Below are 54,254 nucleotides of genomic sequence, written 5' to 3'. Positions count from 1 at the left end.
CGGCGGGTGGTGCAGGCCGGGCTGGTGCCGATGACGGTGGGGCTGGTGGCGGCCAGCGCCGTGCTGATCACCGAGGCCACGGCGACGCGCCCGGCCTTGGCCGGGATCGCCGCCGCCGCGGCCCTGCTGATGCTGCTGCTGAAGCCGCATCCGCTGTGGCTGCTGGGCGGCGGCGCCCTGGCCGGGCTGCTGCTGGCCTAAGCCGCGCGCGGCGCGCCCTGCGGCGCTGTCCGATCAGCCGGCCTGGCGCGGGCGGAACAGCTGGCCGCGCTCGGCGAACAGCACCATGCCCAGCGCCAGCAGGCCGCAGGCGGCGAAGCCCAGCATCAGCGGCGCGGTGGTGCCGTCGAATTGCTGGCCGATGAAGAAGCCGATCAGCGCGCCGCCGAAGGTGGTGACGAAGCCCTGCACGGCGGAGGCGGTGCCGGCGATGTGGCCCAGCGGCTCCATCGCCATGGCGCCGAAATTGGGGCCGGTCAGGCCGAAGCAGAACATCATCGCTGCCTGCAGCAGGGCGAAGCTCCAGAGCTCCTCATGGCCGGACAGGGCCAGGGCGGCATGCAGCACGGCGAAGCCGATATAGCCGAGCAGCGCGCCATGCGAGATGCGGCGGCTGCCGAAGCGGCCGACCAGACGGGCATTCAGCATGGAGGCCGCCGCCATGGCGACGGCGATGCCGGCGAACACCGTGGTGAACAGGTGCGGCGCCCGGAAGGTGTCGGCGAAGACCTGCTGCGCCGAGTTGATGAAGCCGAACAGGCTGCCCATCATCAGCGCCATGGCCAGCATGTAGCCCACCGCCAAGCGGTTGCTCAGCGCGAAGCGGAAGGCGGCGGCGACCCGGCCGGGCGCGATCGGCATGCGGTCGGCGGGGTGCAGGGTTTCCGGCAGGCGCAGCAGCACCCACAGGGCGGCGGCGGCGCCGAACAGCGCCAGAAACAGGAAGATGAAGCGCCACGGCGCCACCAGCATGATCAGTTGCCCCAGCGTCGGCGCCACCACCGGAACCGCCAGGAACACGATAAAGGCCAGCGACATCACCTGCGCCATCTTCCGCCCCGAATAACAATCCCGGACGATCGACACCGCCAGCACGCGGGTGGCGGCGGCGCCGACGCCCTGCACCGCGCGGGCCGCCAGCATGATGCCGAAGGCGCCGCTCGCCATCGCCACCAGGCTGGCCAGGGCATAGATGCCGAGGCCGGCCAGCAGCACCGGCTTGCGGCCGAACCGGTCCGCCAGGGGGCCGTAGAGGATCTGCGCCCCGCCGAAGCCCAGCAGGTAGGCGGTGATGATCCATTGCCGCTGGTTGTCGGTGGTGGTGCCGAGGGCGTGGCCGATCTCCGGCAGCGCCGGCAGCATGGAATCGATCGCCAGCGCGTTGGCCATCATCATGGCGGCGATGATCGCCACGAATTCGCGGAACCCCATGCCGGGATGCGGCGCCCCCGTGCGGAGCCCGGGCGCCGTTGTGACCCCATCCATCGCTGCCATGATGCTGATCCCATCCTGTTCCGGCCGTTCCTAGCCTGAGCGGCACGGTCCGGTAAGCGACCGGAATTCGGGTCTGCCCTGCGGCCGGGGCGGCAGCGGCGGCCGGATGCCGCGGTGGCGCTGGAACCCTGCCGCGGCGCAGGACGTTGCGGCGGGACGACGCAGGGTCGCGGATGTCGGGAACAGGAACGGTTGCATGCTGCAAAGCCTGCCGGTGGCGCTTCAGGCGGGGATCTGGGGGCTGCTCGGCGCGTCCTCGCTGGTGCTGGGCGCGGCGCTGGCCTTTCTGGTGCGGCTGCCGCGGCGTGTCACCGCCGGCATCATGGCCTTCGGCTGCGGCGTGCTGATCTCGGCCGTGGCGTATAACCTGATCGAGGACGGGTTCGAGCAGGGCGGGCTGTGGCCGGTGGCCGGCGGCGCCCTGGCGGGCTCCGTGGCCTACACGGTGGCGAACATCCTGGTGGCGCGGAGCGGCGGGCGCCACCGCAAGCGCTCGGACCGGCAGCCGGCGGGTGGAGCGAAGGAGGGGCAGGAGGGCAGCGGCGGCATGGCCATTGTGGTCGGCTCGCTGCTGGACGGGATTCCAGAATCGGTGGTGCTGGGGGTCGGGCTGCTGAGCGGCGGCCAAGTCAGCCTGCCGATGCTGGCCGCGATCTTCCTGTCGAACTTTCCGGAAGGGCTGTCCAGCGCGGTGGGAATGCGCCGGGCCGGGCGCGGCCGGGGCTATGTGCTGGGGTTGTGGGCCGGGATCGCCGCGCTGTCCGCGCTGGCGGCGCTGGCGGGCGCGGCGCTGCTGGGCGACGCGCCGCCGGCCCTGCTGGCCTCCGTCAACGCAGTGGCGGCGGGCGCCCTGCTGACCATGATCGCCGACACCATGATCCCCGAGGCGGTGGCGGACGAGCACAATGGCACCGGCCTGCTGGTGGTGCTGGGGCTGCTCGTCGCCTTCGCCCTGTCGCAGCTGGGCGGCTGAGCCGCCTCCGCCCGCGCCCCGCCGGCCTCAGCCTTCCATGGTGACGCCGGTGAGGCGGATCATCTCGGCCCAGCGCGCCACCTCCTCGCGCTGGAAGGCGGCGAAGGGGGCGGGCGGCAAGGGAGCGGCGGTGAAGCCGGCGGCCAGCAGCCGCTCCTCCGAGGCCGGCTCGCTCATCGCGTCCAGCATGGCCCGGGCGATCGCCTCCACCGTGGCGGGCGGCGTTCCGGCCGGGGCGAACAGGCCGAACCAGGCATCCACGGCGAGGTAGGGCACCCCCGCCTCGGCCGCCGTCGGCACATCGGGGAAGTCGTTCAGGCGGTTCGGCGCGCCGATCTCCAGGGCGCGCAGCTTGCCGTCCCGCACCAGCGGGGCGACGGACGGAAAGGTCGCGATGTAGAAATCGACGATGCCGGCCATGGTGTCGGTCGCCGCCGGCGCGGCGCCGCGATAGGGGATGTGCGTCGCGTCCAGCTTTTCCCGCCGCACCAGCGTTTCGGCGATCACGTGCGAGGCCGAGCCAGCCTGGGAGGAGGCGTAGCTCAGCTTGCCCTGCCGCCCGCGCGCGATCAGCCCGGCCATGTCCTGCGCGGGGGAATTCGCCGGCACCACCAGCGCATGGTGCACGGTGGCCAGCTTGGCCACGGGGGTGAAGCTGTCCACCACGTGGTAGGGCAGGCGCGCCAGCATCGCCTGGTTGCCGGCATGGGTCTGGTTGTGGCCGAGCACCACCGTGTCGCCATCCGGCGCGGCGCGCGCCGCCGCCTCGGTGCCGATGATGCCGCCGGCCCCGGCGCGGTTCTCCACCACCACCGCGCGGCCGAGCGCCGGCGCGGCCTTTTCCGCCAGCAGCCGGGCCAGGATGTCGGTGGGGCCGCCCGGAGGGGCCGGCACGATCAGCCGCAGCGGGTTGCCGGGGGCAGGCTTCTGCGCCAGGCCTTGCGCAGCCCCCTGGGCGCGGGCGGGGCCGATGAGGGCGGGCAGCGCCAGCAGCGGCGCGGCGGCGATCAGGTGGCGGCGAAGCATGGCGGGCGCGTTCCTCACAGGTTGTTGCTGCCGAGGTCGCGCCCCGGCCGCGGCCCGTCAAGAGGATGGCCGGCTGTTCCGCGCCGTGCGTCACCGCCTCGATGCTGTTGCCGTCCGGCTCGCGCGGCAGGCGCCGGGGGCGTGGGTGTCATGATCCGGTCGCGGCCGGGTGCGACGCGGCGAAGGCGGCGGGCACACCGTTGTCGGACGCGGCAGGGCGGCTATCCGCCGGCGACGCCCGGTGGAACCAGGTGTCGCCGACGCCGTCATGAGCCCCGGGCCGCTTCAGCCGCCGCGGGCCGATCACCGCCCGCATCGCATCGGAGGAGGCGCAGGCGCGATCGGTGTTCGCGGTGCCGAAGCAGCCGCGGCGGATCATCAGAAGCCGATGATGCCGGTGATCCAGAGCAGGATCACGATCAGGCCCGGCACACCCAGAAACCACAGGATCAGCGGCATGGTACAACTCCCTCGTCACGGGCCGCCAAAAGGGCGGCTTCCCGAAGGGCAACACCCAAGCTGGGCAATTGTTGCCGGGAGACGCCGGCCGAGGCCGGGATTTGAAGGCCGCGCACGCAAGGCTCAGCGCCGCAGCACCTGCTCCGAGCCGGGACGGCGATGTTCCCAGCCCGCCCGCTCCAGCTCCGGCAGGCTGTGCTCCCCCGCCGGATAGCCGAGGCAGAAGTAGCCCACCAGCTGCCAGTCCGTCGGTACCTCCAGCGCGGCCCGCACCGCTGCTGGCTCCAGGATCGACACCCAGCCCAGCCCGATGCCCTCGGCCCGCGCCGCCAGCCACAGCGTGTGCAGCGCCATCACCGCCGAATAGCTGGTGGTTTCCGGCATGGAGGCGCGGCCGAGGCCGTGGCCCTGGCCGGGCTCGGGCAGGGCGAACAGGGCGAGCTGGCAGGGCGCCTGGTCCAGCCCTTCCAGCTTCAGCCGGGCATACAGCGCGGCGCGGTCGGGTTGCTGCGCCGCCAGCGCGGCCTGATTGCTGCGGCGGAAGCTGGCGCGGATCGCGGCGCGGCGGGCCGGGTCCTCCACCAGCACGAAGCGCCAGGGCTGGCTGAGCCCGACCGAGGGGGCCAGATTGGCCAGCTCCAGCAGCGCCAGCAGCCGCGCTTCCGGCACTGGGCGGGGCGTGAAATGGCGCACGTCGCGCCGCCAGCGGAACAGGGCCGCCAGCTGGTCGCGGAAGCTGCCATCCCATTCGGGCGGAACCGCGCTCATCCGCCGCAGCCGGGATTTCCGCCGTTCAGCGCCGGCACGGCCTGCAGGATACCGAGCAGCCGGAAGCCCTCCCGCCCGTTCTCCCCGGCGGCCCCGGCGCGGCGCGGCTCCAGCACCAGCACCCCGGCTTCCGGCAGGCGGGTGCCGCGCACCGCATCGCCCAGGATCATCTGCGCCGGGCCGCGATGCCCAACCAGCACCCGGTTCAGCCCGGGTGCCGGCGGCGTGCCGAACAGGCGGCGGTGCTGTTCCAGCGACCAGCCGAGCCGCGCCCCGGCATAGTCATCGGCGACCAGCCCGTCCTCGATCCGCACCCGTTCCGCCCCTAAGGCCAGTTCCGCCGTGTCGCGGGCACGGAACACCGGGCCGGCCAGCACCGGCCATTGCAGCGGGATGCCCAGCGCGGCGAGGCGGGCGCCCAGCGCGCGCGCCTGCCCTTGCCCGGCCGGGGACAGGTTGCGCTGCCCCTCCCGCTCGCCGAGGCGGAAGCTGCGGTCGCAGGGCTGGCCGCCGGTGTCGGCATGGCGGATGAACAGCACCAGCCCGCCGCGCCGCAGCCGTTCGAGCAGCGCCTCGGCCGCCGGTTCGCCCGGCTGCGGCGGCAATCGCGCCCCGGCGCGGCTGGCGGGCGCGAGGGTGGCCAGGAGGACGGCCGGGGCCGCGAGGGGCGGCAGGGCGATCAGGAAGCGGCGGCGCATCGCGGCAGGCTGCCGCCAAGATGCCGCCGGATCAAGCGGCCGCGCCCCGGCGTCCCCCCGCCGGATCCGGCCTGCCGGCGCCGGTTCCCTGACGGAACCGTGAGGCGACCGCGGGCTGCCGGCGACGTTGCAGCTGCATCAACTGCTTGCCGGAGTGCCGCCGCATGGAACCGATGAAGCCCATGGAACCGCTGACATCGATGCAGGGCGAGGCCTTGTGGCCGCGGGAGCTGGGCCAGGCTTCCGCCAGCGGCGGACAGAACGGGCTGCGCTACGCCGTGTTCGCCGGGCAGCGGCGGCTGGTGGTGGAGCGCGACGGCCGGCGCGCCACCTATGACACCGGGGACCGGCGCATCGACGGGGTGCAGCAGGGAAGCGACGGCCCGGTGTTCACCGGCCCGGATGGCGAGGTGCAGCTGGACACGCTGCGGGTGATCGACTGAGGCGCGATGGGCCAGCCCCGATGCTCGCGCGCACGTGATGCCGCGCTGCCGTCGGCGGGCAACACTGGGCAGCGAACTGCGCTCTACCGGGCCAGCGTAAAGGATAGGGTTGCCGCATGCGAAGCCGGTACGGTTCCAACCCAGCAGCGTCACGGGTATCGGCCGGCAACGCCGGTGCCGATGCCCGGCCTGCTGCCGCGGCAGCCTGGCGCCTGGGCGCGGCCGGCGCCGGGCGCCGGCGATGGATCTGATCCCGGGCAACAGCTTTCCCATCGTCGGGATCGGCGCCTCGGCCGGCGGGGTGTAGGCGCTGGAAGGCTTCTTCCAGGGCGTGCCGGAGCAGCCGGGCGTGGCCTTCGTGGTGGTCACGCATCTCAGCCCCGGCCGGAAGAGCCTGCTGCACGAGATCGTCGGCCGGTACACGCGGATGCCGGTGCAGGTGGCCGCCGATGGCGCGCAGGTGGAGCCCGATCACGTCTACGTACTGCCGGCCGACGCCATCCTGTCCATCGAGGGGCAGCGCCTGGTGATCCGTCAGCCGGAACCCGGCCGGCGCCACCGCAAGCCGATCGACATCTTCTTCAGCGCCCTGGCGGTGGACCAGGGCGAGAGCACGGTGGGCGTGGTGCTGTCGGGCGGCGATGGCGACGGCACGCTGGGCATCAAGGCGATCAAGGAGCGCGGCGGGCTGACCCTGGCGCAGGTGCCTGATGGACACGGGCCGGAGCATCCGGCCATGCCCCAAACCGCGATCTCCACCGGGCTGGTCGATTTTGCGCTGCCGGCCGACCAGATGGGCGGGCGGATCGTGGAGTTCGCCCGGTCGCAGCGGCTGCTGGACCACATGGCGACGGATTCGCGCCGCTCGCGCGACGGCGAGGCGGCGAAGGAAGCGCGGCGTGAGATCTATGCCATCCTGCGCAACCAGATCGGCCATGATTTCGCCGGCTACAAGACCAACACCTTCCTGCGGCGGGTGCAGCGCCGCAGGAAGGTCAGCCAGCTCAACAGCCTGAACGGCTATCTGGAGAAGCTGCGGCAGGATCCGCAGGAGGTCGGCGCGCTGTTCCGCGACCTGCTGATCAACGTCACCAGTTTCTTTCGCGACGAGGACGCGTTCGGCCGGCTGGCCGACACGGTGGTCCCGAAGCTGTTCGAGGGGCGCGGCACCGAGGACACGGTGCGCGTCTGGGTGCCGGGCTGCGCGACGGGGGAGGAGGTGTTCTCGCTCGGCATCCTGCTGCGCGAGGAGATGGACCGGCTGAACGCGGTGCCGCGGGTACAGATCTTCGCCACCGACATCGACGACCGGGCGCTCGGCGTGGCGCGTGCCGCGCGCTATCCAGGGGCCATGCTGGAAGGCGTGTCGGACGAGCGGCGGCGACGCTTCTTCATTCCCGACAATGGCAGCTTCCTGCTGAGCAAGGAGGTGCGCGACCTGTGCATCTTTTCGCCGCACAGCGTGATCCGCGATCCGCCGTTCTCGCGCATGGACCTGATCTCCTGCCGCAACCTGCTGATCTATTTCGGCGCCGAGGTGCAGAGCCAGGTCATCCCGACCTTCCACTACGCGCTGCGGCCGGACGGGTTCCTGTTTCTCGGCACCTCCGAGAACATCAGCCAGTTCGACGAGCTGTTCAGCCCGCTCGACAAGAAGCAGCGCATCTTCCGCCGCCGGGCCGGCAGCGGCAGCGGCATCCGCCTGCCGCTCTCGGTGCACGCGCTGCGGCCGGGGCAGGTGGCCGGGAAGCCGCGGCGGCCGGGGCTGAGCGGCCTGGCGCTGCGGCAAAGCGTGGAAGCGCAGGTGCTGGACCGCTTCGCGCCGGCCTATGTGGTGGTGAACCACGAAGGCGACGTGGTGTATTATTCCGGCCGCACCGGCAAGTACCTGGAGCCGGCGCCGGGCCTGCCCAACCGTCAGCTGCTGGCGATGGCGCGCAAGGGGCTGCGGCTTGAGCTGCGCACGGTGTTCCGCGAGGCGCTGGAAAGCGGCCGCACCGTGACCCGGGAAGGCGTGGCGGTGGATGGGGACGATGGCCGCGTGCAGATGGTCACGCTGTTCGCCGAGCCGCTGCGCGAGCGCGACGAGGGCGAGCCGCTGTTCCTGGTGTTGTTCGCTGATGAGGGGCCGACGCTGAGCCGCGCGGAAGTCGCCGGCCGCAGCCACGCCCTGCAGGATGGCGCCACGCTGCACCTGGAGCATGAGCTGCGCGAAACCCGCGAGCGGCTGCAATCGCTGATCGAGGAATACGAGACGGCGCTGGAGGAGCTGAAATCCTCCAACGAGGAGCTGATCTCGGTGAATGAGGAACTGCAATCCACCAATGAGGAGCTGGAAGCCTCAAAGGAGGAGCTGCAATCGGTGAACGAGGAGCTGCATACCGTCAACGCCGACCTGAACAACAAGGTCGACGCGCTGGACCGGGCCAACACCGACCTGCAGAACCTGTTCAACAGCACCGACGTGGCCACCCTCTTCCTGGACCGCGACCTGCGCATCCGCAGCTTCACGCCGGCCGCGTCGCGCGTGTTCAACATGCTGCCGGGCGATCGCGGCCGGCCGATCACCGATTTGTCGCAGCGCTTCAGCCTGGCGAGTTTCGGCCAGGAACTGGGCGCGGTGATGGCGTCCGGCCAGCCGGTGGAGCGGCGGGTCGACGACGGCAGCGGGCAGGTCCACTACCTGCTGCGCATGACGCCCTATCTCAACAGCGAGCGGCGCCCCGAGGGCGTCATCGTCACGGTGATGGATGTGACCAGCCTGACCCGCGCGGAAGCGCGGCAGCGCCTGCTGGTGGCCGAGTTGCAGCACCGCACGCGCAACCTGCTGGGCGTGGTGCAGTCGGTCGCGCAGCGGACCCTGAACGATGACGAGCGCATGGATACCTTTCAGCAGCGCCTCGCCACGCTGGGACGCGTGCAGAGCCTGATCGCCCATGCCGCGCAGCGCAGCATCGACCTCGGCGAGATCGTGCGGGCGGAGCTGCATGCCTTCGCCGTGCCGGCGGATGAGCGGATCCGCGTGGCAGGGCCGCCGGTGCCGCTCAACATGGAGCATGTGCAGATCGTGGCGCTGGTGCTGCACGAACTGACCACCAACGCGGTGAAGCACGGCGCGCTGGTGCATCCCGGCGGCCGGCTGCGGGTGGAATGGTTCATCCGCGCGGTGCCGGAGGGCGGCCGCTGCCTGGTGCTGCTGTGGCAGGAAAACGGCGTGCCGATCACCGCGCCGCCCAACCGCAGCGGCTACGCGCGGGAACTGATCGAGCGGGCGCTGTCCTACAGCCTGGACGCCCGGACCGAGCTGAGCTTCGGCCCGGATGGCGTGCGCTGCGTCATCGAGATGCCGCTGGCGGAGGCGGCATGACGCCGGCGGCGGCGGTGCTGCGCGACCGCCGCATCCTGGTGTGGAGGATGACTACCTGATCGCGCGGAACATCCTCGGGCTGCTGCAGGCGGCCGGCGCCACGGTGATGGGCCCGGTGGGACATGTGGCGCAGGCGGTGCGCTTTGTTCGTGACCGTTCCGCGGAGTTCGGGAGCGCGGTGCTGGACCTCGACCTGCACGGCCAGCCCTCCTAGCCCGTGGCGGAGGCGCTGATCGGCGCCGGCTGCCGATTCGTGTTCACCCCCGGCTTCGGCGCCGGGAACATTGCGCCGGCCTTCGCCGTGCAGCCCTGCTGCCGCAAGTCGGGCAGCGGCGCCGCGCTGCTCGGATTGCTGGCGCGGCTGCCGGATGGGGAGTCGGACGGGGCAGCGGGGGAATAATCCGGCGGGAGGCCCGGCGGGCTTGCGGCGCGGCCGGCTCAGGCGGTCTCGAGCTTTTCCTGCAGTTCCAGCCATTCCTCCTCCAGCGCCGCCACCTGCTTGGCGATCAGCCCCTGGCGCTGGGTGGCCCAGGCGATGTCCTCCGCCTTGAAGCGGGCATAGGTGTCCGGGTCGCCGAGCTTGCGCTCCAGCAGCGCGGCTTCCTTTTGCAGCTTCGCCATCTCCGCCTCCACCTTGGCGACGCGCTGGCGCAGCGGGGCGAGGGCTTGGCGGTTCTCGGCCCGCCCGCGCCGCTCATCGCGTCGGGTGGCGCCCGCCTCGGCGGTCCCGGCGCCGGCGCGGGCGGCGCGGGCGCGCTCGGCCAGGTGCGCGCGGTAATCGTCGAGGTCGCCGTCGAAGGGCGCCACGCCGCCATCGGCCACCAGCAGCAGCCGGTCGGCCACCAGCGTCACCATGTCGGGATCGTGGGTGATCAGCACCACGGCGCCGCCGAAGCCGGCCAGGGCCTTCACCAGCGCGTCGCGCGCGTCGATGTCGAGGTGGTTGGTCGGCTCGTCGAGGATCAGCAGGTGCGGCGCGTCGCGCGTGCAAAGCGCCAGCAGCAGCCGTGCCTTCTCGCCGCCCGAGAGCGCGCCGATCTTCGTGGTGGCGCGTTCCTCATCGAGGCCGAAGCGGGCGAGCTGGGCGCGGCACTGGGTTTCCGTCGCCTTGATGCCGAGGGCGTGCTGCATGTGCGACAGCGGCGTTCCGGAGAGATCCAGCTCCTCAGCCTGGTGCTGCGCGAAATAGCCGACCTTGAGGCGGCGGTCGCGATGCATCTCGCCACCCATGGGCGCCATCCGCCCGGCCAGCAGCTTGGCCAGCGTCGACTTGCCGTTGCCATTGGCGCCGAGCAGCGCGATGCGGTCCTCCTGGTCCAGCCGCAGGTCGAGGTTGCGCAGGATCGGCCGGCCGTCATAGCCGATGCTGACGCGCGACAGGCCGACGATAGGCGGCGCCAGCTCGGACGGCTCGGGGAAGTTGAAGCGGGTCGGTGCGTCCTCCACCACCGTCTCGATGGTGGGCAGCTTTTCCAGGGCCTTCAGCCGGGATTGCGCCTGCCGCGCCTTGGTGGCCTTGGCGCGGAAGCGGTCCACGAAGGACTGCATATGGGCGCGCTGCGCCGCCACCTTCTCGGCCTGGGCGGCGAGCTGGGCGGCGCGTTCCGTGCGGATGCGCACGAAATTGTCGTAGCCGCCGGGATAGAAGGCGATCTTCTGCCGGTCGAGATGGGCGATGGCGTCGACGCAGCGCTGTAACAGCCCGCGATCATGGCTGACCACGATGGCGGCGCCGGAAAACCGCGCCAGCCAGCCTTCCAGCCAGAGGGTGGCCTCGAGGTCGAGGTGGTTGGTGGGCTCGTCCAGCAGCAGGATGTCGGGTTCCAGGAACAGCGCCTGGGCCAGCGCCACGCGCATCCGCCAGCCGCCGGAGAACTCCCCCACTGGCCGCGCCTGCGCCTCGGCGTCGAAGCCGAGGCCGGCCAGCACCACGGCGGCGCGGGAGGGCGCGCTGTCGGCGCGGATCGCGATCAGCCGCTCGTGGATCTCGGCCAGCCTGGCGCCGTCCGCCTCCGTCTCCAGGGCGGCGAGCAGGGCGGCGCGCTCGGTGTCGGCGGCCAGCACGGTGTCCAGCAGGTTGGCGCTCCCGCCCGGCGCTTCCTGCGCCACATGGGTCATGCGGGCGCGGGCGGCGAGGCGGATCTCCCCGCCATCCGGCTGCAATTGCCCGGTGATGGCGCGCAGCAGGGTGGATTTGCCGGCGCCGTTGCGGCCGACCAGGCCGACCTTGCGGCCAGGGTCGATCATCAGCTCGGCCCCTTCCAGCAGGGGGCGGCCGGCGATGCGGATGGTCAGGTCGCGGATGGCGAGCACGGTCATGATCCCCCGCATGTACAGCGGATCGGCCCGTGACGAAAAGCATCCGGCCTGTTCCCCCGCGCATGAAAGGCCTATGCAGGGGCCAGCGTGACCATCGGCGGGCCATGTCCGCCGGCCCCGGGGGCGCGGCGTTTCTGTTCCGGGATCTTGCAGCCAGTTGCCACCGCGTCCCCGCCTGCTTCCTGAACTCGGCCGCCGCCTGCGCGCGATGGGCCGGCCGGAGCGGCCGATCTGGCGCCGGCCCGGCGCCTGGGTGTCGCTGGCGCTGCACGCCGCGCTGCTGTTGGCGCTGCTGCGCTGGACCGAGCCGCGCGAGATGCAGCCCCCCGGCGGCCCGGTGGAGGTGCCGGTGGTGTTCGAAACGATGCAGGACACGCCGCCGGCCGGGACGCCGGACGCACCCGAGCAGCCGCCTGCCGCCCCCGCGCCGCCCGGCGAAACCCCCACCGAACTGCCCGACCCGGAGAACACGGAGCCGCTGCCGCCGCTGCCTGCCACCCCGCCGGTGCCGCCGCCGCCGGCCGTGGTGGCCGAGGCGCCGCCGGAGCCGGAGCCGGAGCCACTGCCGCCGGCCGAGCCGCCGCCCGAGGCCGCCGCACCGCCTGCCGCGCCGCCGCCGGCGGAAGCCGCACCGGAAGCCGCGTTGCCGCCACCGCCCGAACCTGCCCCGGAGGCATCCCCTGAGGCGACCCCGGCCGAGCTGCCGCCGGTCGAGCTGGCGGCGCCGACGCCGTTGCAATTGAACCCGCAGCCGCCGCGACCGCAACGGCCAGAGGCGCCGCCGCGCCGCGCTGCGCCTTTTCCGGGCACCACCGATCTCAGCCAGGCACCGCCCATCGCGCTGGCGCCGCCATCGCGCCGGCCGCCGCCGGGGGGTGGGGGAGGAGGCGTGGATCTGGCGATCGGGCCGGTGCCGCAGCGCTCGCAGGGGCCGCGTCCGCCGGCCCAGCCGGCCAGTCCGCTGGAATACGTGTCCGGCGTTCGTCCCGACACCGACTGGTACCGGACCTTGGCGGCCTGGGCGCAGCGGCGCGGCCATTATCCCGCGCAGGCCGCCCAGGCCGGCGAGGAAGGCGTCACGGTGATGCGGGTGACCGTTGAGCGGAGCGGCCGGGTTGCCTCGGTGCGGGTGATCAGTTCCTCCGGCTCGCGCTGGCTCGATTCGGCCTCCCTGGCGGTGTTCCGCGATGCGGTGGCGCCCGCCTTCACGCCGGACATGGCGGCGGAGGGCGACAGCACCACTCTGAACTTCCGCGCTTATTACCACGTGATCTATCGCTGAGGCCCGGCCTGCGGGCGCGGCGCGATGACGTGGTGGCGGATCCCCATCGGGGTGAGGGCAGCGGTCTTCAGAAGCTCAAAGAAGTTTATATTTGTTCTATATAAATAGCGTATTTGGTTCGCGCTCTGGATGTGCGAAGAAAGTCGGGACAACCAGAGCGGAAAAGCCGCAATTTGCTTGCAACCGCGCGATTGGTCGACTTATGGTGTTTTCGCCCTCACGGAAACGTGAGGGATGCGGAATTTGCCGTATCTCTGTTTCCTCCCTGAATGAAAACTGCGCCGCCTCTTCGTGAGGCGGCTTTTTTCATGCGCCTCAGGCCTGCGGCGCCGGCCGCTCCGCCGCCGACTCCCGGTCCAGGTAATCCTCGACATAGAGGCGGCGCACCAGCATCAGCACCAGGGCGGCAAGGGGCGTGGCCAGCAGCATGCCGAGAAAGCCGTAGAGCAGCCCGAAGGCCACCAGGGAGATGATGGTGGCGGCTTCCGGCAGGTCCACCGAGCGCTTCTGGACATAGGGCGTGATCAGGTAGCTCTCCACCGATTGCACGGCCAGGTAGACGCCGATCACGCTGACGGCGCCGGAGAACCCGCCCGACAGGCCGAGCAGCACCCCCGGCACCGCCGCCATCACCGGGCCGATGGTGGGGATGAAGGCCAGCAACGCCGACAACACCCCCAGCACCGGTGCCAGCGGCACGCCGACCAGCCACAGCCCGAGCCCGGTCAGCAGGCCCACCACGGCCATGGAGATCATCTGCGCCCCGAGCCATCCGCGCAGCGTGTGCGCCGCTTCCTCGGCAACCCGGCTGGCCTTGGGGCGGAGGGACGGCGCCAGCATCGCCTCGATGCCGCGCCGGTAGAGCTGCGGATCAATGGCGAAGTACAGCCCGAGAAACAGCACCAGCACGGCGTTGCCCAGCGCGCCGAAGGTGACGTTCAGCGCCGACACCGCGCCGGCGCCGCCGCCCTGCGGCAGGCTCAGATTGCTGGGGCGGAAGTTATCCAGGATCTGCTGGCCCCAGGAATAGCGCTCCAGCCGCCGGGTCAGGCTCTGCGCCGCCTGCGGCACCTGTTGCCACAGCTCGTTGAACTGGTCGGCCATGGGACGTGCCGCCAGGAAGCCGAACGCCGCGGTCAGCAGCAGCAGCAGCAGCACGAAGATCAGCACCCCGATGCCGTTCGACACCGGCAGCACCCGCCGCAGCAGGTCGCTGCCGCCATGCAGGAACACGCCGACCAGGGCCGCGGCGAACACCAGCAGCGGCACCTCCGGTACTAGCCACAGCAGCAGCAGCAGCAGCAGCCCGAAGACCAGGAGGGAAACGGTACGGCGCGACATCGGGCAGGTTCCGCGAGCAGATGGTGCCGCAAAAAAGCCCGGCTCGCGCCAGGGTTGCCCAGGCCTCTGCCGGTGGAACGGCGCTGCGAGCCGGCCGGGCGGTGCCCGGGCCCGCCGGGCTTGCCCCTTGCGCCGGTTCATTTTGCCGCTTATCCGGGCGCGCAGACGCCCCGCCGCCGCGCGGGCGCGCCATCACGCCTGCCCCACGCGAAGGAAGCCCCCATGGCCGTCGAGCGCACCCTGTCCATCATCAAGCCGGACGCCACCCGCCGCAACCTGACCGGCAAGATCAACGCCAAGTTCGAGGAAAAGGGCCTGCGCATCGTTGCCCAGAAGCGCATCCAGCTGTCCGAGGCGCAGGCCGGCGCCTTCTACGCCGAGCACAAGGCCCGTCCCTTCTACAAGGACCTGGTGTCCTTCATGACCTCCGGCCCGGTGGTGGTGCAGGTGCTGGAAGGCGAGAACGCGATCGCCGCCAACCGCGAGATCATGGGCGCCACCAACCCGGCCAACGCCGCCGAGGGCACCATCCGCAAGGAATTCGCCGAAAGCATCGAGGCGAATTCGGTGCATGGGTCCGACGGCACCGAGGCGGCGGCGCGCGAGGTGTCCTTCTTCTTCGCCGGCACCGAGATCGTCGGCTGAGCCTCCCCGGGGCCGGCACGCCGGTCCCGGGGAGCTGGGCGGCCTCCCGCAGGGGAGCGCCGCCTTTTTCATGCCCGCGGCGCCGGGTGGCGGGGGGCAGGGGAAGCAGCCCCGGGGGAAGCAGTCTCGGGGGAAGCAGCCGCTGGGAATGGCCCCCAGGGGGATCAGTTCCCGGAGAGATCAGCCCCGGTCGTCAGCCGGCGAAGAGATAGATCATCACCAGCAGCAGAATGACGGCGCCAATCGCCCATTTGGTGGCCTTGATGAAGGCGTCCCAGCCCTGCACGCGGTCGGCCAGGATGTCCTGGGACTTCACTTCCACGAAGTCGATCTCGTGATTCGCTTCGGCCATCGGTTTCCTCTGTTCTCAGGCGGCGCTCGGCCGCGGGTCACGCGGAGTTTGGCGGCGCGGCGCGGCAGCGGCAAGGGGCGAGACGGGCCGCGCCCTGCGGCCCGTTCCGTCGGCCTGCCGGCCTGAATACCGGTCCGGGCCGGGGAAGGGCAGCGAAAAAGAAACCCTTTGCCGCCGCAACGGTTGCTGCGGCGAGCGGGCCCCGCGTGCCGCGCCCCCGACGCCCGGCCAGGGCACCCCCCGCACCAAGGACCCCAGGCGAATGCGTTTCGAAGTGGCCTGCACGCTGACCTACGAGGTGGCGGCGGCGAACACCCCCTTCCTGTTCAACGTGGAGGCGCAGCGCACCTCGCACCAGCGCGTGCTGGACGAAGCGCTGGTGCTTTCGCCGCGGACCCGGCCCGAAACCTTTCTGATGCCGGAAAGCGGCAACCGGTATTTCCGCATCACCGCCGGGCCCGGACCGCTGGAGCTGCGCTACCGCGCCGTGGTGGAGCTGGCGCCGGCGATCCATGATCCGGCGGCCGTGCGGGAGGTCGATGGCGGCCGGCTGCCGCTGCCGGTGCTGTTCCACCTGTATCCCAGCCGCTACATCGAATCCGACCTGCTGGAACAATTCGCCCGCAAGGAGTTCGGGCGGCTGCCGCGCGGCTACAACCGGGTGGTGGCGGTGTGCAACTGGGTGCACGACCATCTCGACTACATCGCCGGCAGCAGCAACGAGCAGACCTCGGCGCGCGACACGCTGCTGCAGCGCCAGGGCGTGTGCCGCGACTTCGCGCATCTGGCCATCGCCTTCTGCCGGGCGCTCGGCATCCCGGCGCGTTTCGTCAGCGCCTATGCGTGGCGCCTGTCGCCGCCCGATTTCCACGCGGTGATGGAAGCCTGGCTGGAAGGGCCGGAGGGCGGCGCCTGGTTCGTGTTCGACCCGACGCGCAAGGCGGCGGCGGACGGCATGGTGCGAATCGGCATCGGCCGCGACGCCGCCGAGGTGGCCTTCTGCACGCCCTTCGGCGCGGTGGAATACGGCGTGCCGGAAGTGAGCATCGTGGCGCCCGGCCAGGCCGGGGACGAGCCGCTCACCACCGGGGCGGTGACGCTCGCCGACGTCTGAGCCGCCGCCGCGCCCGGCGGCGCCGGTTTCGCCTGCCGGATCAGGGCAAGCGTGAGGCAGGGCATTGTGTTGCGCCGAGGTCATGACCTAGCTTCCCGGCGGAGGGCGCCGCAAGCGCCACACTGGAGGAATGCCATGAAACCCGATTCTGCCCGGCGCACGGCCCTGGCCGCGGCCCTGTGCTTCTCGGTGACACTGCCGGCGCTCGCGCAGCAGCCCGCCGCGCCGCCGGCCTGGGCGCAGGGCCGCGCGGCGGACCAGGCGAGCAGCCCGCTCGCGCCGCATGCGCCGCGGCTGACGGCGGTGCCGGTCGACCGCATCCCGGCGGAGGCCATCCGCCTGCCGGAAGGCTTCCGCGCCGAGCTGTGGGCGTCCGGCATGCCGGGCGCGCGCATGATGGCGCGCGGCGAGGACGGCACCGTTTATGTCGGCACCCGCACCATCGGGCGCGTCTATGCGGTGAAGGAGAATGGCGGCAGCCGCTCCACCCGCATCCTGGCGCAGCGGCTGGACCAGCCCAATGGCGTGGCGGTGAAGGATGGCGCGCTCTACGTGATCGCGATCAACCGCGTGCTGCGCTACGACAACATCGCGCAGAACCCGGATGCGCAGCCGGTGGAGCTGACGGAAGCCTTCGGCCTGCCGACCGAGGCGCATCACGGCTGGAAGTTCGCCGCCTTCGGGCCGGACAACAAGCTGTACATGAACATCGGCGTGCCCTGTAACGTCTGCACCTTTGACGAGAACCGGCACGCGCTGATCGTCCGCTTCAACCCCGACGGCTCGGGGCGCGAGGTGATGGCGCATGGCATCCGCAACTCGGTGGGCTTCGACTGGCGGCCGGGCACCAACGTGCTCTACGCCAGCAACAATGGCCGCGACTGGGCGGGCAACGACACGCCGGAAGACACGCTGCACCGGCTGGCCCGCCCGGGCGAGCACCATGGCTTCCCCTATTGCTCGGGCAATGCCTGGCAGGACCCCGGGCATACCGGGCGGAAATGTTCCGAGTTCCCGGCGCCGGTGGCGCTGCTCGGGCCGCATACGGCGCCGCTGGGGATGCGCTTCTACACCGGCACCATGTTTCCCGAAGCCTATCGCGGCCGCGCCTTCGTGGCGCGCCACGGTTCCTGGAACCGCGACAGCAAGAGCGGCTTCGACGTGGTGACGGTGGCGCTGAATGAGGATGGATCGGAGGGACGGGTGGAGCCCTTCCTGACCGGGCTGCTCGACGCCGGCGACAACAGCTTCAAGGGACGGCCCACCGATGTGCTGGTGATGCCGGACGGATCGCTGCTGGTGTCCGACGAGCAGAACGGCGCGATCTACCGCATCACCTATCAGCGGTGAGCGGCTTGCGTCTGGCGATCCTGGGCCTGGCGCTGCTGGCGCCGGCCGTCTCGGCGGTGGCCCAGCCGGCAACCCAGGCGGCGGCACCGGATGCCGCCGCCAAGCGCGGGGCGGAGGTGGTGGCGGAGCGCAGCTGCGGCGCCTGCCATGGCGAGCAGGGGGTGTCCGCCATGCCCGGCATCCCGTCCCTGGCCGGACAGCAGCGCGAGTTCATCGCGCTGCAGCTGGTGCTGTTCCGCGAGGGGCTGCGCGACATCCCGGCGATGCAGGGGCCGGTCGAAGGCCTGACGGATGAGCAGCTGGAGGAGCTGGGCGCGTATTTCGCCTCGCTGCCGCATGCGCCGCCGCCGGACCGCGCGGCGCGCGACCAGGCTGCCTTCGAAGCCGGGGCGGCGTTGTCGGAGCAGCTGCGCTGTGGCGTCTGCCACTTGCCAGCCCTGGTGGGGCAGAACCAGGTGCCGCACATCGCCGGGCAGCGGGAAGACTATCTGGCCGGCACGTTGAAGGCGTACCGGGACGGCACCCGGCACGGCACCGACACGCAGATGAACGGCGTGGTGCAGGGATTGAGCGACGCGCAGATCGACCAGATCGCGCATTACGTGTCGCAGCGCTGAGGCGGCGCTGCTCCGGCCGCATGGCGGCCGGGGCGCGTCGGCTGAACTCCATCGGCCGGAGCGCGCTGGTGGGAGCATGAGGGGACGGGCAGCGCCCTCGCCAAGCGCCGATTCGCGGCGCATGCTTGAGCCTCGCCACAGCGGAGGTCTGCCCGTGTCCCCACCCGTCGACCGCATTCCCAGCGATGAGCGCCTGCCGGAGGCCGCGGATGTCGTGGTGATCGGCGGCGGGGTCGCCGGCATCACCGCCGCCTATTACCTGGCGCGCAAGGGACATTCTGTGGCGGTGGTGGAGAAGGGACATGTTGCCGGGGAACAATCCAGCCGCAACTGGGGCTGGGTGCGGCAGCAGAACCGCGACGAGCGCGAGCTGCCGCTGATCCGCCACAGCCTGCAGCTCTGGGGCGGGTTGGCGGAGGAAACCGGCCGCGACCTCGGCTTCCGCCGCACCGGCCTGCTCTACGTCACCACCGAGCGGCGCGACCTGGAGGAATGGGAGCGGTGGTCGGAGCTGGCGCGCGGCTATCAGGTGCACAGCCGCATGCTCTCGGCCGAGGAAGCGCAGGGCATGACGCCGAACTGCACCCGGCGCTGGATCGGCGGGGTGCATTCGCCCACCGATGGCCGCGCCGAGCCGTCCAAGGCGGTGCCGGCCCTGGCCGAGGCAGCGCGGGCGCTGGGCGTCACCATCCACCAGGGCTGCGCGGTGCGCTCGCTCGACATCACCGGCGGCCGGGTGTCGGGCGTGATTACCGAGCGGGGACGGATCCGTGCCGGGGCGGTGCTGTGCGCCGGCGGCGCCTGGTCCTCCCTGTTGTGCCGGCGGCACGGCATCGACCTGCCGCAGGCCGGCGTGCGCTCCACCGTGTTCGCCACCGAGGCGGCGCCGGCCATCATCGAGGGCGGCCTGTCCACGCCCAGCTACGTGATGCGGCGCCGGCTGGATGGCGGCTACACCGTGGCGATCCGCGGCCGTGGACGGCTGGAGATCACGCCGCAGGGCCTGCGCTACGCCCGCAGGTTCTGGCCGATCTACCGCAAGCGGGCGGCGGGCGGCGTCAGCATCCGGCTCGGGCGGTCCTTTCTGCAGGGTCCGGAAGCACTGGGCGGCTGGGGCGACGGCGCCTCGCCCTTCGAGAAGACCCGGGTGCTGGACCCGGCGCCCGACCTGGCCACGGTGGCCGAGGCGATGGAGCAGATGCGGGCGGCGCATCCCGAATTCGCCGGGCTGAAGGTTTCGCATGCCTGGGGCGGCTGGATCGACAACACGCCCGACGCCATTCCGGTGATCTCACCGGTGGCGAAGCTGCCGGGCTTCTTTCTGTCCACGGGCTTCAGCGGCCACGGCTTCGGCATCGGGCCGGGGGCGGGCCGGCTGGCGGCCGACCTGATCGCCGGGGAAACCCCCGCGGTGGATCCCGCGCCCTTCCGCTATGACCGGCTGATCGACGGCTCACCCCTGCCGCCCGGGCCGATGTAGCCGGGCGCCACGAGGGAGAGGGGGGGGGGGAGCTCCAGCGGCCCGGCCGGTCAGGCCCTGGGCGGGCGCGGGATCTCGTGGGCGTTCCAGCCCGGGTCCAGCCACAGCCCGCCCCAGCGCAGCCCGGCGACGGGCGATTCCACCCGGGGTGCGCGCAGCCGAAGCCGGTGCGGTTCGTCCGGTGCCTCCACCAGGGCCAGCGCGAGGTCGTGCCCGGCGCCATCCAGCAGCGCCACCAATTGCCGCGGCGCCGGCCAGGGGGTGACGCCGGCTTGCTCCATGCGCAGCCCGGCCAGGTCGATCGGCCAGGCTGGCGCCGGCGCGAAATAGGCGGCAAAGGCCTCGGCGCGCAGCCGGCGCCGCCGGTTGCCACCCTTGCGCACCGCCTGCGCCGGCCGGGCCAGGCGGCGGACGGGGATGTGCGGGTGATCGGCCAGCACGGCCTCCAGCGCCGCGTCCGCCCCGATCGCAACCAGCAGGTCGGGCCGCAACGCCGCGATCTTGGCCGCCTTGAGGCGTCGTCCGGCCCCCTTCAGCAGCCCGCTGGTGTTGACCAGCAGCAGCCCGGGCGGTGCCGCGGCGGCGAGGCGGGCGGTGCCGGGGATCAGGCGCGGCCAGGCGGCGAGCGGCTCCAGCGAGCCCTGGAAGGACAGGGCGCACAGGCCGGGCACACCACCCGCCGCGTCGGCGAGGCCCAGGGTGACGCAGGCCGGAGGGCCGAGCTGTTTCTGGCCCAGATCGACGTCCAGCAGGCTGGCCGGACGGCCGCGGCGCGATGCCTGTTGCAGCACCAGCCGGCAGAAGCTGCTTTTGCCGGCATCCGGGGCACCCAGCACCAGCACGCGGCGGACGCCATCGCCGCCGAGAATGGCCGAGCCGGCGTCCTGCCAGTCCGGTGGCACGGCCAGGGGGATCAACGGCTCCGGCTGCTGCATCGCGCATGGCTCCCGGCATCGCGGCGGCGGCCGTTCCGCCGCCTCGTCGGAAATGAATTTTGGCCGAAGCCAGTTCCGCCCTGCCGCGTTGTTCCGGAAGACGAGGGAGGAGTGCGATGTCCCAGCGGCCTCATTCCCCGGACCCGCCCGCGCCGGCCAAGCCGGCGGGCGGTTCCGGAACCCAGAGTGGCCAGGGCGTGGTCGACCGGATTCATGCCCTGGCCGAGAGCATCCGCCGGCAGATGGGCATGCGGCGGCAGAACCGGGCCCGCGCCGAGCAGGGGCGGCCATCTGCCAAGTCCTGATCGCCCGGCACGACCCATCGGCAGGAGGAACCATGTCCAGCAACAGCAAGAGCGAAGCGCCCGACACGGCGCAACCCCCACCCGGCCCGGCGCAGGGCGCCCCGGCCGACCCGGCGCGGAGCCGGAGCAAGGCGGAGATCGCCGCGGACCACACCGCGGAGGAAGCGGCCCGCAACGCCGGCGGAGGCAGCCCGCCGGCGGACAAGGCGCCGGGCTGAGCCGGCCCCCCGTCAAGAACCACGAGGAGAGACAGAATGTCCAAAGCCCATCTTCCGCCGGTGCCGCCGGCCAACCAGAGCCCGATGGGCGGCAACACGCCGCAGACCGGCAATGACATGTCGGCCGAGGTGGCCGAGCAGAACAAGGCCTCGGTGAACCGCAACCTCGCCATCCAGGGGCGGCAGGGCAACATCAAGACCAACACGACGCATCAGGGGTACCAGCAGGACCGCTAGCGTCGGGGCGATCCGGGACGGCCGCCGGCGCAGGCTGCGGCGTCCCGGCCTGGAAAACGCGGAGCGGAAGGACAGATCGAATGCGGCAAACCTCGCTGAGCGCGGGCGAACAGCGGATCACCATCCAGACCAATGAGCAGGGCACGCAGGTGCTGGGCTCGGCCGACGAGGTGCTCGGCAATTACGGCACCGACCGGCATGAGGAGATGGTGGACAAGTACGAATCCGATGGCTGGAGCGTCACCGCCAGCGGCGACGTGCGCCCCGCCGAGGCCGGCCCGCCCACCACGCAGCCCAACAAGGATGATGGCGGGGATGGGTTCCAGGAACTGGACCTGGGCATCTCCAGCTGAACGGCGCCCAGTTGGACCGTCTTGGGAGGGCGAACCGTGCCGGGCCGCGCTGTTCCGCCGGCCCGGCGCGGATTCAGTAGGATCCCTTGTTTCCGGTGTGGCCCTCGGCCTTGTTGGATTCTTCCACCAGCTGCCCCGGTTCGTAATCGGCCTGGTTGCCCGGCCGCGAGGTCTGGTTGCTCAGGGGATTTCCGGTCTGGGCGGTCTGGTTGAGCATGGGGCTCCTCGCCTTCCGCGCTTCGTTCTCCGCCTTGGCCTGCTCCTGGGGATCGTTGGTCATGTTGTTCTCCTCCATGCGGCGCCACGTCGCCCGAAACAACCGGAGGGTGGTGGGCGCCGTGCCGGCCTCCTCTCCAGAACGGCCGCGCGGCGGGTCCGGTTGCCGCGCGGCGCGGCCGGCGGCGCAGAACGGCCCGGCCCAGGAGGCGGCCTGATGGCCTTGCCCGATCATGAGGATGCACCGCTGCCCGGCATCGGCTCCGGTGCCACGCAAGGGCGCCTGGCGGCACGCCCGGCGGCGGTGGCGACCGCCGCCGCCACACCCGGCCTGCACGCCCTGAAGCTGGGCCGCACGCGGGACGGGCTGCTGCTGGTGCCGCCCGGCGGGCCAGCGCCCAGGCCGCTGCTGGTGTTTCTGCACGGCGCAGGTGGCCGGGCAGACAGCACCCTGTCCCTGGTGCGGGAGGAGGCGGAGGCGCGCGGCGTGGCGCTGCTGCTGCCGGAATCGCGGGGGCCGACCTGGGACGTGATCCGCGGCGGCTATGGACCGGACGTGGCCTTCCTGGACGCGGCGCTGGAACTGGCCTTCCGGAGGGTGCCGGTGGACCCGGCCCGGCTGGCCATCGGCGGCTTCTCCGATGGCGCGTCCTACGCGCTGTCGCTGGGTGTGGCGAATGGCGACCTGTTCCGGCAGGTGCTGGCCTTCTCGCCAGGCTTCGCCGCACCGCCCGTGGCGGTCGGGACGCCCGCGCTGTTCATCGCCCATGGGCGCGGCGACGAGGTGCTGCCGATCGACCGTTGCAGCCGCCGCCTGGCACCGCGCTTCCAACGGGCCGGATACGCGGTGCGGTACGAGGAGTTCGAGGGCGGCCACGTGGTTCCCGCCGCCGTCGTTTCCACCGCGCTGGGGCTGTTATGCGCGGGCGCCGGCCTCGGGACTGGCATCGGGGCCGGAAACGATCCGCCGGCCGGCTGAGACGGCATGCGGCGCCCCGGCTGCAACAGCAGCGCGGCCCCGGCGTTGGCTGGGGCGGAGGTTCCGCCATGCCGATGACGCTCAAGGGCTCCTGCCGCTGCGGCCGGATCCGCTTCACCCTGGACAGCCACACCCCGCATCCCTACCAGCGCTGTTACTGCTCGATCTGCCGCAAGACGGCGGGCGGCGGCGGCTACGCCATCAACATCATGGGCGTGGCCGACACGCTGCGAGTGCAGGGCAAGCCCGCCATCTTCCATGCGGAGATCTGCGACGAGGGCGGCGAGCGTTGCGAGGTGAGCAGCGGCGCCCGGCATTTCTGCCCGGGATGCGGCTCGGCCCTGTGGATGTCCGATCCGTCCTGGCCGGACCTGGTGCATCCCTTCGCCTCGGCCATCGACACCGAACTGCCGGTGCCGCCATCGCGCGTCCACCTGCTGCTGCGCGACAAGGCGCCCTGGGTGGAGCCGCAATTCGGCCCCGGCGACGCGCGCTTCGACGGCTTTCCCGAGGAGAGCATCGAGGCGTGGCACCGCGGGCGCGGGCTGTGGGTCGCCTGAGCGCCTCGCCTCCGGCGAGCCGGTGACGGAGCCTCGCCCCGGGGAGCGGTGAGGCGCTTCGCGCGGGGGGGGCGGCGAGGCGCCTCGCGCCGCGGGCCGCGCGCGGCTAGGATGCCGCTCTGCCCGGATCGTCCGGGCCGGGGCGCCCCCGCCAGGGAATCCGGGGGCTGGAACGCGGATGCCTGTTTTCTCGGTTCGGCACCTGACCGAATACCGCTATGCCCGCCCGGTGGAGTTCGGCGAGCACCGGCTGATGTTCCGCCCGCGCGACAGCCATGACCAGCGCCTGCTGCACGCCTCGCTGGAGGTCGATCCCGAGCCGGCGGCGATCCGCTGGCTGCATGACGTGTTCGGCAATTCGGTGGCCCTGGTGCGCTTCGGCGGGCCGGCGACGCGGCTGCGCTTCGAGACGCGAATCCGTCTCGACCACACGCCGTTCTCGGGCCCGGATTTCCAGATCGACGAGGCGGCGCGGCATCACCCGGTGCTGTATGCGCCCGAGGACGTGCCGGATCTCGCGCGCTGCATTGAGCGCCACCATGCCGATCCGGGCGAGGAGGTGGCGCGCTGGGCCCGGCAGTTCATCCGCCCCGGCAGGCCGACCGAGACCGGCCACCTGCTGATGACGCTGTGTTACGCCATCCGCGAGAGCTTCTCCTATGCCCGCCGCACCGAGCCGGGCACGCAACCGCCGCTGATGACGCTGCATCTGCGGCGCGGCACCTGCCGTGACTTCGCGCTGTTCATGATGGAGGCGGTGCGCTCCCTCGGCTTCGCCGCGCGCTTCGTGTCCGGCTACATCTACGTGCCGGATCGCGACGGGTCGGAGGTGCTGGGCGGCGGCTCGACCCATGCCTGGTGCCAGGTCTATCTGCCCGGTGCCGGCTGGGTGGAATTCGACCCCACCAACGGCATCGTCGGCAATCGCGACCTGATCCGCGTCGCCGTGGCGCGTACCCCGGACCAGGCGGTGCCGCTGGCCGGCAGCTACCATGGGCTGGCCGCCGACAGCATCGGCATGGATGTTCAGGTGAACGTGACCACCGCCGGGCAGCTGGCCGAGGCTACGATGCCTCTGCCGCAACCTTGAGCAAAGGGTGGCGTCCCGGAGGGATTTGCCTTAAATTTCAGCGAAATTCCCGGGGCAATGACCCTGGAGGGATCGCCCACAGCCTTTTCATGGAGTGAGGATGAAGATCCACGCCGGCTTCGACATCGCCTACGAGTGCCCGCAGCCGACGCCCATGCTGCTCATGCTCAACATCCATCCGTCGCGCCGGGTCGACCTGCTGACGCCGCAGGTGCTGCAATTCGACCGGCCGGTGCAGACGCGCGAATACGTCGACGGCTTCGGCAACAGCTGTGCCCGCATCCTGGCGCCGCCCGGCCTGACCACCATCTCCACCCGGTACACGATCTACGACAGCGGCCAGCCCGACGTGGTGAACTGGAATGCCTGGCAGCACGAGGTGCAGGACCTGCCGGACGAGGTGCTGGTCTATCTTCTGGGCAGCCGCTACTGCGACACCGACCGGCTGGCCGATTTCGCCTGGGCGCAGTTCGGCAACGCGCCGCTGGGCTGGGGGCGGGTGCAGGCGGTGTGCGACTACGTGCACAACCACATCCGCTTCGACTACCAGCTGGCGGACTCCACCCGCACCGCACATGGCGGGCACACCGACAAGGTCGGCGTGTGCCGCGACTTCGCGCATCTCGCGGTCACGCTGTGCCGCTGCCTGAACATCCCGGCGCGCTACTGCACCGGCTATCTCGGCGACATCGGCGTGCCGCCGGTGGATTCGCCGATGGATTTCTCAGCCTGGTTCCAGGCCTATCTCGGTGGCCAATGGTACACCTTCGATGCGCGCCACAACACGCCGCGCATCGGCCGCATCCTGATGGCCACCGGGCGCGACGCCACCGACGTCGCCATCTCCACGCAGTTCGGCCCGGCGCTGCTGAGCCGCTTCGACGTGGTCAGCCACGAGGTGGCCTGAGCGATGGTGCGGGAGGGGGCTTGCGGCTCCCTCCCGCCGCCGGTCACGACAGCATGCGCGTGTCGCCATCCACGCTGATCGCCTGGCCGGAGATGGTGCGGCCGCGCGGCGAGGCCAGGAATAGGATCTGGTCCGCCAATTGCTGCGGCGTGACGTAGTCCTTGATCGAGGTGAAGGAAAAGGCCAGGCGCTCCATCTCGGCGAAGGCGACGCCGCGCTGCTGCGCCTTGGCCTCCAGCACGCGGCGCTGGCGGTCACCGGCGACCAGCCCGGGCAGGATGGCGTTGACGCGGATGCCGTCATCGCCGAGCTCGATGGCCAGCGACTTGGTGAAGCCGATCACCCCCCATTTCGCCGCCGCGTAGGGTGCGCGCAGCGCGAAGCCAAACTTGCCGGCGGCCGAGGACAGGTTGGTGATGCTGGGATTGGCCGATTTCCGGAGGTGGGGGATGGCCAGCCGGGCGCAGTTGAACTGCGAGGTCAGGCAGACCTCGACGCAGCGGTCCCAATCCTCCGGGTTGATCTCCTCCACGCGGCCGGTCGGTCCGGCGATGCCGGCATTGTTGACCAGCACGTCAAGGCCACCGAGCCGCGCGATGGCCTGATCGAACAGCGCGGCCACATCGGCGCGGCTGGCCACATCGGCGCGGCAATGGCCGATGCCGGTGGGCAGGCTGGCCAGCCCCGCCTCGTCCAGGTCGCAGGTGAAGACCTCCGCGCCCTCGGCGGCGAAGGCCTCGACCACGGCGCGGCCGATGCCGTTGGCGCCCGCGGTGACCAGCACCTTCGTGCCGCGCAATTGCAGATCCATGGTTTGTTCCTCCCTGATGTTGCGCGGGCGTGGCCGGCGGCTTAGCCTGCCGGCGCCTCCGGCAGCCCGCCCTTCTCGATGATGAAGTCGGCCGCCCGCGTGATGTCCTCGGCCACGGCGTTGCGCGCGGCCTCCGGCCTGCCGTCGCGAATCGCGGCGAGGGCCGCGGCGTGGCAGCGCAGCGCATGGCCGGCGGACAGCCGATCGTTGGAATGCCGCAGATCCAGGTTGATCACCGGCCCGGCCTTCAGCCACAGCCCGCCGATCACCTCTAGCAGGGTCGGCAGCGCGGCGGCGCGGTAGATGGCGAAGTGGAAGTCACGGTTCAGCGCCACCGCGATGCTGGGGTCGGCAGAGGCCCGCGCCTTGCGCATCGCCGCCTCCGCCGCAGCGATGCCGTCGAGCTGCGCCGGGCTGCGCGTGGTGGCGGCGAGCGACGCGGCCCAGCCCTCGATCCCGGCGCGCACCTGGGCCAGCTCGCGGAACTGTGCGCGCGTCATCACCGGCACGCGCACGGCGCGGTTGGGCGCCACCTCCAGCGCGCGGTCGGCGATCAGGCGGCTGACGGCTTCCCGCACCGGCATCACCGACACGCCGAGCGCTTCCGACAGGTCGCGCAGCGACAGGCGCTCCCCCGGCGCGACGCGGCCGGACACCAGCAGCTCCCGCAGATGGGCGTAGGCCGACTCCGCCAGGGTGCGGCGTTCCAGCAGGGGCAGGGTGGTGATGGCATCGTTCACGCATTCGCCTCTGGACAATCCCGCACGGTTGGGCAAGCCTGACTGTGATCACAGATCACGGCAAGGGCGAAAACAAGCCGGCCGAGGGAAGGAACCATGAGAATGACCGAAGCACCGCGTTTCACGCGCCGGGCCGGATTGCTGGGCGCCGCCGCACTGCTCGCCACCCCCGCCATTTCCTACGGCCAGTCGGACGCGCTCCGCATTGGCCATCTGACGCCGCGCACCGGCTTCCTTGGCCCGCTCGGCGAGTTCGCCGTGCAGGCGGCGCAGCTGGCGGCGGACGAGATCAACGCCGCCGGCGGCATCAACGGCCGCAAGCTGGAGATGCTGTTCGAGGACAGCGTCAACCCGCAAACCGCCTCGGCCAAGGCGGAGCGCTACATCCAGCGCGACAAGGTCGCCTGCATCGTGGGCGAGATCAACTCGGCCTCGGCGCTGGCGATCGGCCAGGTGGTGCAGCGCGAGAAGGCCCTGTTCATCAACACCGGAGCCAATTCCGACGCACTGCGCGGCAGCGACTGCCGCAAGATGATGTTCCACATCGAGGGCCAGAACTCGATGTATGTGAAGGCGGTGGGCCGCGCTCTGGTGGAGAAGGGGCTGATCAAGGGCAAGAAGGCCTATGCCCTGACCGCCGACTACGCCTTCGGTCACGACCTGCTGAAGGTGGCGCGCAAGTTCATCACCGAGAATGGCGGCAGCATCGCGAGCGAGGACCTGATCCCGACCGACCTGACCGATTTCTCGCCCTTCCTGCTGAAGCTGCGGCAGGCGCGGCCCGACGTCATCGTGGCCAACCTCGCCGGCGCGCAGATCACCAACTTCCTGAAGCAGTACACGGAATACGGGCTGCGCTTCCCGGTGGCCGGCTTCGGCTTCGACACGGCGCTGGCCTGGGGCGCCGGCTCGGGCAATTTCCTCGGCACCTGGCCCACCATGTGGCACCACCGGCTGGAGAACCCGGCGGCGAAGAAGTTCACCGCCGATTTCCGCGGCCGCTTCGGCCGCCCGCCGGAGAACCAGGCCTGGGGCGACTACAACGCCGTCAAGATCATCGCGCAATCGATGAACGAGCTGAAGAGCGTGGACGCCGTGCAGGTGATGCAGCACCTGGAGAAGGGCGCCAAGTTCAACGTGCAGAAGGACCGCGAAAGCTACTTCCGCGCCCGCGACCACCAGATCATGACCGAGATGTACGCGATCACCGCCCTGCCGCCCGCCGAGCAGAAGGACCGCTACGACATCTTCACCTCCTCGGCCGGCATTCCGGGCGAGGGCGAGCCGCTGGAGGCCATCGCCTCCACGCCCGAGGAAGCAAGCTGCACCTTCCCGAGCTGAGGAACTGACCATGCGGGCCGGCGCCGTCCGGTCCGCTTCCTCCGCGTCGCAGGAGAGATGAAGTTGGAAATCGTGTTTCTGCTGGAGCAGATCCTCAACGGACTGCTGATCGGCGCCTATTACCTGCTGATTGCGCTGGGGCTGTCGCTGATCTTCAGCCTGGGCGGCATCGTCAACCTGGCGCACGGCGCCTTCTACGCCATCGGCGCCTACCTGGCGGTGGCGCTGGCACCGCATATCGGCTTCGGCGGCGCCTTCGTGGCCGCCCCCGTGCTGGTCGCCATCCTCGGCCTGCTGATCGAGCGCTTCCTGCTGCGCCGCTTCTACCGCGCCGACCCGATCCTGTCGCTGCTGCTGACCTTCGGCCTCGCCATGGTGGCGGAGCAGACGCTGCGCATGGTGTTTGGCGCGCCGCCGCTGCCTTTCGCCATTCCGCGGATGCTCGCAGGCCAGGTGATGATGGGCGAGTTCATCTTCTCCTTCTACCGGCTGATGATCCTGGGCGTCGCGGTGCTGTGCGTCGCCGGGCTGTGGTTCCTGCTGCAGCGGACGCATTTCGGCCGCGTGGTGCGCGCCGGGGTGCAGAACCCGGACATGGTGGGCGCGCTCGGCATCTCGCTCAGGCCCTACATGTCGGCGGTGGTGGCGATCGCCGTCGGCCTCGCCGCGCTGGCCGGCGTGATGTTGGCGCCGGTGACCGGCGTGCACCCGGCCATGGGCGCCGAGATCCTGACCTTCGCCTTCGTGGTCGTCGTGATCGGCGGCCTCGGCTCCTTCTGGGGCGTGGTGCTGGCGGCGCTGATCGTGGGCGTGGTGCGCGGCATCGCCGCCTTCTACTTCCCGCCCGCCACCGAGGCGTCCGTCTATCTCCTCATGCTGCTCGTCCTGCTGCTGCGCCCGCGCGGCCTGTTCGGCGAACGCATCGCGAAGTTCGAGTGAGCATCATGAATCTCCGCGACCTCCGTCCCCTGCTGATCGCGCTCGCCGCGCTGGTCATCCTGCCCTTCATCCTGCCCGCCCTCGGCCTGACCATGCTGTCGGCCACCGACGTGGTGATCTACGCCATCGCGGTGATGGGGCTGAACATCCTGGTCGGGCATACCGGCCTCGTCTCCTTCGGCCACGGTGCCTGGTTCGGCATCGGCGCCTACGCCACCGGCATCATCCAGCGCGCCTTCTTTCCCGGCGACATGGTGCTGCCGGCGATCGGCGCGCTGCTGGTGGTCATCGCGCTCTCGGCCGCGGCTGGCTCGCTGATCCTGCGGCGGCGCGGCGTGTATTTCTCGCTGCTGACGCTGGCGCTGACCGCCATGCTGTTCACCGTGGCGTATCGCTGGACGTCGCTGACCGGCGGCGAGAACGGCTTCGGCGGCATCACCCGCTACGAGGCGCTGGCCGATGCCGGCACCTACTACATCGTCGCGGCGCTGGTCGGGCTCGGCGTGCTGCTCGGCCTGTGGCGCTTCCATCAGGCGCCGGCCGGCACGGTGCTGGTGGCGATCCGCGAGAACGAGCAGCGCGCCCGCTTCGTCGGCTACAGCACCAACCGCTACAAGCTGCTGGCCTATGTGCTGTCGGCCAGCGTCACGGCGCTGGCCGGCGTGCTGTCGGCCTATAACCACCGCTTCGCCTCGGCCGAGCCGATGGCCATCGCCTTCTCGGGCGAGCTGCTGGCCATGGTGGTGATCGGCGGCATGCGCTCCTTCCTCGGTCCGGCCCTGGGCGCGCTGTTCTACATCCTGTTCCGCGAGTTCCTGTCGATCTACACGCCGAACTGGCTGCTGTTCTTCGGGCTGCTGTTTGTCGGCTTCATCGTGTTCTCGCCGGACGGGCTGGTCGGCGTCGGCCAGCGGCTGCTGCAGCCCTTCCGGAAGAAGCAGGTTGAGGACGCGGCGATGTCGGCGCGCCGCGCGGTCACGCCCGAGCCGGTGCCGCCGCGCTTCGTCCGCCCCGGCACCGCCTCCGGCGCGGTGCTGGTGGCGGAGGACCTGCGGAAAAGCTTCGGCCGCATCCAGGCGGTGAAGAAGGCGGACCTGGCCGTGGCCGACCGCACCCTGCACGCGCTGATCGGGCCGAATGGCGCCGGCAAGACCTCCGCCTTCAACCTGCTGTCGGGCATGTTTCCGCCGGATCACGGCCGGGTGGTGCTGGACGGGCAGGACGTCACCGGCTTCTCGCCGGAGCGCATCACCCGCGCCGGCATCGGCCGCTCCTTCCAGATCACCAACCTGTTTCCCGGCCTGTCGATCGCGGAGAACCTGCGGCTCGCGGTGCAGGCGCGGCATCCGGCGAAGTTCGGCCTGTGGCGCAGCGCCCGGTCCTACCCCGACATGGCGGAGGATACCGACGTGCTGCTGCGCTGGATGGGCCTGGCCGGCATCGAGAAGGCCGAGGCCGGCGCGCTGTCCTATGGTGGGCAGCGGCTGGTGGACATGGCCGTGGCGGTGGCGACCAAGCCGCGCATCCTGCTGCTGGACGAGCCGCTGGCCGGCCTCGCCACCGCCGAGCGGACCCGCGTCGGCGAGCTGATCAAGCGGGTCTCCACCGACATCCCGGTGCTGCTGGTGGAGCACGACATTGACCGCGTCTTCGCCCTGGCCGACCGCGTCACGGTGATGAATGACGGCGAGGTGCTGGTGGACGGCACGGTGGAGGATGCGCGGTCCGATGCGCGGGTGCAGGCGATCTATCTCGGCTCCGGCACCTCGGCCATCGCCGCCAGGGCGCGCGAATCCGCGGTGGTCGATACCGAGCTGCTGAATCTCGACGGCATCAACACCTTCTACGGCAAGAGCCACATCCTGCAGGGCGTCAGCATGGCGGTGAAGCAGGGCGAGATCCTGGCGCTGCTCGGCCGCAACGGCGCCGGCAAATCCACGCTGCTGAAGACGGTGATGGGCATCACCCGCCCGGCCTCCGGCAGCATGACGTTGGCGGGGGAGCAGGTGGCGGGCCTCGCCTCCGACCGCATCGCGCAGCGCGGCGTCGGCTTCGTGCCGCAGGGGCGCGGGCTGTTCGCGGGGATGAGCGTGGCCGAGAATCTGATGCTCGGTCGGCTGAAGCGGCGCACCGGTGCCGGCAGCCACTGGGAGGAGGAGAAGGTGCTGGAGGTGTTCCCGCGGCTGAAGCAGCGCTGGCGCACCCCGGCCGACGCGCTGTCGGGCGGCGAGCAGCAGATGGTGGCGGTGGCGCGCGCGCTGTCCGGCGACACGCGGCTTCTGCTGCTGGACGAGCCCTTCGAGGGCCTGTCCCCCGCCGTGACTGAGGAATTGTTCGAGGCCTTCGACAAGCTCCGGCGCGAGATCTCCATCATCATCGTCGACCACAACCTCGACCTCGCCCTGGCGCTGTCCGACAGCACCGTGGCGCTGGAGCGCGGCGCGGTGACCTGGACGGGCGAGAGCCGGCTGCTGCGCGAGGACCTGGAACTGCGGCGCAAGGTGCTGTGGCTGTGACGCGGCAAGGAAGCGATGCCATGAGCGACAAGGTGGCCATCATCGGCGTCGGCCTGATCGGCCGCGCCTGGGCGATGATCTTCGCCCGCGCCGGCTGGGAGGTGGCGCTGCACGACGCGGACGGAAGCGTGGCGCGGGACGCGGTGCGGCTCTGCGCCGAGGGCCTGCAGGACCTGGCGGCGCAGGGGCTGTGCGACGACCCGGCGGTGGCGGCCACGCGCATCCGTGCCGCGGCGGACCTGGCCGATGCGGTGCAGGGCGTCGCCCTGGTGCAGGAGAACGGCCCCGAGCGGCTGGAGGTCAAGATCGCGCTGTTCGGCGAGCTGGACCGGCTGGCGCCGCCGGAGGCGATCCTGGCTTCCTCCTCCTCCGCCATCCGCGCCTCCACCTTCACCGAGGGGCTGGCGGGGCGGGCGCGCTGCCTGGTGGCGCATCCGGTCAACCCGCCGCACCTGATCCCGCTGGTGGAGCTGTCCGGCGCGCCCTGGACGTCGCCCGAGGTGATCGCGCGGGCGCGGGCGATCTATGCCGGCATCGGCCAGGTGCCGGTCGCCGTGCTGAAGGAGATCGAGGGCTTCGTGCTGAACCGGCTGCAGGGCGCGCTGCTGGCGGAAGCCTTCCGGCTGGTGACGGAGGGATACGTCACGCCGCAGGACCTCGACCACACGGTGAAGGACGGGCTGGGGCTGCGCTGGAGCTTCATGGGCCCGTTCGAGACCATCGAGCTGAACGCGCCGGGCGGCATCCCGGATTACTGCGCGCGCTACACGGGGTTCTACAAGCGGCTCGCCGCCGACCCGGCGCCGCCGGCGGTGTACGAGGCCGAGGCGGTGGCGCGGCTGATGGCGGCGTGGCAGCCTGCGGCCGACCCGGCGGCGAAGATGCGCTGGCGCGACCGGCGCCTGGCCGCGCTGCGCGCGCACAAGACGCAACACGAGGAGAACTGAACCATGGCGAAGCGCAAGGTCATCATCACCTGTGCCGTCACCGGCGCCATCCACACGCCCAGCATGTCGCCGCACCTGCCGGTCACGGCGGAGCAGATCGCCGATGCGGCGATCGGCGCGGCGGAGGCCGGCGCCGCCATCGTCCACCTGCATGCGCGCAACCCGCAGGACGGCCGGCCGGACCAGACGCCCGAAGGCTTCACGCCGTTCCTGCGCGTCATCAAGCAGCGCACCGATGCGGTGCTGAACATCACCACCGGCGGCGCGCCCACCATGACCATCGAGGAGCGCGTCCGCCCCGCGGCGACGCACAAGCCCGAGGTCGCCAGCCTGAACATGGGCAGCATGAATTTCGGCCTGTTCGGCATGCTGAACCGGTTCAAGGATTTCCAGCACCCCTGGGAAAAGGAATACCTGTCCGACAAGGGCATCATCTTCCGCAACAGCTTCGCGGATATCGAGTACATCCTGACCACTTGCGCCGAGAACAACACGCGCTTCGAGTTCGAGTGCTACGACACCGCGCACCTCTACAACCTGAAGTACTTCCTGGACCAGGGCATCGTGAAGGCGCCGCTCTTTGTGCAGACGGTGTTCGGGCTGCAGGGCGGCATCGGCGCGCATCCGGAGGACGTGCTGCACATGAAGCGCACCGCCGACCGGCTGTTCGGCGACCAGTACCAGTGGTCGGTGCTCGGCGCCGGGCGCAACCAGCTGCCGATCGCGGCGATGGCGGCGGCGATGGGCGGCAATGTCCGCGTCGGGCTGGAGGATTCGCTGTGGGCCGGCCCGGGCAAGTTCGCGGAATCCAACGCGGAGCAGGTGCGGCTGGCGCGGCAGATCATCGAGGGGCTGGGGCTGGAGATCGCGACGCCCGACGAAGCCCGCGAGATCCTGTCGCTGAAGGGCGCCGACAAGGTCGGCTTCTGATCCCTCAGCCGCTGACGAAGCTGGCGAAGCGCTCGAAGGACAGGGCGCCCGCCGCGCGGCGGTCATCGAAGAAGAAGGTCGGCGTCCGCGTCACGCCGCGCTCCCGCTCGCCTTCCAGGCGGCTGCGCAGCACGGCGCGCCGCAGGTCGTCATTCTCCAGCGCCGCCTCCACCTGCCAGCGCTGCATCCCGGCCAGCGCCGCCAGCTTGGCCAGCTCGTCGAACTTGTCGGCGTCGCGGTCGAAGGCCCAGCGCTCCTGCGAGGCGAACAGGGCGCGGATGAATGGCTCATAGGCATCCCCCGGCAGGGCGCGGGCGATCTGCGCCGCTTCCAGCGCCAGCTCGTCGAGCGGGAAGTCGCGCCACACCAGCCGGATGCGGCCGGTGTCCACGAACGCCTCGCGCACCCGCGGCCAGGTTTCCAGGTGGAAATGGGCGCAATGATTGCAGGTCAGGGAGAAGTATTCCGTGACCACCATCGGCGCATCCTCGGACCCGGCGGAGCGCTCGGGCAGCGGCGGCGCGTCCGGCAGTGGCGCGCTGCCCTGCGCGCGCGTCGCCGCGGGCGCGGCCCAGGGCGCCAGCGCGGCGGCGGCCAGCAGGGTGCGGCGGGTCGGCAAGCGGCGGTTCAGGATGGGGTGGGGCGGGGTCATGGCGGGCTCCTGCAGGCGCGGCGGCCAGCATGCCGCCGCCGCGCCGCCGGGGAAACCCCGCGGTTCCGGGATCAGAGCTCCGCCAACTCGCCCACGGTGATCGGCTTGTAGGGCGCGCGGGGACGCAGCGCCCCGGCCTCCTCCATGGAGAGGCCGCGCGTTTCGGCGATCAGCGCGGCCACGGTGGTGCCGCACATGCGCCCCTGGCACGGCCCCATGCCGGCGCGGAGATAGGCCTTGGCCTGGTTCGGCCCGGTGGCGCCGAGCCGCGCCGCCTGCCGCACCTGACCCGCCGTGATCTCCTCGCAGCGGCACACCACGGTGGTGTCGTCGCGCGGCGCCAGCACGTCCGGCGCGGGGGCGTAGAGACGGTCCAGGAAGGGCCGCAGCGCCAGGGCGCTTGCCAGGAGGTGACGGTGGCCGGCGGCGCGGCGGTCGCGCTCGGCGGCGCCGATGCGGCCGAGGCGGTGCGCCGTGTCCAGCGCCGCCAGCGCGCCGGTCTGCGCCGCCGCCTGCCAGCCGCCGATGCCGCCGCCATCGCCGGCCACCGCCACCCGGTCGTGGCTGCTGGCGCCCCATTCATCCAGCGCCGGCCGCCAGCAGAGCTGCGCCGCGTCCCAATGATGGTCCAGCCCCATGGCGCGGGCGATATGGGTGGAGGGGATCACCCCCTCATGCAGCAGCAGCGTGGCGCATTCGGTGCTGCCGCCCTCCCAGGAAACGCCGCGCAGCGCGCCATCCCCCTCGGCCCGCAGGCCGCGTGTCCCGCGCACCACCTTCATGCCGGCGCGGCGCGCTTCCAGCATCATCAGCCCGCCCTTGGCCAGCATGGCGCGGCCATTCCACAAGCCGCCCGCCCGCATGGCGCCGCCCAACGCGCCGCGCGCCGAGGTTTCCAGCAGCAGCGCGGGCGGCGCCCCGGCGCGGAACAGCTGCACCGCCAGCAGCCACAGCAGCGGCCCCTGGCCGGCCAGCACGGTGCGGCCCTTCGGCACGGCGCCGGCCTGCTTCAACAGGATCTGCGCCGCGCCGGCGCTCATCACGCCCGGCAGGGTCCAGCCAGGGATCGGCACCGGGCGCTCCTGCGCGCCGGTGGCCAGCAGGATGCGCTGCGCCCGCAGCGTGGCGCCGCCGTCCGGTCCGCGCAGCGACAGCGTGCCGGTCTCGAGATCGGTGTGCCACAGCGTGGTGGAGGGGCGGTAGTCGAGGCCCGGCATGGCGCGGAAGCGGCGGGCCAGCGCCGCGCCTTCCTTCGCATATTCGCCGGTCAGCGCGGGGTCGGCGGCGGCGGCCTCCACGGCGCGGAAGACCTGGCCGCCCGGGGCCGGCTGCTCGTCGATCACGGTGACGGACAGGCCGAGGCCGGCAGCCTCCAGCGCCGCGCTCATGCCGGCCGGGCCGGCGCCGATGATGGCGAGGTCGCCGGGATCAGGCGCCATGGGCGGCATTCTCCTCCCGGAAGGCGAGGCGGGCGCCGCGCTGTGGCTCGATGCGCATGCCGGGGTGGACGGCGACGGTGCAGGATTGCCGGTTGGCCACGCCGTCGATCTCGGCCAGGCAGTCGAAGCAGATGCCCATCATGCAGTAGGGCAGGCGCGGGCTGCCGGTGACCGGCGTGTCGCGGATGGCGGGCAGGCCGGCCAGCAGCACGGCGGCGGCGGCGGTGGCGCCTTCCGGCACGCGCACGGGCTGGCCGGCGACCAGCACCTCCACGGTGGCGGGGCGGATCTCAGGCCGCTGTGCGAACATCGAATCGTTCCGCGCTGAAGGGGGCCATCTCGGGCTCCAGTTCCCCGGCGGCGATCATCGGCGCCAGGCGGTTGGCATGGGTTCCGGCCAGCGTCACGCCGGAATGGCAATTGGCGGTGAAGGCGCCGGGGTACCGGCGCGACTGGTCGTAGATCGGCAGCCCGTCGGGCGCCATGACGCGCAGCGCCGACCAGGCGCGGACGATGTTGAGCCCGGCGATCCAGGGAAATGAGCGCACGGCGCGGTTGGCGATCATCTTCATCGCTTCCGGTGTCTGGCCAAGGTCGAAACCGACCTCCTCCTTGCTGTCGCCCAGCATCAGCGAGCCCTCGTCGGTCTGCCGCACCGTGGTGGTGGGCATCGGCAGCACGGTTTGCGTGCGCTCCGTCACCAGGATCTGGCCGCGCTGCGGCCGCACCGGCGTGGACAGGCCGAAGCGCGGCGCGAGGTCGGCATTGCCGAGGCCGGCGGCCAGCACCACGCGGGGGGCGCGGAACGACGCGCCGGCGGCGTCGATGCGGAAATCATGCGGCGCGCAGGCCGCGCCCGCCACCCGCGCATTGGGCTGGTAGGTGCCGCCGGCCCCGGTGAAGCCCGCATGCAGCGCCCGCAGCAGGTAGAGCGGGCTGGCATGGCCGTCATAGGGCGTCCAGGACAGGCCGGCCACGTCGGGCCCAAGGCCGGGCAGCATGTCGCGCGCCTCGGCGCCGCGGATCATTCGGTATTCCAGGCCAAGGTTGCCGGCCTCGCGCTGCAGCCGGGCCATGTAGTCGCCGCGCTGCTCGAACTCCTCCTCGCCCAGGCAGATATGCACGCCGCCGGGCTGGTGCAGCCCGGTGTCGATGCCGGTGGCGGCCGCCAGTTCCTGCGCGAGCTTCGGCCATTCCTCGGCCGAGCCGCGCGTCCAGCGCTGGTAATGCGGCGCGCCAAGGCCCTTGGACTGCACCCAGACCAGGCCGAAATTGCCGCGCGACGCGCGGAAGGCGATGTCGCCCTCATCCAGCAGCAGGGTGGCGAGGCCCTCGCGCTGCAGGCCATAGGCGATGGCGGCGCCCACCAGGCCGCCGCCGATCACGATGGCGTCGAAGCTGTTCTGCGCCCCTGGGCGGTTCATGCGCGGCGTTCCCCGGTGAGCAGGCGGTCGATGGGATAGAAGCGGTCCAGCACCACCAGCACGATCGCGGTCACGGCGATCAGCGCGGCGGACACCGAGGCCACCAGCGGGTCGGTCATCTGGTCGATATAGGTGAACAGCCGCACCGGCAGCGGCGTGTCGGTGGGGGAGGCGAGGAACAGGCTCACCGTCAGCTCGTCGAAGGAGGTGATGAAGGCCAGCGTCCAGCCGCCCGCCACGCCCGGCAGGATCAGCGGCAGCGTCACGCGGCGGAACACGGTGAAGCGGCCGGCGCCGAGGCTTTCCGCCGCGCGCTCGATGCGCGGGTCGAGGCCGGTCAGCGCCGCCGTCACCAGCCTTGCCATGTAGGGCACCACCACCACGAGGTGCGCCGCCACCAGCGCCGCGAAGGAGCCCACCATGCCGAGGCCGGAGAAGAAGCGCAGCAGCGCCACGCCGAGCACCACATGCGGGATCATCAGCGGCGAGGCGAGCAGCGCCATCATGCCTTCCCGCCCCGGAAAGCGGAAGCGCACGATGGCCATGGCGGCGGGCACGGCGATCAGCGCCGCCAGCGTCGCCGCCACGAAGGCCAGCTTCAGGCTGAAGCCGAAGCTGTGCAGGAAGCGGGGATTGTCGGCGATCGCCAGCCACCAGCGCAGCGAGGCGCCGTCGAAGGGCATTGCCAGGTAGCCCTTGTCGGTGAAGGACACCAGGATCACCACGGCGAGCGGCGCCAGAATGAAGGTGACGAAGATCAGGTGGAAGGCGATGGCGCCGGGGCCGTTGCGTCCCTGCATCAGCCCACTCCCAGCCGGCGCAGCGCGCGGCGCTCGACAAGGCCGGTCCACAGCAGCGTCGCCGCCAGGATGGCCAGCAGCAGCAGCACCGCGACGGCGGCGCCCAGCGGCCAGTTCAGCGTGTTGAGGAATTCCGTGTAGGTCATGCTGGCCGCCACCTTGAGCCGCCGTCCGCCCAGCATCTGCGGCGTGGCGAAGGCCGAGGCGGACAGGCAGAACACCATCAGCGCGCCGGCCAGGATGCCGGGCATGATGTTGGGCAGCACCACGCGCCGGAACACCGCGACGCGCCCGGCGCCGAGGCTCTCGGCGGCGCGCGCCAAAGCGGGGTCGAGCCGGCCCAGGCTGGCCCACACCGCCAGCACCACCAGCGGCACCATCACATGCACCAGGCCGAGAATGATGGCGAGCTCGGTGTACATCAGCCGGAACGGCGTGCCGGGCACGCCGATCCAGTCCAGCCCCTGGTTGATCAGGCCATTGGTGCCGAGCAGAACCATCCAGCCGAAGGTGCGCACCACCACCGACACCAGCAGCGGTCCCACCACCACCAGCAGCATCAGGCCGCGCCAGCGCGGCGCCATGCGGTGGATGATGATCGCCTCCGGCACGCCCACCGCGATGCACAGCACGGTGACGATGGTGGCGATGCGGAAGGTGCGTGCCATCACCTCGTGGAACAGCCCGTCATTCGCCAGCTCGGCGTAGTTGGCCAGGCTCCAGACCGGCAGGATGCCCTTGTCGAAATCGAAGCCGCGGAAGGACAGCACGGCAACAGAGACGAGCGGGACCAGCAGCACGGCGCCCATGGTCAGCAGGGCGGGGGCGGACAGCGCGGCGGGGGCAAAGCGGGAGCGGCTCATGCCGCCCCCCTGGCCGGCGCCGCGACCGGCGCCTGGATCGGCCCCTGGATCGGCTCGGGGGCCGCCGCATCCATGCGGCGCAGGCTGTGCGGGTCCCAGTCCAGCGTCACGGCCTCGCCCTCGGCGGCGGGGGGCGTGCCGGTGTTCTGCACCATGACCATCATGTCGCCCGCCGCGGTGTCCACCCGCACCAGCCAGAAGCCGCCCAGGAAGACGCGCGAATGCACGCGGCCCGGCAGGCCGGCCTCCTGCGCCGCGCGGATGCGCAGCCGCTCGGGGCGGATCGCCAGCGTGATCTCGCCCCTGGCCTGCGCCAGCGGCTCGGGCAGGGCGAAGGCGTGGCCGCCGACCTGCGCCATGCCTTTGGCGGCGCGCACCGGCAGGCGGTTGGACCGGCCGAGGAAGTCGGCGACGAACGCGTCGGCCGGCGCGTCATAGGCGCGCCAGGGCTCATCGATCTGCACGATGCTGCCCGCCTGCATCACGGCGACGCGGTCGCACAGCGCCATCGCCTCGTTCTGGTCGTGCGTCACCAGGATGGTGGTGACGCCGACGCGCTTTTGCACCTCGCGCAGCTCCACCTGCATCTCCTCGCGCAGCTTGGCGTCGAGGTTCGACAGGGGCTCGTCCAGCAGCAGCAGGCGCGGCTCGATCACCAGGGCGCGGGCCAGCGCCACGCGCTGCTGCTGGCCGCCCGACATCTGGCGCGGAAAGCGCCCGGCCAGATGCGACAGGTGCACGAGGTCGAGGGCGCGCCGCACCCGCTCGGTGCGCTCGGGCTTCGGGATCCTGCGCATCTCCAGCCCGAAGGCCACGTTCTCCGCCACGGTCATGTGCGGAAACAGCGCATAGGACTGGAACACCAGGCCGATGTTGCGCCGGTTGGCGGGAATGGCGGCGAGGTCGCGGCCCTCGAGGCGGATCGTGCCGGCGCTCGGCGTCTCGAATCCGGCGATCATCTGCAGCGTGGTGGTCTTGCCGCAGCCCGACGGGCCGAGCAGGCCCAGGAACTCGCCCTGGGCCACCCGCACCGAGACATCCCGCACCGCCGCCACCGTGCCGTAGTGCCGGGCGACCCCGTCCAGCACGAGGAAGTCGCCCGCGGGGAAGCCGGGGGCGGCCATGGTCAGCGTTCGACCTCGCGCTGCCAGCGGCGGGTCCAGTCCTGGCGCGCCGGGTTGATGGTGGTCCAGTCCACCGCGACCAGCTGCTTCACCTGGTCCTCGCCATAAATCACGCCGGACGCCACCTCGGGCTTCAGCTGGGTGGTCTTGTTGGTCGGGCCGGCGCCATAGCCCTCGGACATGATCGTCTGCACCTCTGGCGAGACGAGGTGGGATACGAATTTCTGCGCCAGCCCCGGGTTCGGGCCGCCTTCCACTGCGCAGGTCGCGGTCATCAGCACCACGCCGCCTTCCTTGGGGGCGATGAACTTCATCGGAAAGCCGGCGAGCTGCATGGCGCGGGCGCGCGACGAGCCCCAGACCGACATCCAGATCTCGCCCGAGGTGAACATGTCGCTCATCTTGCCCGGGCTGCTTTCATAGGCGAGCACGTTGGGGTTCACCTTCTCCCGCATCGCCTTGAAGCCGGGGCCGGGCTCCTTTTCCGAGCCGCCATTCAGCCGCGCCATCATGGCGACGGTGTGCACGCCGTAGGTGTTGTCGATGCCGGGGATCGAGATGCGGCCCTTGAGGTCGGCGCGCGTCAGATCGTTCCAGGAGGTCGGGACCGGGAGATTCCGCTCCTGGAAGACCTTCTCGTTGTAGGCGAGGCCGGTGAAGCCGAAGCCGGTGCCCAGCGCCTTGCCGCCTTCCAGCAGCGCGATCGGGTAGAGGCTGTCGATCGCCGCCTTGTCGGCCGCCTGCTGGCAGAAGCCCAGCGAGATCGCCTGGTACATCGGCCCGTCATCGAGCACCACGACGCCGATCTGCTGCGCACCCTTCTGCGCCTGCAGCCGCGCCAGGCTGTCGGTGGAGTTGCCGGCCAGGTAGTCGACCTTGGCGTTGTTGGCGCGCTCGAAGGCGGGGATCACCTTATCGCGCAGCAGCGCCTCGTAGGAGCCGCCATAGGCGGCCACCACCAGCCGTTCCTGCGCCGAGGCGGCGCCCGCCATCAGGCCAAGCGACGACACCGCCACCAGCAGCGTTTTCCTGAGCATCCCAGATCCTTTCTCATCCCTGCGCGGCGGGGGAGGCGTGGCATCTGTGCTTCATGCCGCCGCGCCCAGCGCGGCGGCACGGCCGTGTGATCGTGCCATTCAGGCTCCGGTGTCCCGCCCCGGATGTCATCAGGCTGACATTCATTGCGTGGCGACGGCAAATGCTTAATCCTCGCGGTTTCATTCCTCCCGGTAGCGAAGTCCGGCCCCATGACACCCGCGCGGCTGCGCCAGCTCGAAGCGTTCCTGGCGGTGCTGCGCGCCGGCAGCGTCGGCGGCGCGGCCGAGATCCTGTCGCTGTCGCAGCCCGCGGTGACCAAGCTGCTGCGCGCGCTGGAGGACGAGACTGACCTGGCGCTGTTCGACCGCGCTCGCCGCCGGCTGCGCCCGACGCCCGAGGCGCGCCGCCTCGCGGTGGAGGTGGAGGCGATGTTCGCGGCGACGCGGCGCGTGGACCAGCTGGCGTCCGACATCCGCAGCGCCAGCACGGGGGAGTTGCGGGTGGCCGCGCTGCCGCTGCTCGGCACCCGCTTTCTGCCGCAGGTGCTGGCGGAGTTCTCCGGACGGGAAGGGCATCCCCGGCTGTCGCTCACCGTGGCGTCCTCGCACGAGGTGGTGGAGGCGGTGCAGGCCGGGCAGGCGGAGCTGGGGTTCTCGCTGCCGCTGGAAGGGCTCGGGCCGCTGGCGGCCGCGCCGCCCTTCCGCATGCCGGCGGTGCTGGTGCTGCCGCCCGGCCACGCCCTGGCGGGCCAGCGCGAGGTGACGCCGCGCGCGCTGGATGGCGAGGCGCTGATCGGCCTCGGCCGGCAATACCGGCTGCGCCACCTGGTGGACGACCTGCTGGAGCGGCACGGGGTGTCGCACCGCATGGTGGCCGAGACGCAGAACACCGAGGCGGCCTGCGCCATGGCGCGGGCCGGGTTGGGCTGCGCCGTGACGGACCCGGTTTCCGCCGCGCTGTCGGGCGGCGCCGTGGTGCGGCTGGTGCCGACGGCGGTGTTCCACGTCCACGTGCTGGCGCCGCCGGGACGGGCGCGCTCGGCGCTGGCGGAACGCTTCCTGGCGGCTGTGACGGCGGCGCTGGCCGTCCATGGCGTGCGCCCCGCCGCCGGACGGCGCTTCGCCTGAGCCGGCTTCGGCGCGAACCGAAGCCGGCCCCTCACGGCGCCGGACGCAGGGCGGCACCGGGCCGGGCCGCCGGGCGGAGCATCGCCCGGGCGGGACAGTGGGCGGGGTAGCAGGCTATACCCGTTCCCACCGGCCTCCACATCTGGTTCAAACGGGGTGCGGGTCGCGGCAGGCGGCATGCCCGGCCGCGCCGGGAGGAGGGCGACACCATGCATCTGCGCTGCGTCGATTGCCGGCGGGACCACGCGCCGGCGCTGCTCTACCAGTGCGGCCACTGCGGCGGCATCCTGGAGGTGGCGGGGGAAAGCGGCCTGGAGCCGCCGCGCGACGCGGCGCTGCTGTTCTCCATGTGGCGCCATGCCGGGCGGCTCGCGGTCACCGATCCGCGCCACATCGTATCGATGGGGGAGGGGCTGACGCCGCTGCGCCGGGCGCCGCGGCTGGAAGCCTCGCTGCCGGGGTTCCGCGGCGAGGTGTGGCTGAAGGACGAGACGCGCAATCCCAGCCTCTCCTTCAAGGACCGGCTGGTCAGCGCCGGAATGAGCAAGGCGCTGGAGCTGGGCGCGCGGGGGGTGGTGTGCGCCTCCTCGGGCAATGCCGGGGCCTCCACCGCCGCCTATGCGGCGCGGGCGGGCGTGCCGGCGGTGATCGTTGTGCCGGCGCACACGCCGGCCGCCAAGGTGACGCAGATCGCGGCGCATGGCGCCGTGCTGCTGCTGGTGGAAGGGCATTACAGCCGCTCCTATGCGCTGGCGCGCGGCCTCGCCGAGCGGCACGGCTTCGCCAACCTGACCACCACCTTCCTCAATCCCTGGGCGGTGGACGGTGCGAAGCTGGTGGGCCTGGAATTGTTTGAGCAGCTGGGCCGCGCGGCGCCCGACGCCGTGCTGGTGCCCACCGGCAGCGGCCCGCTGGTGAAAGGCGTGGCGCAGGGCCTGGCGCTGTGCGGGCAGCAGACGCGGCTGGTGGCGGTGCAGGCGGCGGGCTGCGCGCCGATCGCGCGCGCCTTCGAGGCGGGGCAGGACGCGGTGCTGGCGTGGGACGTGCCGCGCACCATCGCCTCCGGCATCAGCGATCCGCTGATCGGCTACGAGCGCGACGGCACCTACACGCTGCAACTGGTGCGGAACAGCGGTGGGCTGGCGGTGGCGGTGGAGGATGATGCGCTGCGGCAGGCGATGCGCGACCTGGCGCGGCTGGAAGGCGTTTATGCCGAGCCGACGGCTGCGAGCCCGGTGGCGGCGCTGCGCCGCCTGCTGGCGGAGCGGCGGCTGGCGCCGGAGGCGCGGGTGGTCTGCATGATCACCGGCCACGGCTTCAAGGATGGCGCGGCCTTCGCCGAGATGCCGGCGCGCACGCACCGCGTGGCCGACCCCGAGGACCTTGCCGCCGTGGCCCGGCTCTGCGACGAAGCCCTGGCGGAGAACGCCGCGGCGGAGAAGGATTAGGAACACCATGCGCATCACCGTCCTCGGCGCCGGCATCATCGGCGTCGCCTCGGCCTACTGGCTGCAACGGGCCGGGCACCAGGTCACGGTGCTGGAGCGGCGGGACGGCGCGGGGCTGGAAACCTCCTGGGGCAACGGCGCCATCATCCACGTCTCCTCCGTGCAGCCCTGGGCGGCGCCGGGCGTGCCGCTGAAGGTGCTGCGCTGGCTGGGGCAGGAGGATGCGCCGATGCTGCTGCGCGCTTCCGCCCTGCCGCGCATGTGGCGCTGGGGCCTGGGCTTCCTCGCCGCCTCCCGCGCCGCGGCGCACAATGAGGGGACGCTGGCCAATCTGGAGCTGGCGATCCTGTCGGCGCGCTGCATGGCCGAGATCCGCGACGCCACTGGCGTGCAATACGACTACGCCGGCGGCAGCGTCATCAAGACCTTCGCCACCGAGGCCGAGTGGCTGGCCGCGGCCGCCGCGCACGAGGCGCTGGTGCCCTACGGGCTGGAGGTGGAGCGGCTGACGCGGGAGCAATGCGTGGCGCGCGAGCCCGCCCTCGCGGCGCGGGCGGAGAAGATCGCCGGCGGGCTGTTCTTTCCGCAGGACGAGGTGGGCGATTGCAGCAAGTTCAGCCAGGGCCTGGCCGAATGGTGCGCCGGGCAGGGCGCCGTGTTCCATTACGGCACCGAGATCCACAACATCGTGCTGCGCGGCGGCCGGGTGGCGGCGGTGGCGAGCAGTGCCGGGGAGATCGCCGCCGACGCCGTGGTGGTGGCGCTGGGCCCGCATTCCGCCAGGCTGCTCGGCCGGCATGGGCTGCGGGTGCCGATCTACCCGGTGAAGGGGTTGTCGGTCACGGCGCCGCGGCGCGTCTGGGAGGACGGTCCGCGCCACGCCATTCTGGAGGATGGCCGCAAATTCGCGCTGACCCCGCTCGGCGACCGCTACCGCATCGTGGGCAGCGCGGAGGTGGCGGACTACGACACCACGCCTTCCCCGGCGCGGATCGGCGCGCTGATGCGCAATGTCTGCTCGCTGTTTCCGGAGCTGGAAGGGGCGGAGCATGCCGAAGGCTCGGTGCAGTGGGCCGGGCTGCGGCCGATGGTGCCGAACGGGCGCCCTTGGATCGGGCCGACGCGCATCCCGGGCCTCTACCTCAACACGGGACATGGCCACACCGGCTGGACCATGGGGGCGGGCTCCGGCAAGCGGCTGGCCGAGATGGTGGATCAGCGCAGCAACCAGCCGGTGGCGGCCGTCGCCTGAGGAATCGTTGCGCGGCCGCGTGACAACTGGCCGGAATCTTGCTCCCCTTCCCGTCGCAGCCGCCGGGGGGCGGTGAAGGGGACCAGAGCGATGAACCAGAACGACAAGCCGAATGCGGAACGGCGGGGGCTGTTCGGCGCCGGCGTGGCCGGTGCGGCGATCGGCGGGGTGTCGGCGCTGCTCGCGCCGCGGGCGGCCGCTGCCCAGGGGCTCGGCAAAAGCAAGCTGCAGGTGATCAAGGAGCGCGGCAAGCTGATCGTCGGCACCGGCTCCACCAACCCGCCCTGGCATTTCCAGGATGCCTCGGGCCAGCTGGTCGGCATGGACATCGACCTGGCGCGGCTGCTGGCCAAGTCGCTGTTCGACGATCCCACCAAGGTCGAATTCGTGCTGCAGGGCTCGGATGCGCGCATTCCCTCCCTGATCACCGACAAGGTGGACATCGTGGTGCAGTGGATGACGGTGACGCCCGGCCGCGCCCAGCAGGTGGAATTCACCATCCCCTATTACCGCGAGGGCGTCGGCCTGATGCTGCTGGCCCGCGGCGCCAAGCACAAGAACTACGAGGAGCTGAAGGCGGCGGGTTCGGCGGTCACCATTGGCGGCATGCAGAACGTGTTTCTGGAGGAATGGATCCACAAGGCGCTGCCACAGGCCAGGGTGGACGCGTTCGAGAGCCCCGACGCGGCCATGCAGGCGCTGAACGCGCGGCGCATCGACGCCTCCATGCAGGACCAGTCGGCGATGCGGTGGCTGATGCAGCAGGCGCCGGGGCGCTTCGTCGATGCCGGCTATGGCTGGATGCCGAATTCCTACGCCTCGGCGGTGAAGCCGGGCGACCCGGTTTGGCTGCACTGGGTCAACACCGTGTACAAGGAGGCGATGATGGGCGTTGATTTCGACACCTTCGCCGCCTCCTACAAGAAGTGGTTCGGCATCGAGCTGCCGACGCCCAAGGTCGGCTTCCCGACCGAGTTCGCCTGATCCTCGCAACGGGCAGGGAAGGATGCTTCCCCTGCTCCGAACCCGGCCAGGCGGACGGCCCGAAAGGGCCGCGCTGCCTGGCTCCGTTTCGGCGCTTCCGCGGAACAGGCTCCCCATGATCCAATATTATTTCGACTGGTCGGTGATCACCCGCAATGCCGGGGCGCTGGGCGAGGCGCTGTTGCTCGGCCTCGGGCTGGCTTTGGTGTCGCTGGCGATCGGCACGGTGATCGGGCTGGCCGCCGCCTATGCGCGGCTGTCCTGCAGGCCATGGCTGTCCTGGCCGGTCTGGGCCTATGTCGAGTTCATTCGCTGCATGCCGTTGCTGCTGCTGATCTTCTTCGTCTATTTCGGCCTGCCCGAGTTCAACATCTCCTGGTTCGACAAGACGCAGAGCTTCATCCTGACGCTGTCGCTCTATGCCGGGGCCTACATGTCGGAAGTGTTCCGCGCCGGGCTGGGCTCGATGCCGAAGCAATATGTCGAGGCCGCCAAGGCAATCGGCCTGCGGCCCTGGCAGCGGCAGAGATACGTGGTGCTGCCGGTGATGTTCCGGATCACCCTGCCGGCGATCAGCAACAACCTGATCTCGCTGTTCAAGGACACGTCGCTGGCCGCCGCCATCGCGGTGCCGGAACTGACCTTTGTGGCGCGGCGCATCAACGCCGACACCTTCCGGGTGATGGAGGTCTGGCTGTCCGTCTCCGCCCTGTACCTGATCACCGCCTACACCATCGCGACGCTGCTGCGCCTGGTGGAGCGGCGCTACGCCTCGATCCGCTGAGGAACGCCATCATGCTGGATTTCTCCATGACGCCGGGCGCCTTTGGCTTCGAGGCCTGGCAGTCGCGCTGGTCGATCCTCAGCGGGGTCGGGGTGACGGTGGCCTCCTCCGGGCTGACCATCGTGATTGCCACGGTTCTCGGCATCCTGTTCGGCATTGCGCTGAGCTATGGCTGGTGGTGGCTGCGGCTGGCCATCCGCCTGTATGTGGACGTGATGCGCGGCATCCCCGTGCTGGTGCTGATCCTGTTCACCTATTACGGGCTGGCCTTGTTCGGCATCAACGTGCCCGCCTTCTGGGCCGGCGTGATCGCGTTGTCGGGCTTCGCCACGGCGCATATCGCGGAAACGCTGCGCGGCGCGGTGCAATCCGTGCCGCAGGGGCAGATGGAGGCGGGCAAGGCGATCGGGCTGCGCTTCGCCCAGCGGCTGCGCTACGTGATCCTGCCGCAGGCGGTGCGGCGCATGCTGCCGCCCTGGGTCAACACCTGCCTGGAAATCGTCAAGGGCACCACGCTGTTGTCGGTGATCGGGGTGGTGGAGCTGCTGCTGGCCTCGCAGCAGATCATGGCGCGGAACTACCTGATCGTGGATTTCTACCTGCTGGCCACGCTGCTCTACCTCATCATCAACTTCGCCATCGCGCAGATCGGCGGCGTGCTGGAACGCCGCTTCTCCTATCTTCGCTACTGACCGGAGCCGTCATTGCATGAGCGACCAACCATTGCTGCGCGCGCAGGGCGTGCGCAAGAGTTTCGGCTCCGTTGAGGTTCTGAAGGGCATCGACCTGGAGGTGCGCCAGGGGCAGGTGGTGTCGCTGATCGGCGCATCCGGCTCCGGCAAGACCACCTTCCTGCGCTGCGTCAACCTGCTGGAGGAGCATGATGCCGGCGACATCCTGCTCGACGGCGAGCCGATCGGATACCGCGTCGAGAACGGCCGGCGGCGGCGGCTGAGCGAAACGCGGGTGTCGGCGCAGCGGGCGCGGATCGGCATGGTGTTCCAGCAGTTCAACCTGTTTCCGCACCTGACGGCGGAGGAGAACGTCATGCTCGGCCTCACCAAGGTGCTGGGCAAGGGCAAGGCCGAGGCGCGCGAGATCGCCGGGCACTGGCTGGGCCGCGTCGGGCTGGAGGCGCGGCGCGCGCACTACCCCTACCAGCTCTCCGGCGGGCAGCAGCAGCGCGTGGCCATCGCCCGCGCGGTGGCCATGGAGCCGCGCCTGCTGTTGTTCGACGAGGTGACCTCCGCGCTGGACCCGGAACTGGTGGCCGAGGTGCTGGGGGTGATGCAGCAGCTCGCCGGGAGCGGCATGACCATGCTGGTGGTCAGTCACGAGATGCTGTTCGTGCGCGATGTGTCGCACCACGTGGTGTTCATGGATGGAGGCCGGGTGGCGCAGGCGGGGCCGCCGGCCGAGGTCTTCGACCGTCCGGACAGCGACAGGCTGCGCGGCTTCCTCGGGCGGTTCCACGGGATGTTCGGCGGGGTGCGGCACTAGGGCGAGCCCCGCCGGCCCGGGGTTTAGCCTCCGGCGCATCGCGTTTTGTTTGACGGAAGAGGCTTCTGCGCCGCGAAACGATCTTCCGCTGTTTCCGTTCATGCCCCGGCAGGTGTCCCGCGCTGCTGGCCAGGAATGGCGAGGCTGTCCGGGCTCCTGTTGGCGCCTTCCAAGAAGGGGCTGGCGCCGCAGCCGGGTTGCTCTCGCCCCGGTTCAGAACAGGAGGATCCGCATGATCAATCGTCGAATGGCCGGGCTGATGCTGGTGGGCACCACCGTGGCCGGCTGCACCGCCGGGGCCAACACCACGCCGCCGATGGCGAATGTTCCCACCGGGCCGAAGACGCCCAGCGGGCTGCAACGGACCGCGCTGCAGGGCGGGGCATTCCTGCTGCAGACTGCGCAGCTCGGCACCAACCAGGCGCGCAGCCCGGCGCTGCGCCGCTTCTGCGAATTCGAAGCCAGCGAGCAGCAGGGCATTGTCCGGGCCATGGGCATGGCCGGCTATGACGTGATGCCGCCGCCGTCGCTGCCGGCGGCCAAGGCGGCGATGCTCCAGGAGCTGAGCAGCGCGCGCGGCGCCGCCTTCGACCGGATGCTGATCGCGGCGCAGCAGCAGGGACACCAGGAGGCGCTGGAAACCTACGCGTCCATCCGCCAGGCTGGCGGTCCGCCCGCCGAGGGCATCATCGCGCTGCTGGCGGAGGACCGGATCCGGGAGCATCTGGCGGAGCTGCAGATGATCCGGGCATGATGTGACGCCGGGCCGGCAGGGGCGGCTTCCGTTCCGCCCCGGCCGGGCCGTGATCCGGCGCGCTTCACCCCGGCCGCGGGACCGATCAATATCGTTGGATGACCAACCCCAACACCTTCGAGAACCGGCCGGACAAGCAGGCCAAGTGGGATGGCCGCTACATCGGGCTGGCGCACCACGTGGCGCAATGGTCCAAGGACCCGCGGGCCAAGGTGGGCGCGGTGCTGGTAAACCAGGCCTATGCGCGGGTGGTCGCCACCGGCTTCAACGGCTTCCCTTCGAACGTCGAGGACAGCGCCGAGCGGCTGGAGAACAAGGCGCGCAAGCTGCAGATGATCCTGCATGCCGAGCAGAACGCCCTGTTGCACGCCGGACGCGATGCGCGGCAATGCGACGCCTACGTGGTGGGCAAGCCGGTGTGCAACGTATGCGCCACGCTGCTGATCCAGTCCGGCGTGCGCCGGGTGGTGGCGGCGGCGCCGCGGGCGGGCACCGACAGCTACTGGGACAGGGTCGGGCTGCTGGCCATCGAGATGATGCGGGAAGCGGGGGTCGAGTTCGTGCCGATTTCCGGCACGCAGCTCGATGTCCTGGGCCTGAACCGGGACGAGGCGCGCCGGGCCGAGGATCCCTTCGTCACCCATCAGGCCGAGTTCGATTTCGGGGTCTTTGACCGGGGCGCCGGCGGCTAAGGGAGCGTTCCCGGGCCTGAGGCGGCCGGCCATTTCCCGCCGCCTTGCGCGCCGGTGGAAGCCGAAGCGCAGCCTTTTCTGTGACATGAGCGTTACTGTCGGGACGGCCGGCCATCACGGGTCTGGCTCTTGGAGAGGTTTCCGAATCTCGTGGCACCGTACCGCCATCTGGTTCTCATCACCTTCTTCACCGGTAACATCCAGGGCGGGCTGGGGCCATTCCTGGCGATCTGGCTGGCGCAGACGCGGAACTGGGGGCCGGAGCCGATCGGCTGGCTCAACACGCTGGTGGGGCTCGGGGGGCTGGCGCTCAGCGGCCCGGCGGGCGCCCTGGTGGACAGGCTGAAGCTGCCACCGTTGCTCCTGGCGCTGGCCTGCGGTGCCATTCTGGCCGGCACGATGCTGCTGCTGGTATCGCACGGCTTTCTCGGCGTGCTGGCAGCGCATGGCATGGCGACGATCGGCGGCATCCTGGTGCTGCCGGCGGTCACCGCCTTCACGCTCGGCATCGTCGGCAAGAAGGACTTTCCGCGCCAGCATGGCCGCAACGAAGCCTTCAACCATGCCGGCATCCTGTTCTCGGCGCTGATGATCGTGGGCGGCGCGACGCTGCTCGGGCCGGACGTCTCGCTGTTCGTAATGGCCGCCATGGCGCTGGGCGCGATCCTGGCGGTTGCCGCCGCGCCCGGGAAGGCCTGGAGCGCGGCGCGTGCCACGGGCGAGGACGACGGGGATGCGGAGGCCGGGGGGCAGTTGTCGCATGTTGTGGGTGGCACCCTGGTCGCCTGGATCGGCTGGCCCGCGGCGTTCCTGGCGCTGGCCTTGCCGGTCGGCGGCGCGCTGCTGCTGTGCCTCAGCCTCGGCCGGCGCGAGCGGGAAGGTCCCGAAGGGGAGGACGGCCGAACCCAGCCCGCCTGATGGCGGCCGCCGCGCCACAGGGTCGAAACCGCGGCACGTCCGCGCTATATCCCCGGCGCCCGCAGAGACAGCGCCCCGGAGAGTCAGCCCTTGCAGAACCTTGATGCCCCCGCCCTGGGCCACAACCAGCCGCCCTTGAGCGAAACCGCAGCCGAGGCCGGGCGCCGGCGCACTTTCGCCATCATCGCCCACCCCGATGCCGGCAAGACGACGCTGACGGAGCAGCTGCTGCTGCTGGGCGGCGCCATCCAGATCGCCGGCGCCGTGCGCGCCAAGGGAGAGCGGCGGCGGACCCGCTCGGATTGGATGAAGATCGAGCAGGATCGCGGCATCTCGGTCGCGACCTCGGTGATGACCTTCGAATATGCCGGGCAGATCTTCAACCTCCTGGACACGCCGGGCCATGAGGATTTCTCCGAGGACACCTACCGCACGCTGTCCGCCGTGGACGCGGCGGTGATGGTGATCGACGCGGCCAAGGGCATCGAGGCGCAGACCCGCAAGCTGTTCGAGGTTTGCCGCCTGCGCGACATCCCCATCGTCACCTTCATCAACAAGATGGACCGCGAGGCGCGGGAGCCGCTGGAGTTGCTGGACGAGATCGAGAAGACCCTGGCGCTCGACGTGACGCCGGCCACCTGGCCGATCGGCTCGGGCCGCCAGTTCGCCGGGGTGTATGACCGCGCGCATGAGACGTTGCGGCTGCTCCGGCCGGGGAATGAGCAGGGTGACGAGCGGGACGAGAAGGTCACCGGTCCGGATGATGTGCGCATCGACGCGCTGCTGCCGCATGGCCAGGGCGACGCGCTGCGGGAGGGGATCGAGCTGGCCTCGGTGTATCCGGAGTTCGAGCTGGCGTCCTTCCGGGAAGGGCACCTGACGCCGGTGTATTTCGGCTCGGCGCTGCGCGGCTTCGGCGTGAAGCACCTGCTGGATGGCCTGGCGCAGTTCGCGCCCTCGCCCTCGGCGCGGGCGGCCGATGCGCGGGTGGTGGAGCCGGAGGAAGAGAAGCTCACCGGCTTCGTGTTCAAGATCCAGGCCAACACCGACCTGCAGCACCGCGACCGCGTCGCCTTCCTGCGCGTCTGTTCCGGCCGGCTGCGCAAGGGCGCGCGGCTGAAGCAGGTGCGTACCGGCAAGTCGATCCCGGTCAACGCGCCGCTGTTCTTCTTCGCCAAGGAGCGCCAGGTGGCGGAGGAAGCCTGGCCCGGGGATGTGGTGGGCATCGCCAATCACGGCGTGCTGCGCATCGGCGACACGCTGACCGACGGGGAGGAGCTGAACTTCCGCGGCGTGCCGAGCTTCGCCCCCGAGATCCTGCGCCGCGTTCGGCTCGACGACCCGATGCTGGCCAAGAAGCTGCGCAAGGCGCTGGACCAGTTGGCCGATGAGGGCGTGGTGCAGGTGTTCCGCCCGCTGGACGGATCACAGCCGGTGGTCGGCGTGGTCGGCCAGCTGCAGCTCGACGTGCTGTCGAGCCGCATCCAGGCGGAATACGGCGTGCACATCACCTTCGAGGGCACCTCCTGGTCCACCATGCGCTGGGTCGCGCCGAAGGAGGAGGGGCCGCAGGACAGGGCGGCGCTGGACCGCTTCCTCCGTTCGGCGCCGAGCCAGATGGCGGAAGACCACGACAACGAGCCGGTGGCCTTCTTCACCTCCGACTGGGGACGCCGCCGGGCGGAGGAGGAATGGCCGGCGCTGCGCTTCCTCAGCCTGCGCGAACAGCACGGGGTGGGCGAACAAGCTTGAACTCACTCGCTTGACGGCGCGACTCCGGCCAACGCATTGTCTTCCTTCGAGTCGCAAGGGGTTTCGCGGGCGTGGGAACAGGGTTGGATCTGCCGCTGGATTGCATCCTCCAGGGGGATTGCATCGAGATGCTGCGGCGGCTGCCCCCGGCCTCGGTGCATGCCATCTTCGCCGACCCGCCCTACAACCTGCAGCTCCGGGGCGAGCTGCGGCGGCCGGATGAGAGCGTGGTGGACGGGGTCGACGATGCCTGGGACCGCTTCGCCGACCTCGCCACCTATGACGCCTTCACCCGCGCCTGGCTGACCGAGGCGCGGCGCGTGCTGCGCAAGGACGGCACGATCTGGGTGATCGGCTCTTACCACAACGTGTTTCGCCTCGGCGTCGCGTTGCAGGACCTCGACTTCTGGATCCTGAACGACGTGATCTGGCGCAAGGCCAACCCGATGCCGAACTTTCGCGGTCGGCGCTTCACCAACGCGCATGAAACCATGATCTGGGCCTCCCGCGGGCAGGACAGTCGCTACAAGTTCAATTACACCGCCATGAAGTCGCTGAACGACGACGTGCAGATGCGCTCCGACTGGTTCATCCCGCTCTGCACCGGCGCGGAGCGGCTGCGCGACGGGGAGGGCAGGAAGCTGCATCCGACGCAGAAGCCCGAGGCGCTGCTGCACCGGGTGATCCTGTCCTGCACCGTGCCGGGGGAGGTGGTGCTCGACCCTTTCCTGGGCTCCGGCACCACGGCGGCTGTGGCGAAGCGGCTCGGCCGCCGCTTCATCGGCATCGAGCGCGACCCCGACTACGCCGCCGCCGCGCAGGCGCGCATCGATGCGGTGGAGGCGCTGTCGGAATCCGCCGCCCTGGTGATGCCGACGCGGCGCGAGCAGCCCCGCATCCCCTTCGGCACGCTGGTGGAGCGCGGCCTGGTGCCGCCCGGCACGCGGCTCACCGACCGGCACCGCCGCTTCGTGGCCGAGGTGGGCGCCGATGGCTCGCTGCGCTGCGGCGAGGCGCAGGGATCGATCCACCAGGTCGGGGCTGCGGTGCAGGAAGCACCGTCCTGCAATGGCTGGCTGTTCTGGCATGTGGAGCGGCGCGGCGGCACGCTGCGGCTGCTGGATGAACTGAGGGCGGAACTGGCGCGCGAGCGCGGCTGATTTCGCAGCTGTCCGGCAAGAAACTCAAACTTGTCGGTTGAATGCTGTTCCGCAAAATATTCTTCTGAACCTCTGGTTTTTCACGACGTCGAGAAGTCGCCTCTTCGTCAAATGACAGGCTGATCTTTTCCCATCACGCAGCCTCTGCGGCAGGACCGGCTCCGCACCGCGCGCCACGGGGCGTGCGGTGATCGCGCTCCGGCCGGTGCCGCGAACGGGAGAAGCCTTGTGACCAGCCAGCGTAACATCGTCGACTCCGCGGACGCCCATAGCTGGGCGCGCCAGACCCTGTCCTACGGCGATGACGGGCTGCTGCTGCAGCGCGCCGTCCGGTATGACGATGGCAGTCTGGCGGTTCGGCTCTACGATCCGGCGGACCTGTCCGCCTTCACCACCTCGGTGCGCTGGTTCGACGCGGCGGGGCGCGAGACCCGCGGCGAGACGCGCTATGATGACGGCCATCGGGACACCTATGTGCTGGACGCCGCGAACAGCGCGAGCTGGTCGCGCATCGATCATGACTACGACGCCTCCGGCGCACTGCTGGGCAAGGCGGTCCGCTATGATGACGGGCACAGCGTGACCACCGCCTTTCAGCCGGGCAGCAGCGCCTTCACCCGCACCACCGAAGGCACCGCCGACGGCATCTACAAGGTCGAGGCGGTGGCCGAGGACGGATCGAAGGAGGTGCTGCGCTATCGCGCCAGCGACGGGGCGGGCGGATGGGACGCCGACATCCGGAACTACAACACGGATGGCGAGCTGCTCTCGGTATATAACCGCTACGGCCT

General features: G+C 71.1%; 58 protein-coding genes (2 of these 58 only partly in view). 38 read left to right on the top strand and 20 right to left on the bottom strand.

The annotated features are described in order from the left end of the window. A protein-coding gene (locus D2K64_RS09440; protein ID WP_120008133.1) for a chromate transporter crosses the window boundary here: on the top strand, positions 1 to 201 show its end. 318 nt of this gene lie to the left of the window's left edge; 201 of the gene's 519 nt are visible here — the last part of the coding sequence; the start codon falls outside the window, past its left edge; the stop codon is at positions 199 to 201. A 33-nt stretch (positions 202 to 234) separates the two neighbouring features. Here D2K64_RS09440 and D2K64_RS09435 read toward each other — a convergent pair whose 3' ends face one another. Beyond that, on the bottom strand, positions 235 to 1,494 hold the full coding sequence (locus D2K64_RS09435) for a multidrug effflux MFS transporter (protein ID WP_238384105.1): 1,260 nt from the start codon (positions 1,492 to 1,494) through the stop codon (positions 235 to 237). A gap of 196 nt (positions 1,495 to 1,690) precedes the next feature. Here D2K64_RS09435 and D2K64_RS09430 point away from each other — a divergent pair, with 196 nt between their 5' ends. Continuing rightward, the gene (locus D2K64_RS09430; RefSeq protein ID WP_202910602.1) at positions 1,691 to 2,467 is read left to right on the top strand and encodes a ZIP family metal transporter; all 777 of its coding nucleotides are present in this window, start codon (positions 1,691 to 1,693) and stop codon (positions 2,465 to 2,467) included. A 27-nt stretch (positions 2,468 to 2,494) separates the two neighbouring features. Here D2K64_RS09430 and D2K64_RS09425 read toward each other — a convergent pair whose 3' ends face one another. The 4 genes from D2K64_RS09425 to D2K64_RS09410 form a co-directional block, all read right to left on the bottom strand. Beyond that, positions 2,495 to 3,493, bottom strand: coding sequence for a Bug family tripartite tricarboxylate transporter substrate binding protein (locus D2K64_RS09425; protein WP_120008082.1), 999 nt, complete (start codon positions 3,491 to 3,493; stop codon positions 2,495 to 2,497). A 148-nt stretch (positions 3,494 to 3,641) separates the two neighbouring features. Beyond that, positions 3,642 to 3,872, bottom strand: a complete 231-nt coding sequence (locus D2K64_RS09420; protein WP_120008081.1) for a hypothetical protein — start codon at positions 3,870 to 3,872, stop codon at positions 3,642 to 3,644. Positions 3,873 to 4,075: 203 nt separating this feature from the next. After that, entirely contained in the window at positions 4,076 to 4,720 is a 645-nt protein-coding gene (gene bluB / locus D2K64_RS09415) for a 5,6-dimethylbenzimidazole synthase (protein WP_120008080.1), read from the bottom strand. Continuing rightward, positions 4,717 to 5,418 (bottom strand): histidine phosphatase family protein, encoded by a 702-nt coding sequence (locus D2K64_RS09410; protein WP_120008079.1) that lies wholly within the window; start codon positions 5,416 to 5,418, stop codon positions 4,717 to 4,719. Before D2K64_RS09410 ends, bluB begins: the two co-directional genes overlap by 4 nt. A gap of 182 nt (positions 5,419 to 5,600) precedes the next feature. Here D2K64_RS09410 and D2K64_RS09405 point away from each other — a divergent pair, with 182 nt between their 5' ends. The 4 genes from D2K64_RS09405 (at position 5,601) to D2K64_RS09395 (ending at position 9,628) form a co-directional block, all read left to right on the top strand. Continuing rightward, positions 5,601 to 5,861: a hypothetical protein gene (locus tag D2K64_RS09405; RefSeq protein ID WP_202910601.1), complete on the top strand. Its 261-nt coding sequence runs from the start codon at positions 5,601 to 5,603 to the stop codon at positions 5,859 to 5,861. 310 nt (positions 5,862 to 6,171) lie between these two features. Beyond that, positions 6,172 to 9,228, top strand: a complete 3,057-nt coding sequence (locus tag D2K64_RS09400) for a CheR family methyltransferase (protein WP_274379297.1) — start codon at positions 6,172 to 6,174, stop codon at positions 9,226 to 9,228. A gap of 40 nt (positions 9,229 to 9,268) precedes the next feature. Further along, positions 9,269 to 9,442 (top strand): response regulator, encoded by a 174-nt coding sequence (locus D2K64_RS24340; RefSeq protein WP_157985792.1) that lies wholly within the window; start codon positions 9,269 to 9,271, stop codon positions 9,440 to 9,442. 3 nt (positions 9,443 to 9,445) lie between these two features. Then, a complete protein-coding gene (locus D2K64_RS09395) occupies positions 9,446 to 9,628 on the top strand; it encodes a hypothetical protein (RefSeq protein WP_120008077.1) in 183 nt (60 codons plus the stop codon). A gap of 38 nt (positions 9,629 to 9,666) precedes the next feature. Here D2K64_RS09395 and D2K64_RS09390 read toward each other — a convergent pair whose 3' ends face one another. Then, positions 9,667 to 11,547 (bottom strand): ABC-F family ATP-binding cassette domain-containing protein, encoded by a 1,881-nt coding sequence (locus D2K64_RS09390; RefSeq protein WP_120008130.1) that lies wholly within the window; start codon positions 11,545 to 11,547, stop codon positions 9,667 to 9,669. 157 nt (positions 11,548 to 11,704) lie between these two features. On the opposite strand from D2K64_RS09390, the gene D2K64_RS25930 reads away from it, so the two are divergent. Continuing rightward, positions 11,705 to 12,829: an energy transducer TonB gene (locus D2K64_RS25930; RefSeq protein WP_157985791.1), complete on the top strand. Its 1,125-nt coding sequence runs from the start codon at positions 11,705 to 11,707 to the stop codon at positions 12,827 to 12,829. Positions 12,830 to 13,144: 315 nt separating this feature from the next. On the opposite strand, the gene D2K64_RS09380 is transcribed toward D2K64_RS25930, so the two are convergent. Further along, the gene (locus tag D2K64_RS09380; RefSeq protein ID WP_120008075.1) at positions 13,145 to 14,170 is read right to left on the bottom strand and encodes an AI-2E family transporter; all 1,026 of its coding nucleotides are present in this window, start codon (positions 14,168 to 14,170) and stop codon (positions 13,145 to 13,147) included. A 222-nt stretch (positions 14,171 to 14,392) separates the two neighbouring features. On the opposite strand from D2K64_RS09380, the gene ndk reads away from it, so the two are divergent. Beyond that, entirely contained in the window at positions 14,393 to 14,815 is a 423-nt protein-coding gene (gene ndk / locus D2K64_RS09375; RefSeq protein ID WP_120008074.1) for a nucleoside-diphosphate kinase, read from the top strand. A 193-nt stretch (positions 14,816 to 15,008) separates the two neighbouring features. Here ndk and D2K64_RS09370 read toward each other — a convergent pair whose 3' ends face one another. Beyond that, positions 15,009 to 15,167, bottom strand: a complete 159-nt coding sequence (locus D2K64_RS09370) for a preprotein translocase subunit SecE (protein WP_120008073.1) — start codon at positions 15,165 to 15,167, stop codon at positions 15,009 to 15,011. Between the two features lie 262 nt (positions 15,168 to 15,429). On the opposite strand from D2K64_RS09370, the gene D2K64_RS09365 reads away from it, so the two are divergent. The 4 genes from D2K64_RS09365 to D2K64_RS09350 all read left to right on the top strand — a co-directional run bounded on the left by D2K64_RS09365 (position 15,430) and on the right by D2K64_RS09350 (position 19,728). Further along, positions 15,430 to 16,281: a transglutaminase-like domain-containing protein gene (locus D2K64_RS09365; protein ID WP_120008072.1), complete on the top strand. Its 852-nt coding sequence runs from the start codon at positions 15,430 to 15,432 to the stop codon at positions 16,279 to 16,281. Between the two features lie 135 nt (positions 16,282 to 16,416). Next, complete coding sequence (locus D2K64_RS09360; protein WP_120008071.1) at positions 16,417 to 17,631, top strand: PQQ-dependent sugar dehydrogenase; 1,215 nt, start codon at positions 16,417 to 16,419, stop codon at positions 17,629 to 17,631. Continuing rightward, a complete protein-coding gene (locus D2K64_RS09355; protein WP_120008070.1) occupies positions 17,628 to 18,248 on the top strand; it encodes a c-type cytochrome in 621 nt (206 codons plus the stop codon). Before D2K64_RS09360 ends, D2K64_RS09355 begins: the two co-directional genes overlap by 4 nt. Before the next feature lie 154 nt (positions 18,249 to 18,402). Beyond that, positions 18,403 to 19,728 carry an NAD(P)/FAD-dependent oxidoreductase gene (locus D2K64_RS09350; RefSeq protein WP_120008069.1) on the top strand — a complete coding sequence of 442 codons (1,326 nt, stop codon included), beginning with the start codon at positions 18,403 to 18,405 and terminating at the stop codon, positions 19,726 to 19,728. A gap of 50 nt (positions 19,729 to 19,778) precedes the next feature. Here D2K64_RS09350 and D2K64_RS24335 read toward each other — a convergent pair whose 3' ends face one another. Next, positions 19,779 to 20,663: a Clp1/GlmU family protein gene (locus tag D2K64_RS24335; protein WP_157985790.1), complete on the bottom strand. Its 885-nt coding sequence runs from the start codon at positions 20,661 to 20,663 to the stop codon at positions 19,779 to 19,781. Between the two features lie 116 nt (positions 20,664 to 20,779). Here D2K64_RS24335 and D2K64_RS24330 point away from each other — a divergent pair, with 116 nt between their 5' ends. The 4 genes from D2K64_RS24330 to D2K64_RS09335 all read left to right on the top strand — a co-directional run bounded on the left by D2K64_RS24330 (position 20,780) and on the right by D2K64_RS09335 (position 21,776). Next, positions 20,780 to 20,968 carry a hypothetical protein gene (locus tag D2K64_RS24330; RefSeq protein ID WP_157985789.1) on the top strand — a complete coding sequence of 63 codons (189 nt, stop codon included), beginning with the start codon at positions 20,780 to 20,782 and terminating at the stop codon, positions 20,966 to 20,968. A 32-nt stretch (positions 20,969 to 21,000) separates the two neighbouring features. Continuing rightward, positions 21,001 to 21,186, top strand: a complete 186-nt coding sequence (locus D2K64_RS24325; protein ID WP_157985788.1) for a hypothetical protein — start codon at positions 21,001 to 21,003, stop codon at positions 21,184 to 21,186. 36 nt (positions 21,187 to 21,222) lie between these two features. Further along, entirely contained in the window at positions 21,223 to 21,423 is a 201-nt protein-coding gene (locus D2K64_RS09340; RefSeq protein WP_120008129.1) for a hypothetical protein, read from the top strand. A gap of 80 nt (positions 21,424 to 21,503) precedes the next feature. Further along, positions 21,504 to 21,776, top strand: coding sequence for a hypothetical protein (locus D2K64_RS09335; protein ID WP_120008067.1), 273 nt, complete (start codon positions 21,504 to 21,506; stop codon positions 21,774 to 21,776). 73 nt (positions 21,777 to 21,849) lie between these two features. Here D2K64_RS09335 and D2K64_RS09330 read toward each other — a convergent pair whose 3' ends face one another. After that, positions 21,850 to 22,227 (bottom strand): hypothetical protein, encoded by a 378-nt coding sequence (locus D2K64_RS09330; protein ID WP_120008066.1) that lies wholly within the window; start codon positions 22,225 to 22,227, stop codon positions 21,850 to 21,852. Here D2K64_RS09330 and D2K64_RS09325 point away from each other — a divergent pair. From D2K64_RS09325 to D2K64_RS09310, 4 genes are all read left to right on the top strand, one after another. Continuing rightward, positions 22,210 to 22,971, top strand: coding sequence for an alpha/beta hydrolase (locus tag D2K64_RS09325; protein ID WP_202910599.1), 762 nt, complete (start codon positions 22,210 to 22,212; stop codon positions 22,969 to 22,971). The two genes, D2K64_RS09330 and D2K64_RS09325, sit on opposite strands and share 18 nt — an antisense overlap. Positions 22,972 to 23,039: 68 nt before the next feature. Continuing rightward, positions 23,040 to 23,531, top strand: coding sequence for a GFA family protein (locus D2K64_RS09320; RefSeq protein WP_120008065.1), 492 nt, complete (start codon positions 23,040 to 23,042; stop codon positions 23,529 to 23,531). Between the two features lie 178 nt (positions 23,532 to 23,709). Next, a complete protein-coding gene (locus D2K64_RS09315; protein WP_120008064.1) occupies positions 23,710 to 24,621 on the top strand; it encodes a transglutaminase family protein in 912 nt (303 codons plus the stop codon). Positions 24,622 to 24,721: 100 nt separating this feature from the next. Continuing rightward, entirely contained in the window at positions 24,722 to 25,528 is an 807-nt protein-coding gene (locus D2K64_RS09310) for a transglutaminase-like domain-containing protein (protein ID WP_120008063.1), read from the top strand. A 43-nt stretch (positions 25,529 to 25,571) separates the two neighbouring features. Here D2K64_RS09310 and D2K64_RS09305 read toward each other — a convergent pair whose 3' ends face one another. Together D2K64_RS09305 and D2K64_RS09300 are read right to left on the bottom strand one after the other, a co-directional pair. After that, positions 25,572 to 26,339, bottom strand: coding sequence for an SDR family oxidoreductase (locus tag D2K64_RS09305; protein ID WP_120008062.1), 768 nt, complete (start codon positions 26,337 to 26,339; stop codon positions 25,572 to 25,574). A 41-nt stretch (positions 26,340 to 26,380) separates the two neighbouring features. After that, positions 26,381 to 27,079 (bottom strand): GntR family transcriptional regulator, encoded by a 699-nt coding sequence (locus tag D2K64_RS09300; RefSeq protein WP_120008061.1) that lies wholly within the window; start codon positions 27,077 to 27,079, stop codon positions 26,381 to 26,383. 102 nt (positions 27,080 to 27,181) lie between these two features. Between D2K64_RS09300 and D2K64_RS09295 the strand changes: the two genes are divergently transcribed. From D2K64_RS09295 to D2K64_RS09275, 5 genes are read left to right on the top strand one after another with little or no spacing between them, the layout of a single operon-like run. Continuing rightward, on the top strand, positions 27,182 to 28,420 hold the full coding sequence (locus tag D2K64_RS09295; RefSeq protein ID WP_120008060.1) for an ABC transporter substrate-binding protein: 1,239 nt from the start codon (positions 27,182 to 27,184) through the stop codon (positions 28,418 to 28,420). 57 nt (positions 28,421 to 28,477) lie between these two features. Beyond that, a complete protein-coding gene (locus tag D2K64_RS09290) occupies positions 28,478 to 29,359 on the top strand; it encodes a branched-chain amino acid ABC transporter permease (protein ID WP_238384104.1) in 882 nt (293 codons plus the stop codon). A 5-nt stretch (positions 29,360 to 29,364) separates the two neighbouring features. Beyond that, positions 29,365 to 31,875, top strand: coding sequence for a branched-chain amino acid ABC transporter ATP-binding protein/permease (locus D2K64_RS09285; RefSeq protein WP_120008127.1), 2,511 nt, complete (start codon positions 29,365 to 29,367; stop codon positions 31,873 to 31,875). Positions 31,876 to 31,895: 20 nt separating this feature from the next. After that, a complete protein-coding gene (locus tag D2K64_RS09280; RefSeq protein WP_120008059.1) occupies positions 31,896 to 32,822 on the top strand; it encodes a 3-hydroxyacyl-CoA dehydrogenase in 927 nt (308 codons plus the stop codon). A gap of 3 nt (positions 32,823 to 32,825) precedes the next feature. Further along, positions 32,826 to 33,752 carry a BKACE family enzyme gene (locus D2K64_RS09275; RefSeq protein WP_120008058.1) on the top strand — a complete coding sequence of 309 codons (927 nt, stop codon included), beginning with the start codon at positions 32,826 to 32,828 and terminating at the stop codon, positions 33,750 to 33,752. Between the two features lie 4 nt (positions 33,753 to 33,756). Here the strand turns inward: D2K64_RS09275 and D2K64_RS09270 are convergent, their stop codons facing one another. The 8 genes from D2K64_RS09270 to D2K64_RS09235 form a co-directional block, all read right to left on the bottom strand. Beyond that, the gene (locus tag D2K64_RS09270; protein ID WP_120008057.1) at positions 33,757 to 34,404 is read right to left on the bottom strand and encodes a thioredoxin domain-containing protein; all 648 of its coding nucleotides are present in this window, start codon (positions 34,402 to 34,404) and stop codon (positions 33,757 to 33,759) included. 71 nt (positions 34,405 to 34,475) lie between these two features. Beyond that, entirely contained in the window at positions 34,476 to 35,843 is a 1,368-nt protein-coding gene (locus D2K64_RS09265) for an NAD(P)/FAD-dependent oxidoreductase (RefSeq protein ID WP_120008056.1), read from the bottom strand. After that, positions 35,833 to 36,153: a (2Fe-2S)-binding protein gene (locus D2K64_RS09260; RefSeq protein WP_120008055.1), complete on the bottom strand. Its 321-nt coding sequence runs from the start codon at positions 36,151 to 36,153 to the stop codon at positions 35,833 to 35,835. The genes D2K64_RS09265 and D2K64_RS09260 overlap by 11 nt, the downstream gene beginning before the upstream one ends. Continuing rightward, on the bottom strand, positions 36,134 to 37,267 hold the full coding sequence (locus D2K64_RS09255) for an NAD(P)/FAD-dependent oxidoreductase (protein ID WP_120008054.1): 1,134 nt from the start codon (positions 37,265 to 37,267) through the stop codon (positions 36,134 to 36,136). The genes D2K64_RS09260 and D2K64_RS09255 overlap by 20 nt, the downstream gene beginning before the upstream one ends. Beyond that, complete coding sequence (locus D2K64_RS09250; protein ID WP_120008053.1) at positions 37,264 to 38,067, bottom strand: ABC transporter permease; 804 nt, start codon at positions 38,065 to 38,067, stop codon at positions 37,264 to 37,266. The genes D2K64_RS09255 and D2K64_RS09250 overlap by 4 nt, the downstream gene beginning before the upstream one ends. Next, positions 38,067 to 38,930, bottom strand: a complete 864-nt coding sequence (locus tag D2K64_RS09245; protein ID WP_120008052.1) for an ABC transporter permease — start codon at positions 38,928 to 38,930, stop codon at positions 38,067 to 38,069. Before D2K64_RS09245 ends, D2K64_RS09250 begins: the two co-directional genes overlap by 1 nt. Further along, complete coding sequence (locus D2K64_RS09240) at positions 38,927 to 40,054, bottom strand: ABC transporter ATP-binding protein (protein WP_120008051.1); 1,128 nt, start codon at positions 40,052 to 40,054, stop codon at positions 38,927 to 38,929. The genes D2K64_RS09245 and D2K64_RS09240 overlap by 4 nt, the downstream gene beginning before the upstream one ends. Positions 40,055 to 40,056: 2 nt before the next feature. Beyond that, entirely contained in the window at positions 40,057 to 41,091 is a 1,035-nt protein-coding gene (locus D2K64_RS09235; RefSeq protein WP_120008050.1) for an ABC transporter substrate-binding protein, read from the bottom strand. 210 nt (positions 41,092 to 41,301) lie between these two features. On the opposite strand from D2K64_RS09235, the gene D2K64_RS09230 reads away from it, so the two are divergent. From D2K64_RS09230 to D2K64_RS09170, 13 genes are all read left to right on the top strand, one after another. Further along, positions 41,302 to 42,219 carry a LysR substrate-binding domain-containing protein gene (locus tag D2K64_RS09230; RefSeq protein ID WP_120008049.1) on the top strand — a complete coding sequence of 306 codons (918 nt, stop codon included), beginning with the start codon at positions 41,302 to 41,304 and terminating at the stop codon, positions 42,217 to 42,219. Positions 42,220 to 42,428: 209 nt separating this feature from the next. Beyond that, the gene (locus tag D2K64_RS09225) at positions 42,429 to 43,667 is read left to right on the top strand and encodes a threonine synthase (protein WP_120008048.1); all 1,239 of its coding nucleotides are present in this window, start codon (positions 42,429 to 42,431) and stop codon (positions 43,665 to 43,667) included. Between the two features lie 7 nt (positions 43,668 to 43,674). Next, positions 43,675 to 44,919 carry a D-amino acid dehydrogenase gene (locus D2K64_RS09220; RefSeq protein WP_120008047.1) on the top strand — a complete coding sequence of 415 codons (1,245 nt, stop codon included), beginning with the start codon at positions 43,675 to 43,677 and terminating at the stop codon, positions 44,917 to 44,919. A gap of 90 nt (positions 44,920 to 45,009) precedes the next feature. After that, positions 45,010 to 45,903: a transporter substrate-binding domain-containing protein gene (locus D2K64_RS09215; RefSeq protein ID WP_120008046.1), complete on the top strand. Its 894-nt coding sequence runs from the start codon at positions 45,010 to 45,012 to the stop codon at positions 45,901 to 45,903. A 115-nt stretch (positions 45,904 to 46,018) separates the two neighbouring features. Continuing rightward, entirely contained in the window at positions 46,019 to 46,687 is a 669-nt protein-coding gene (locus D2K64_RS09210; protein ID WP_120008045.1) for an amino acid ABC transporter permease, read from the top strand. Positions 46,688 to 46,698: 11 nt separating this feature from the next. Continuing rightward, entirely contained in the window at positions 46,699 to 47,379 is a 681-nt protein-coding gene (locus tag D2K64_RS09205) for an amino acid ABC transporter permease (RefSeq protein ID WP_120008044.1), read from the top strand. A gap of 16 nt (positions 47,380 to 47,395) precedes the next feature. Continuing rightward, complete coding sequence (locus D2K64_RS09200; protein ID WP_120008043.1) at positions 47,396 to 48,187, top strand: amino acid ABC transporter ATP-binding protein; 792 nt, start codon at positions 47,396 to 47,398, stop codon at positions 48,185 to 48,187. A gap of 232 nt (positions 48,188 to 48,419) precedes the next feature. Continuing rightward, a complete protein-coding gene (locus D2K64_RS24320; protein WP_157985787.1) occupies positions 48,420 to 48,941 on the top strand; it encodes a DUF4142 domain-containing protein in 522 nt (173 codons plus the stop codon). A 98-nt stretch (positions 48,942 to 49,039) separates the two neighbouring features. Next, positions 49,040 to 49,633, top strand: coding sequence for a deoxycytidylate deaminase (locus D2K64_RS09190; RefSeq protein WP_120008041.1), 594 nt, complete (start codon positions 49,040 to 49,042; stop codon positions 49,631 to 49,633). A gap of 150 nt (positions 49,634 to 49,783) precedes the next feature. Continuing rightward, a complete protein-coding gene (locus D2K64_RS09185) occupies positions 49,784 to 50,551 on the top strand; it encodes an MFS transporter (RefSeq protein WP_157985786.1) in 768 nt (255 codons plus the stop codon). A gap of 90 nt (positions 50,552 to 50,641) precedes the next feature. After that, on the top strand, positions 50,642 to 52,303 hold the full coding sequence (locus D2K64_RS09180; RefSeq protein WP_456316371.1) for a peptide chain release factor 3: 1,662 nt from the start codon (positions 50,642 to 50,644) through the stop codon (positions 52,301 to 52,303). Between the two features lie 128 nt (positions 52,304 to 52,431). Further along, positions 52,432 to 53,463, top strand: a complete 1,032-nt coding sequence (locus D2K64_RS09175; protein ID WP_202910609.1) for a site-specific DNA-methyltransferase — start codon at positions 52,432 to 52,434, stop codon at positions 53,461 to 53,463. Between the two features lie 228 nt (positions 53,464 to 53,691). After that, positions 53,692 to 54,254: the 5' portion of a hypothetical protein gene (locus D2K64_RS09170; protein WP_120008038.1), read on the top strand. 520 nt of this gene lie beyond the right edge of the window; the window shows 563 of its 1,083 coding nt (coding positions 1-563); its start codon is at positions 53,692 to 53,694; the stop codon falls past the right edge of the window.

The sequence above is a fragment of the Teichococcus vastitatis genome (assembly GCF_003604215.1).
Taxonomy (GTDB): Bacteria; Pseudomonadota; Alphaproteobacteria; order Acetobacterales; family Acetobacteraceae; genus Pseudoroseomonas; species Pseudoroseomonas vastitatis.
This window is presented reverse-complemented; position numbering and strand designations above follow the sequence as displayed.

Coding starts and splice junctions, on each gene's coding strand:
- D2K64_RS24330 (WP_157985789.1), top strand. CDS start 20,780: ATGTCCCAGCGGCCTCATTCCCCGGACCCGCCCGCGCCGGCCAAGCCG.
- D2K64_RS24335 (WP_157985790.1), bottom strand. CDS start 20,663: ATGCAGCAGCCGGAGCCGTTGATCCCCCTGGCCGTGCCACCGGACTGG.
- D2K64_RS09365 (WP_120008072.1), top strand. CDS start 15,430: ATGCGTTTCGAAGTGGCCTGCACGCTGACCTACGAGGTGGCGGCGGCG.
- D2K64_RS09250 (WP_120008053.1), bottom strand. CDS start 38,067: ATGCAGGGACGCAACGGCCCCGGCGCCATCGCCTTCCACCTGATCTTC.
- D2K64_RS09240 (WP_120008051.1), bottom strand. CDS start 40,054: ATGGCCGCCCCCGGCTTCCCCGCGGGCGACTTCCTCGTGCTGGACGGG.
- D2K64_RS09230 (WP_120008049.1), top strand. CDS start 41,302: ATGACACCCGCGCGGCTGCGCCAGCTCGAAGCGTTCCTGGCGGTGCTG.
- D2K64_RS09435 (WP_238384105.1), bottom strand. CDS start 1,494: ATGGCAGCGATGGATGGGGTCACAACGGCGCCCGGGCTCCGCACGGGG.
- ndk (WP_120008074.1), top strand. CDS start 14,393: ATGGCCGTCGAGCGCACCCTGTCCATCATCAAGCCGGACGCCACCCGC.
- D2K64_RS09245 (WP_120008052.1), bottom strand. CDS start 38,930: ATGAGCCGCTCCCGCTTTGCCCCCGCCGCGCTGTCCGCCCCCGCCCTG.
- D2K64_RS09410 (WP_120008079.1), bottom strand. CDS start 5,418: ATGCGCCGCCGCTTCCTGATCGCCCTGCCGCCCCTCGCGGCCCCGGCC.
- D2K64_RS09235 (WP_120008050.1), bottom strand. CDS start 41,091: ATGCTCAGGAAAACGCTGCTGGTGGCGGTGTCGTCGCTTGGCCTGATG.
- D2K64_RS09315 (WP_120008064.1), top strand. CDS start 23,710: ATGCCTGTTTTCTCGGTTCGGCACCTGACCGAATACCGCTATGCCCGC.
- D2K64_RS09225 (WP_120008048.1), top strand. CDS start 42,429: ATGCATCTGCGCTGCGTCGATTGCCGGCGGGACCACGCGCCGGCGCTG.
- D2K64_RS09425 (WP_120008082.1), bottom strand. CDS start 3,493: ATGCTTCGCCGCCACCTGATCGCCGCCGCGCCGCTGCTGGCGCTGCCC.
- D2K64_RS09330 (WP_120008066.1), bottom strand. CDS start 22,227: ATGATCGGGCAAGGCCATCAGGCCGCCTCCTGGGCCGGGCCGTTCTGC.
- D2K64_RS09290 (WP_238384104.1), top strand. CDS start 28,478: ATGAAGTTGGAAATCGTGTTTCTGCTGGAGCAGATCCTCAACGGACTG.
- D2K64_RS09220 (WP_120008047.1), top strand. CDS start 43,675: ATGCGCATCACCGTCCTCGGCGCCGGCATCATCGGCGTCGCCTCGGCC.
- D2K64_RS09430 (WP_202910602.1), top strand. CDS start 1,691: ATGCTGCAAAGCCTGCCGGTGGCGCTTCAGGCGGGGATCTGGGGGCTG.
- D2K64_RS09210 (WP_120008045.1), top strand. CDS start 46,019: ATGATCCAATATTATTTCGACTGGTCGGTGATCACCCGCAATGCCGGG.
- bluB (WP_120008080.1), bottom strand. CDS start 4,720: ATGAGCGCGGTTCCGCCCGAATGGGATGGCAGCTTCCGCGACCAGCTG.
- D2K64_RS24325 (WP_157985788.1), top strand. CDS start 21,001: ATGTCCAGCAACAGCAAGAGCGAAGCGCCCGACACGGCGCAACCCCCA.
- D2K64_RS09340 (WP_120008129.1), top strand. CDS start 21,223: ATGTCCAAAGCCCATCTTCCGCCGGTGCCGCCGGCCAACCAGAGCCCG.
- D2K64_RS09360 (WP_120008071.1), top strand. CDS start 16,417: ATGAAACCCGATTCTGCCCGGCGCACGGCCCTGGCCGCGGCCCTGTGC.
- D2K64_RS09405 (WP_202910601.1), top strand. CDS start 5,601: ATGGAACCGCTGACATCGATGCAGGGCGAGGCCTTGTGGCCGCGGGAG.
- D2K64_RS09175 (WP_202910609.1), top strand. CDS start 52,432: ATGCTGCGGCGGCTGCCCCCGGCCTCGGTGCATGCCATCTTCGCCGAC.
- D2K64_RS24320 (WP_157985787.1), top strand. CDS start 48,420: ATGATCAATCGTCGAATGGCCGGGCTGATGCTGGTGGGCACCACCGTG.
- D2K64_RS09320 (WP_120008065.1), top strand. CDS start 23,040: ATGCCGATGACGCTCAAGGGCTCCTGCCGCTGCGGCCGGATCCGCTTC.
- D2K64_RS09295 (WP_120008060.1), top strand. CDS start 27,182: ATGACCGAAGCACCGCGTTTCACGCGCCGGGCCGGATTGCTGGGCGCC.
- D2K64_RS09260 (WP_120008055.1), bottom strand. CDS start 36,153: ATGTTCGCACAGCGGCCTGAGATCCGCCCCGCCACCGTGGAGGTGCTG.
- D2K64_RS09420 (WP_120008081.1), bottom strand. CDS start 3,872: ATGATCCGCCGCGGCTGCTTCGGCACCGCGAACACCGATCGCGCCTGC.
- D2K64_RS09305 (WP_120008062.1), bottom strand. CDS start 26,339: ATGGATCTGCAATTGCGCGGCACGAAGGTGCTGGTCACCGCGGGCGCC.
- D2K64_RS09265 (WP_120008056.1), bottom strand. CDS start 35,843: ATGGCGCCTGATCCCGGCGACCTCGCCATCATCGGCGCCGGCCCGGCC.
- D2K64_RS09270 (WP_120008057.1), bottom strand. CDS start 34,404: ATGACCCCGCCCCACCCCATCCTGAACCGCCGCTTGCCGACCCGCCGC.
- D2K64_RS09370 (WP_120008073.1), bottom strand. CDS start 15,167: ATGGCCGAAGCGAATCACGAGATCGACTTCGTGGAAGTGAAGTCCCAG.
- D2K64_RS09200 (WP_120008043.1), top strand. CDS start 47,396: ATGAGCGACCAACCATTGCTGCGCGCGCAGGGCGTGCGCAAGAGTTTC.
- D2K64_RS09335 (WP_120008067.1), top strand. CDS start 21,504: ATGCGGCAAACCTCGCTGAGCGCGGGCGAACAGCGGATCACCATCCAG.
- D2K64_RS09325 (WP_202910599.1), top strand. CDS start 22,210: ATGGCCTTGCCCGATCATGAGGATGCACCGCTGCCCGGCATCGGCTCC.
- D2K64_RS09215 (WP_120008046.1), top strand. CDS start 45,010: ATGAACCAGAACGACAAGCCGAATGCGGAACGGCGGGGGCTGTTCGGC.
- D2K64_RS09255 (WP_120008054.1), bottom strand. CDS start 37,267: ATGAACCGCCCAGGGGCGCAGAACAGCTTCGACGCCATCGTGATCGGC.
- D2K64_RS09205 (WP_120008044.1), top strand. CDS start 46,699: ATGCTGGATTTCTCCATGACGCCGGGCGCCTTTGGCTTCGAGGCCTGG.
- D2K64_RS09280 (WP_120008059.1), top strand. CDS start 31,896: ATGAGCGACAAGGTGGCCATCATCGGCGTCGGCCTGATCGGCCGCGCC.
- D2K64_RS09275 (WP_120008058.1), top strand. CDS start 32,826: ATGGCGAAGCGCAAGGTCATCATCACCTGTGCCGTCACCGGCGCCATC.
- D2K64_RS09390 (WP_120008130.1), bottom strand. CDS start 11,547: ATGACCGTGCTCGCCATCCGCGACCTGACCATCCGCATCGCCGGCCGC.
- D2K64_RS09285 (WP_120008127.1), top strand. CDS start 29,365: ATGAATCTCCGCGACCTCCGTCCCCTGCTGATCGCGCTCGCCGCGCTG.
- D2K64_RS09380 (WP_120008075.1), bottom strand. CDS start 14,170: ATGTCGCGCCGTACCGTTTCCCTCCTGGTCTTCGGGCTGCTGCTGCTG.
- D2K64_RS09310 (WP_120008063.1), top strand. CDS start 24,722: ATGAAGATCCACGCCGGCTTCGACATCGCCTACGAGTGCCCGCAGCCG.
- D2K64_RS09190 (WP_120008041.1), top strand. CDS start 49,040: ATGACCAACCCCAACACCTTCGAGAACCGGCCGGACAAGCAGGCCAAG.